At 58.7% G+C, this 57,671-nt stretch carries 52 protein-coding genes (2 of these 52 running past the window's edge); 25 read left to right on the top strand and 27 right to left on the bottom strand.

What is annotated here, in order from left to right; genetic code table 11:
• The 12 genes from GOB83_RS07715 to GOB83_RS07660 all read left to right on the top strand — a co-directional run.
• Positions 1-126, top strand: partial view of a PqiC family protein gene (locus tag GOB83_RS07715; protein WP_095350015.1) — the 3' end only. 471 nt of this gene lie to the left of the window's left edge; the window shows 126 of its 597 coding nt (coding positions 472-597); the start codon falls outside the window, past its left edge; the stop codon is at positions 124-126.
• Between the two features lie 159 nt (positions 127-285).
• Positions 286-1,455 (top strand): UDP-galactopyranose mutase, encoded by a 1,170-nt coding sequence (glf, locus tag GOB83_RS07710; RefSeq protein WP_095350014.1) that lies wholly within the window; start codon positions 286-288, stop codon positions 1,453-1,455.
• 114 nt (positions 1,456-1,569) lie between these two features.
• The gene (locus GOB83_RS07705) at positions 1,570-2,289 is read left to right on the top strand and encodes a glycosyltransferase family 25 protein (protein WP_095350013.1); all 720 of its coding nucleotides are present in this window, start codon (positions 1,570-1,572) and stop codon (positions 2,287-2,289) included.
• Positions 2,290-2,566: 277 nt separating this feature from the next.
• On the top strand, positions 2,567-4,120 hold the full coding sequence (locus GOB83_RS07700) for a glycosyltransferase (RefSeq protein WP_165925685.1): 1,554 nt from the start codon (positions 2,567-2,569) through the stop codon (positions 4,118-4,120).
• A gap of 166 nt (positions 4,121-4,286) precedes the next feature.
• Entirely contained in the window at positions 4,287-6,416 is a 2,130-nt protein-coding gene (locus tag GOB83_RS07695; protein ID WP_165925684.1) for a glycosyltransferase, read from the top strand.
• 71 nt (positions 6,417-6,487) lie between these two features.
• A complete protein-coding gene (locus tag GOB83_RS07690; protein WP_165925683.1) occupies positions 6,488-6,760 on the top strand; it encodes a hypothetical protein in 273 nt (90 codons plus the stop codon).
• A gap of 126 nt (positions 6,761-6,886) precedes the next feature.
• On the top strand, positions 6,887-7,906 hold the full coding sequence (gene galE / locus GOB83_RS07685) for a UDP-glucose 4-epimerase GalE (protein WP_165925682.1): 1,020 nt from the start codon (positions 6,887-6,889) through the stop codon (positions 7,904-7,906).
• A 65-nt stretch (positions 7,907-7,971) separates the two neighbouring features.
• Positions 7,972-9,639, top strand: coding sequence for a DUF4422 domain-containing protein (locus GOB83_RS07680; protein ID WP_165925681.1), 1,668 nt, complete (start codon positions 7,972-7,974; stop codon positions 9,637-9,639).
• Between the two features lie 156 nt (positions 9,640-9,795).
• Positions 9,796-10,308 (top strand): flagellar basal body-associated FliL family protein, encoded by a 513-nt coding sequence (locus GOB83_RS07675; protein ID WP_086647012.1) that lies wholly within the window; start codon positions 9,796-9,798, stop codon positions 10,306-10,308.
• A 63-nt stretch (positions 10,309-10,371) separates the two neighbouring features.
• Positions 10,372-11,763 (top strand): flagellar motor switch protein FliM, encoded by a 1,392-nt coding sequence (gene fliM / locus GOB83_RS07670; RefSeq protein WP_242005777.1) that lies wholly within the window; start codon positions 10,372-10,374, stop codon positions 11,761-11,763.
• Positions 11,760-12,425, top strand: a complete 666-nt coding sequence (locus tag GOB83_RS07665; protein ID WP_086647011.1) for a DUF6468 domain-containing protein — start codon at positions 11,760-11,762, stop codon at positions 12,423-12,425. The genes fliM and GOB83_RS07665 overlap by 4 nt, the downstream gene beginning before the upstream one ends.
• A 299-nt stretch (positions 12,426-12,724) precedes the next feature.
• Entirely contained in the window at positions 12,725-13,699 is a 975-nt protein-coding gene (locus GOB83_RS07660) for a flagellin (RefSeq protein WP_086647010.1), read from the top strand.
• 320 nt (positions 13,700-14,019) lie between these two features.
• On the opposite strand, the gene GOB83_RS07655 is transcribed toward GOB83_RS07660, so the two are convergent.
• The 3 genes from GOB83_RS07655 to GOB83_RS07645 form a co-directional block, all read right to left on the bottom strand.
• On the bottom strand, positions 14,020-15,213 hold the full coding sequence (locus tag GOB83_RS07655; protein ID WP_165925680.1) for an ATP-grasp domain-containing protein: 1,194 nt from the start codon (positions 15,211-15,213) through the stop codon (positions 14,020-14,022).
• Between the two features lie 108 nt (positions 15,214-15,321).
• A complete protein-coding gene (gene flgC, locus GOB83_RS07650) occupies positions 15,322-15,729 on the bottom strand; it encodes a flagellar basal body rod protein FlgC (RefSeq protein ID WP_086647008.1) in 408 nt (135 codons plus the stop codon).
• A 15-nt stretch (positions 15,730-15,744) separates the two neighbouring features.
• On the bottom strand, positions 15,745-16,161 hold the full coding sequence (locus GOB83_RS07645) for a flagellar basal body rod protein FlgB (protein WP_086647007.1): 417 nt from the start codon (positions 16,159-16,161) through the stop codon (positions 15,745-15,747).
• Positions 16,162-16,383: 222 nt separating this feature from the next.
• Between GOB83_RS07645 and GOB83_RS07640 the strand changes: the two genes are divergently transcribed.
• A complete protein-coding gene (locus GOB83_RS07640; protein WP_165925679.1) occupies positions 16,384-17,187 on the top strand; it encodes an A24 family peptidase in 804 nt (267 codons plus the stop codon).
• Between the two features lie 67 nt (positions 17,188-17,254).
• Here the strand turns inward: GOB83_RS07640 and GOB83_RS07635 are convergent, their stop codons facing one another.
• Entirely contained in the window at positions 17,255-19,891 is a 2,637-nt protein-coding gene (locus tag GOB83_RS07635; protein ID WP_179290154.1) for a tetratricopeptide repeat protein, read from the bottom strand.
• A 283-nt stretch (positions 19,892-20,174) separates the two neighbouring features.
• The gene (locus tag GOB83_RS07625; protein WP_086647003.1) at positions 20,175-20,423 is read right to left on the bottom strand and encodes a hypothetical protein; all 249 of its coding nucleotides are present in this window, start codon (positions 20,421-20,423) and stop codon (positions 20,175-20,177) included.
• 276 nt (positions 20,424-20,699) lie between these two features.
• Here GOB83_RS07625 and GOB83_RS07620 point away from each other — a divergent pair, with 276 nt between their 5' ends.
• The 6 genes from GOB83_RS07620 to GOB83_RS07595 all read left to right on the top strand — a co-directional run bounded on the left by GOB83_RS07620 (position 20,700) and on the right by GOB83_RS07595 (position 25,770).
• The gene (locus GOB83_RS07620; protein ID WP_086647002.1) at positions 20,700-21,497 is read left to right on the top strand and encodes a response regulator transcription factor; all 798 of its coding nucleotides are present in this window, start codon (positions 20,700-20,702) and stop codon (positions 21,495-21,497) included.
• 133 nt (positions 21,498-21,630) lie between these two features.
• Positions 21,631-21,969 carry a flagellar hook-basal body complex protein FliE gene (locus GOB83_RS07615; RefSeq protein ID WP_086647001.1) on the top strand — a complete coding sequence of 113 codons (339 nt, stop codon included), beginning with the start codon at positions 21,631-21,633 and terminating at the stop codon, positions 21,967-21,969.
• A 10-nt stretch (positions 21,970-21,979) separates the two neighbouring features.
• Positions 21,980-22,255, top strand: a complete 276-nt coding sequence (locus GOB83_RS07610; protein WP_086647000.1) for a flagellar biosynthetic protein FliQ — start codon at positions 21,980-21,982, stop codon at positions 22,253-22,255.
• On the top strand, positions 22,242-23,093 hold the full coding sequence (locus GOB83_RS07605) for a flagellar biosynthetic protein FliR (protein ID WP_233129180.1): 852 nt from the start codon (positions 22,242-22,244) through the stop codon (positions 23,091-23,093). The genes GOB83_RS07610 and GOB83_RS07605 overlap by 14 nt, the downstream gene beginning before the upstream one ends.
• Before the next feature lie 12 nt (positions 23,094-23,105).
• Positions 23,106-24,227: an EscU/YscU/HrcU family type III secretion system export apparatus switch protein gene (locus GOB83_RS07600; protein ID WP_086646998.1), complete on the top strand. Its 1,122-nt coding sequence runs from the start codon at positions 23,106-23,108 to the stop codon at positions 24,225-24,227.
• Between the two features lie 223 nt (positions 24,228-24,450).
• A complete protein-coding gene (locus tag GOB83_RS07595; protein ID WP_095350004.1) occupies positions 24,451-25,770 on the top strand; it encodes a flagellar hook protein FlgE in 1,320 nt (439 codons plus the stop codon).
• Positions 25,771-25,839: 69 nt separating this feature from the next.
• Here GOB83_RS07595 and GOB83_RS07590 read toward each other — a convergent pair whose 3' ends face one another.
• The 11 genes from GOB83_RS07590 to GOB83_RS07540 all read right to left on the bottom strand — a co-directional run bounded on the left by GOB83_RS07590 (position 25,840) and on the right by GOB83_RS07540 (position 40,158).
• On the bottom strand, positions 25,840-27,363 hold the full coding sequence (locus tag GOB83_RS07590; RefSeq protein ID WP_165925678.1) for a protoglobin domain-containing protein: 1,524 nt from the start codon (positions 27,361-27,363) through the stop codon (positions 25,840-25,842).
• A gap of 32 nt (positions 27,364-27,395) precedes the next feature.
• Positions 27,396-27,791 (bottom strand): flagellar biosynthesis regulator FlaF, encoded by a 396-nt coding sequence (locus tag GOB83_RS07585; RefSeq protein WP_095350002.1) that lies wholly within the window; start codon positions 27,789-27,791, stop codon positions 27,396-27,398.
• Positions 27,792-28,099: 308 nt separating this feature from the next.
• Positions 28,100-29,533, bottom strand: coding sequence for a methyl-accepting chemotaxis protein (locus tag GOB83_RS07580; RefSeq protein ID WP_165925677.1), 1,434 nt, complete (start codon positions 29,531-29,533; stop codon positions 28,100-28,102).
• A gap of 317 nt (positions 29,534-29,850) precedes the next feature.
• Entirely contained in the window at positions 29,851-30,651 is an 801-nt protein-coding gene (locus tag GOB83_RS07575) for a flagellar hook assembly protein FlgD (protein ID WP_086646993.1), read from the bottom strand.
• Positions 30,652-30,690: 39 nt separating this feature from the next.
• The gene (locus tag GOB83_RS07570) at positions 30,691-32,724 is read right to left on the bottom strand and encodes a hypothetical protein (protein ID WP_165925676.1); all 2,034 of its coding nucleotides are present in this window, start codon (positions 32,722-32,724) and stop codon (positions 30,691-30,693) included.
• A gap of 48 nt (positions 32,725-32,772) precedes the next feature.
• Positions 32,773-33,660 (bottom strand): flagellar motor stator protein MotA, encoded by an 888-nt coding sequence (gene motA, locus GOB83_RS07565; RefSeq protein ID WP_086646991.1) that lies wholly within the window; start codon positions 33,658-33,660, stop codon positions 32,773-32,775.
• Positions 33,661-33,741: 81 nt separating this feature from the next.
• Positions 33,742-35,103 carry a flagellar motor protein MotB gene (locus GOB83_RS07560; RefSeq protein ID WP_194301333.1) on the bottom strand — a complete coding sequence of 454 codons (1,362 nt, stop codon included), beginning with the start codon at positions 35,101-35,103 and terminating at the stop codon, positions 33,742-33,744.
• Positions 35,104-35,120: 17 nt separating this feature from the next.
• The gene (locus GOB83_RS07555; RefSeq protein WP_086646990.1) at positions 35,121-35,885 is read right to left on the bottom strand and encodes a hypothetical protein; all 765 of its coding nucleotides are present in this window, start codon (positions 35,883-35,885) and stop codon (positions 35,121-35,123) included.
• Between the two features lie 197 nt (positions 35,886-36,082).
• Positions 36,083-36,508 carry a flagellar FliJ family protein gene (locus GOB83_RS07550; RefSeq protein ID WP_086646989.1) on the bottom strand — a complete coding sequence of 142 codons (426 nt, stop codon included), beginning with the start codon at positions 36,506-36,508 and terminating at the stop codon, positions 36,083-36,085.
• Positions 36,509-36,518: 10 nt separating this feature from the next.
• Positions 36,519-37,880 (bottom strand): flagellar protein export ATPase FliI, encoded by a 1,362-nt coding sequence (gene fliI / locus GOB83_RS07545; RefSeq protein WP_086646988.1) that lies wholly within the window; start codon positions 37,878-37,880, stop codon positions 36,519-36,521.
• A gap of 130 nt (positions 37,881-38,010) precedes the next feature.
• Positions 38,011-40,158, bottom strand: a complete 2,148-nt coding sequence (locus GOB83_RS07540; protein WP_165925675.1) for a DUF1217 domain-containing protein — start codon at positions 40,156-40,158, stop codon at positions 38,011-38,013.
• Between the two features lie 292 nt (positions 40,159-40,450).
• Between GOB83_RS07540 and GOB83_RS07535 the strand changes: the two genes are divergently transcribed.
• Together GOB83_RS07535 and GOB83_RS07530 are read left to right on the top strand one after the other, a co-directional pair.
• On the top strand, positions 40,451-41,164 hold the full coding sequence (locus tag GOB83_RS07535; RefSeq protein WP_086646986.1) for a hypothetical protein: 714 nt from the start codon (positions 40,451-40,453) through the stop codon (positions 41,162-41,164).
• Positions 41,165-41,198: 34 nt separating this feature from the next.
• Positions 41,199-41,705 carry a hypothetical protein gene (locus tag GOB83_RS07530; protein WP_179290183.1) on the top strand — a complete coding sequence of 169 codons (507 nt, stop codon included), beginning with the start codon at positions 41,199-41,201 and terminating at the stop codon, positions 41,703-41,705.
• A gap of 24 nt (positions 41,706-41,729) precedes the next feature.
• Here the strand turns inward: GOB83_RS07530 and GOB83_RS07525 are convergent, their stop codons facing one another.
• From GOB83_RS07525 to GOB83_RS07515, 3 genes are read right to left on the bottom strand one after another with little or no spacing between them, the layout of a single operon-like run.
• The gene (locus GOB83_RS07525; RefSeq protein ID WP_086646985.1) at positions 41,730-42,158 is read right to left on the bottom strand and encodes a hypothetical protein; all 429 of its coding nucleotides are present in this window, start codon (positions 42,156-42,158) and stop codon (positions 41,730-41,732) included.
• Entirely contained in the window at positions 42,155-42,499 is a 345-nt protein-coding gene (locus GOB83_RS07520; protein ID WP_086646984.1) for a rod-binding protein, read from the bottom strand. Before GOB83_RS07520 ends, GOB83_RS07525 begins: the two co-directional genes overlap by 4 nt.
• 7 nt (positions 42,500-42,506) lie before the next feature.
• Positions 42,507-43,601, bottom strand: a complete 1,095-nt coding sequence (locus GOB83_RS07515; protein WP_233129182.1) for a flagellar basal body P-ring protein FlgI — start codon at positions 43,599-43,601, stop codon at positions 42,507-42,509.
• Between the two features lie 597 nt (positions 43,602-44,198).
• Here GOB83_RS07515 and GOB83_RS07510 point away from each other — a divergent pair.
• A complete protein-coding gene (locus GOB83_RS07510) occupies positions 44,199-45,089 on the top strand; it encodes a transglycosylase SLT domain-containing protein (RefSeq protein ID WP_086646983.1) in 891 nt (296 codons plus the stop codon).
• A 100-nt stretch (positions 45,090-45,189) separates the two neighbouring features.
• On the opposite strand, the gene GOB83_RS07505 is transcribed toward GOB83_RS07510, so the two are convergent.
• From GOB83_RS07505 to GOB83_RS07490, 4 genes are all read right to left on the bottom strand, one after another.
• Positions 45,190-46,308 (bottom strand): hypothetical protein, encoded by a 1,119-nt coding sequence (locus GOB83_RS07505; RefSeq protein ID WP_165925674.1) that lies wholly within the window; start codon positions 46,306-46,308, stop codon positions 45,190-45,192.
• A gap of 346 nt (positions 46,309-46,654) precedes the next feature.
• Positions 46,655-47,176, bottom strand: coding sequence for a hypothetical protein (locus tag GOB83_RS07500; RefSeq protein WP_165925673.1), 522 nt, complete (start codon positions 47,174-47,176; stop codon positions 46,655-46,657).
• A 262-nt stretch (positions 47,177-47,438) separates the two neighbouring features.
• Positions 47,439-49,037, bottom strand: a complete 1,599-nt coding sequence (locus GOB83_RS07495) for a tetratricopeptide repeat protein (RefSeq protein ID WP_165925672.1) — start codon at positions 49,035-49,037, stop codon at positions 47,439-47,441.
• 41 nt (positions 49,038-49,078) lie between these two features.
• Entirely contained in the window at positions 49,079-50,653 is a 1,575-nt protein-coding gene (locus GOB83_RS07490) for a tetratricopeptide repeat-containing glycosyltransferase family protein (RefSeq protein WP_242005776.1), read from the bottom strand.
• Positions 50,654-50,923: 270 nt separating this feature from the next.
• Between GOB83_RS07490 and flhA the strand changes: the two genes are divergently transcribed.
• From flhA to GOB83_RS15180, 3 genes are all read left to right on the top strand, one after another.
• Positions 50,924-53,119, top strand: a complete 2,196-nt coding sequence (gene flhA / locus GOB83_RS07485; protein WP_086646173.1) for a flagellar biosynthesis protein FlhA — start codon at positions 50,924-50,926, stop codon at positions 53,117-53,119.
• A gap of 35 nt (positions 53,120-53,154) precedes the next feature.
• Positions 53,155-54,015 (top strand): P-loop NTPase family protein, encoded by an 861-nt coding sequence (locus GOB83_RS07480; RefSeq protein ID WP_086646077.1) that lies wholly within the window; start codon positions 53,155-53,157, stop codon positions 54,013-54,015.
• A gap of 403 nt (positions 54,016-54,418) precedes the next feature.
• Complete coding sequence (locus GOB83_RS15180) at positions 54,419-55,648, top strand: O-antigen ligase family protein (protein ID WP_165925671.1); 1,230 nt, start codon at positions 54,419-54,421, stop codon at positions 55,646-55,648.
• A 59-nt stretch (positions 55,649-55,707) separates the two neighbouring features.
• Here GOB83_RS15180 and GOB83_RS07470 read toward each other — a convergent pair whose 3' ends face one another.
• The 4 genes from GOB83_RS07470 to GOB83_RS07455 all read right to left on the bottom strand — a co-directional run.
• Complete coding sequence (locus tag GOB83_RS07470; RefSeq protein ID WP_143221947.1) at positions 55,708-56,094, bottom strand: hypothetical protein; 387 nt, start codon at positions 56,092-56,094, stop codon at positions 55,708-55,710.
• A 26-nt stretch (positions 56,095-56,120) separates the two neighbouring features.
• Positions 56,121-56,681 carry a chemotaxis protein CheD gene (locus GOB83_RS07465; RefSeq protein WP_233129090.1) on the bottom strand — a complete coding sequence of 187 codons (561 nt, stop codon included), beginning with the start codon at positions 56,679-56,681 and terminating at the stop codon, positions 56,121-56,123.
• On the bottom strand, positions 56,678-57,067 hold the full coding sequence (locus GOB83_RS07460; protein WP_025828767.1) for a response regulator: 390 nt from the start codon (positions 57,065-57,067) through the stop codon (positions 56,678-56,680). The genes GOB83_RS07465 and GOB83_RS07460 overlap by 4 nt, the downstream gene beginning before the upstream one ends.
• An 88-nt stretch (positions 57,068-57,155) precedes the next feature.
• Positions 57,156-57,671: the 3' end of a protein-glutamate methylesterase/protein-glutamine glutaminase gene (locus GOB83_RS07455; RefSeq protein WP_165925670.1), read on the bottom strand. 525 nt of this gene lie beyond the right edge of the window; only the last 516 of its 1,041 coding nucleotides appear in the window; the start codon falls outside the window, past its right edge — the gene reads right to left on this strand; it ends in the stop codon at positions 57,156-57,158.

The raw sequence follows: 57,671 nt of genomic DNA, 5'->3' as shown, positions 1-57,671 counted from the left end.
CGCGAGCGCACCCACCTTGTTGCCACAGGGGATGTTGGCTCCGCGGCCGAGGTCGCCTCCCTTATGCGTGGGCTGGTTATCCGGCTGGCCGAGCGGGTTAACGCAACCATTCCCCCCGCGCACTAAGGCCCGCATGCCTTAAACCTTACCCCGCCCTGCCCCACACCAAATGGGGCAGGCAGGTTACTTTTTACCGTTTTTTGCACCGGCACCGTGGCACCGGGCCAAAAGGACGGTAAAGTGCCCCCGCATTGATCCAGACGGGCATGAGGGGAACAGACCAAGGTGGCTAGGACATTCTGCGTGGTTGGGGCCGGGTTTAGCGGCGCCGTGGTTGCCCGGCACCTTGCCAGTCTGGGCCACAGGGTGGTTGTGGTGGACGAACGCACGCATCTGGGTGGCAACTGCCACACCGAGCGTGACGGGCAGACCGGCATTATGGTCCACCGTTATGGTCCCCATATTTTCCATACAGCCAACGAGCGCGTGTGGGCCTATGTGCAGCGCTTTGGCCAGTTCCGCCCCTATATCAACCGGGTCCGGGCCATAGCACGGGGGCAGGTGTTCAGCCTGCCCATCAACCTTGCAACCATCAACCAGATGTTCCGAACCACATTTGGCCCCGCGCAGGCTCGCGCCTTTATTGCCAGCAAGGCAGACCGCTCCATAACCAACCCCCGCACCTTCCGTGAGCAGGCCTTAAGCATGGTCGGCCCGGAGCTGTATGAGACTTTTTTTGAAGGCTATACCCGCAAGCAGTGGGGCTGCGAGCCAGATACCCTGCCCGCCTCCATTCTCAAACGCCTGCCGCTGCGCTTCAATTACGACGACAACTACTTCAACCACCCTTATCAGGGCATGCCAGAAGCCGGGTACACGGCCATTGTGCGCAACATTCTGGCCGAGTTTGCACAGCGCATAGACATCCGTCTGGGTGCTGCGTTCGAGGATATGCCCGAAACCTTTGACCACGTGTTCTACACCGGCCCGCTGGACCGCTACTTTGGCTTCCGCCTTGGACGGCTGGAATACAGGACGCTGGATTTTGAGCGCTTTGTCAGCCCCGAACCTGATTATCAGGGCACGGCGGTCATGAACTATTGCGATGCGGACGTGCCCTACACCCGCATTGCCGAGCACAAGCATTTTGCCCCATGGGAACAGGCACAGTTTGAGCAGAGCGTCTGCTTCCGCGAATACAGCAGAGCCGCACAGGCAGCCGACACCCCCTACTACCCCATACGCCTGACCGGCGAGCAGCCCCTGCTGCAAAAGTATGAGGAGCTTGCCCGCGCCAGCACGGGTGTTTCCTTCCTCGGGCGGCTGGGCACCTACCGCTATCTGGATATGGACGTCACCATCCACGAGGCCCTTCTGGCCTGCGAGCAGATTGAAAGCATCCTTGCCAGTAATGGCGCGCAGGCCCTGCCCGCCTTTTTTGCCCCCCAGCCCTGAACAGGGGCAGGGCCACAGCCCAAACCGGGTTGCAATTACAGGCTATGCTGGCAGAATGCGGGCATTAACCGCGCCATGCCCGCTTTGTTTTATGGCCTTTGCTCAGGACCACAGATGCACAAGTATTTCATCAGCCTCGAAAGAACTCCACAGCGGACGGAGCGGTTTTTAAAAGCCAATGCCCACATCAAGGACCTGGAATGGATGCCCGGCATGGACGGCAAGACGCTGGACCGGGACACCATTATCAGCAAAGGGCTGATGGAGCCGAACTGTGGCTTTACGGCTGGAGCCATCGGGTCGGGGCTGACGCATGTCAAACTCTGGGCCAAGGTGGCGCAGAGTGGTCAGCCTGCGCATATTTTTGAAGATGACGCTTTTCTGTGCCGCAACTTTGAAAGCGAAAGCGACCGGATTATTGCGACCCTGCCCCATGACTGGGACATTATCCTGTGGGGCAACAACTACGACAGTATTCTGGAGTTTGAACTCCTGCCCGGCATTACGCAGTGCGTTGCCATTTTTAACCAGGACACCGTGCGGCAGGGTATTCCCGACTTCCTGAACATGGATGTCTCCTCCAGCCCGTTCAGGCTGACACAGACCTTTGGCATATGCGGCTATGCCATATCCCCCCGTGGGGCCACCCGCCTGCTTGAGCGCTGCCTGCCGTTCAAATCGGTCGAGGTGCCTTATGTCGGGCTTGGCCGCCTGCTGACCAGCACATCCGTTGATCACCTGATGAACATCCATTACCGGGACCTCAAGGCCTACACCACCCTGCCCCCGCTTTGCCTGACAGATAACGACGTAGCCCAGAGCCTGAACAAGTAAAACGCTCCCCAACAGCCGGGCCAGCCAGCCCAGAACAGGGCATGCAATACACGGCGCGCACATTGGCAACACTGCCTTTGTAGAACAATCTGTATTGCCCTGTTCTGGCGGGGGGTTGCGCGTTTTTGTGCCTACATAAATACAGACAAATACCCTGATATTTATTTTTAAACGTATATTTTGTAGTTTTATTTTTTATAGTTAACCATTGTAAAAAATTTTCAAGCCGTGATTTTGCGTATATAAGAATGAAAATAGTATAGACAGGATGATATACATGAAACAAAAATTTCATAGAATATGGTTCGGGGACAAGAAAATCCCCCATGCGTATGAAGCCTTCTGGCAGGCATGGCAGCGCCAGCATCCGTCATGCGAGTTTATTACATGGACCGACAAGGATCTGGAAAAACTCACCATTTCCCATGAAAAACTGAAAAGCTTTTCCAGCCCCGTATCCCGGGCGGACCTTGCGCGGTACGAGATCCTTTACCAGCACGGCGGCATCTATATCGACTGCGACATGATGCCCTATAACCATATGGATCTTGAAGACATAACAAAGCAGCTTACCATCTGTAATGAAGATGGTTCTGAAGAATACTGCTCCATCGGCTTTATTGCGGCCCCTCCCGGCCATGCCCTTTTCCATGACCTGATCCAGCATATTATTCACACGGATATAGACGAAACAAAACCCAACATTACAACAGGCCCGCACCTGTTCGGCCGTTATCTGAAAAAACACCCCCACAAGCGCCTGCCAACCGCTGCGTTTTACCCCTACCAGTACAATCAGCCGTTCTCCTCCATTTTTGCCAAAAACCTTGATTCCACCTACGGGATTCATGTGTGGGGCGGGGGATGGCTCTCCCCCGAGGTAAAAAAGGAAAGAATAATCGCCCTCATCAAATCAGGGGATATTGAAGAAGCCCGTAAACTGGCAGACATGCTGGACGGCATTGATGAGCTGAAGAACATCATTCATGGCATTCACAGGCACAGGGAACAGACCCTGACATCTGTCATGGCCATTGAACAGAATGTTAACTTCAATGACAGTGACGCAAAACTTTTTGAAATATCTAAAGTTCTACACTGGATTTTCAAAAACCACCCCGACAAGGTAATCTGGCAGATTGGTGCGGCAGATGGCGTTCTGGTGGACCCGATCCGCAATGTCATGATCAACGCCAACCCGCATGCGCTCCTCCTGGAGCCCAACCCCTATATGTTTGCGTTTCTGGCCGAAAATTACAAAAACAATACAAACACCAATATCATCCAGCGCGCCTATAGTCTGGACAAGCAAAAACTCACCCTGAACGCCATAAACCCGCAAAAGGTCAAGGAAGCAGGTCTGCCGGGCTGGGTTCTTGGCATCTCCTCCGTTTACAATGACAAGAATGCCATTGGTGGACTGGGCGGAACGGACGAACAGACGACCAGAAAAATCCATACATGCATTGAAAAAATTGAAGTTGATGTTGTCGGCTTTGATGAGCTTCTGGCTATCTCCAATGCGGTTCCCCCTGATGTGCTCATTATTGATGCCGAGGGAATGGATAAAATTATTATTGACGACATTTTTGCCCATAACTGCCGCCCCATGGTCATGCATTTTGAAATTCAATGCATGGAACCGGGCAACATACAGGAACTGGTTGCCACGCTTAACGACCAGTATTTTCTCCTGCAGTTCGGGAACGATGTTTCCGCCTACCGGAAGGATGTGCTGATGGAGTATGCCAAATCCATTTATGTGGAAAACGGCTTCCAGACCATTTTCCAGCCCGGAATCAATGTTCTGAACCTCCTGCAAAAAGCATAAACAGCGCCACAACACAAAACGGGATAAGCACGTTACAGTCTTATCCCGTAACGGCCCGCCACATGCGCGGCAATACACACATATTTCCTTGATATTTTTATATTCTGGACTTCCCGAATGTATTATAAAACCCCCATACTAAATGGGGTCATTGGGAATGGTGAGCATGATTCAGGAAAAAAATATTTCCAAACCGGATATTTCTATCGTTCTCAATATCCATAAAGAAGCCAATTTTCTCGCACGCACGCTTATTAACCTCGAAAGCTGCGTGCGTCACGCACAGCTCTCCGGCCTGAGCTGCGAGCTGATTGCCGTTTTTGATTCCAGCGACCAAGAAACCGAAACCGTTTTCCATAACAACAGCCTGCACGACCTGTGCCCCGTAACATGCCTGCATGTTACGCACCGCTCGCTCGGCCTGTCGCGCAATTCGGGCATTGAAGCCGCCAGCGGCACCTGCGTGCTACTGCATGATGCGGACGACCTGATTTCCTTCAACGCGCTGGCGGCCCTTTATGCCGATGTGATGCAGGGCGGAAAATTGGCTGTCAGGGTCTGCCAGTATCTGTTCTCGTTTGGCACTCAGAACCACATTATCGAATACCCGGACAGTGACGCCACCTCCCCCTTGCCATTTGTTGGCACACACCCTTACCTGTCCTGCATCATGTTCCAGCGCAGTCTGTATGATAACGTGCAGTTTGTGGACCATTCCCTCGCCTCCGGTCTGGCGTATGAGGACTGGCACTTCAATGCCACAGCGCTGGCGCTGGGCTGCACAATCCGCCCGACCCCGGACACCATCTTTTTTTACAGGCGGCGGGCCAGCAGCCTTTCCGTTCAGGCGGCAAGCAGTTCACCGGGGCAGATTGCACCGTGCATCCTGTTTGAGCCCCCCAATTTTCTACGTGTCAGCAAAGACAAATATCCGCTGTGGAAAACACAGGGCAAAGAGTTGCTGAAAACCTTTGGCTTCAAGCGGATTGGGGCTTTGAGCGACCCGGTCTTCTGGGGTCTGCTTTGTGCCGCCAATAAAATAGAGCCGTTGATTGACCCCTATGTGCTAACAGACAACGCCTTTATTTCCTCACTGGATGCCATGAACCCCGCCATAGGCGTTGCGTATTACGAGGCGTGTGAAATTATTCAGGACAGGACATTTACAGATGTCCTGCTTCTGCCCTTCCTGTCTGTTGGTGGTGCGGAAAAGTATATTTTTGAAATCATCAAAACGCTGGAGGCCCTGAACCCCCAGACCAGAACCCTGATTATTACAGGCGAAAAACCATCCACGCTGACAGACCTGGAACGCCTGCCCAAGCATATAACCATTGTGGACATGCCCGCACTGGCCCCGAACCTGAACGGGCATGAACGCAACCTGATTGTGCTCAAACTGATCCAGAACTGCGCAGACGGGGCGCGTATTCACATCAAGCCAAGCCCATTTGCTTATGGCTTTACGCAGATGTTCCTTAAGATTTTTAAAAACAACAAAAAAATATTCTACAGATTTTCTGATGAAAAATCAGGCTCCGACTATTTTCCCATCTACAGGAACTTCTTTACCACGGCAGTGCCCCTTCTGGATGATGTGGACTTCCTGCTCTCTGACAACAAAAACATCATTAACAACGATTTTTACTACGTTGGCACAAAGCACCAGAAGTGGAAGCTGCTTTACGCACGCCAGCCCAGCCATACATCCCCCCAGGCCATACAGGCCAGCAACAGCCAGCCCCAGACCCGCATCCTGTGGGCCAGCCGACTGGACGCGGAAAAAAAGCCGGAACTGCTGGTGCCCATTTCCAAACTCCTGCATGCACTCTACCCACAGGCCCAGATTGATGTGTACGGCATTAACGTTCTGGGGCATTTTGACACGCAGGTGTTCGAGGCACTCCCCAATATCAGTTACAAAGGCCCCTTCTCCGATTTTATCAAGGTCGCGTCTCAGGGGTATGCGTGCTTCCTTTACACCAGCGGTTTTGACGGCCTCCCCAACGTGCTGCTGGAGGCCATGTCTGTAGGGCTGCCCATTGTTGCGCCTGCCGTGGGCGGGATTGATGAAGTGATTGAAAACGACGTCACCGGCAAACTTATCCCCTCCACAACCCTGACAGATGAAGACCTGATAACCGCCTACGCCCATGCCCTGAATGAGCTGCTGTGCAACCCCGAGCAGCGCGTGCAAGTAGCCTTGAACGCCCTGAACAAGCTGGAACGCCAGCACGGGCCGGAACAATACACCAGAAATATCGAAGCCCTTTTCGGGGAAAGCCCACAGGGTTGATACCTGCAGCCCGCCACATCCGAACTACTTTTTAAAACCAGCAAACTTTACCAGACAGAGGCAACAGAGCCATGACAGCCAACACGCAGGACGACAAGCAGGAACACTCCGTAGAGTTCCTTTTGTACAATGAAAAAAGACTGAAAAACAATTTTGCAGAGCTACAGAAGCAGCATCTTCTGGCCTTGCAGAAACTGCGCGCAACCGAGCAGGCCCATGCCGTCCTGCAGGAGCAGGTTAACGCCATTCATGGCAAGATTGATGCCTTCCGCAAAGGCTATCTGGACCTGCAAAAAGAACGGGATGATCTGGCCCGCACGGTTGCCATGCTCAAAGCCCGGTAAGTCACAACCGGGCACGCGCCACAGCCTGCCTGCGCCACCACCGGCCCCCTTGCATCCAATGATTGGCTTGGGCAGCAATGCTGAGTATAATCCAGCCTTCTAGTCCTTTTATGGCGAAGTGAGCTCGTGGCACGTATTCTTCTGACTGGTGGCGCCGGATTTATTGGCTCCCATACTGCGGTGGCACTTCAGGGCCGTGGGCACGATGTTGTGCTGCTGGATAATTTTTCCAACGCCTCCCGCTCGGTCCCTGCCCGGCTCAAGGAAATTACAGGGGTGGACTACCCCGTGCATGACGTGGACATCCGCGACATGGACGCCATGCAGCGGGTTTTTGCCGCAGAACCCTATGATGCCGTCATTCATTTTGCCGCACTCAAGGCCGTGGGGGAAAGTGAAGAAAACCCCCTGCACTATTTTGATGTGAATGTTGCAGGAACATTAAAACTGCTCACCGCCATGCGGCATGCAGGCGTGGGGCGCATTGTTTTTTCGTCTTCCGCAACGGTTTATGGCGCGCCAGAACACTGCCCCATAGCAGAAAGTGCCCCCCTGCACGCCACCAACATTTACGGGCGTACAAAGCTGATCATGGAGGATATGATCAGCGACCTCGTGCGCACGGGTATGCTGTCCTCCGCGTTTTTGCTGCGGTACTTCAACCCGGTAGGCGCGCATCCTTCTGGCCTGATCGGGGAGGACCCACGGGGCGTTCCCGCTAACCTGATGCCTTATCTGTGCCAGGTTGCCGCCAGACAACGCGACCATCTGACCATTTTTGGCTATGATTACCCAACGCCAGATGGCACAGGTGTGCGCGACTACCTGCACGTCATGGATCTGGCCGAAGCCCATTGCGCCGCAGTGGAAAAAGCCCTTGGCACCGAGGGCACCCACGCCGTTAATCTTGGCACCGGCACAGGGTATTCTGTGCTTGAGCTGGTTCATGCGTTTGAAAACGCAACCGGGATCAACATTCCCTACCAGATTGGCCCACGCCGCCCCGGCGATGCCCCTACCTGCTACGCAAACCCGGCTCTGGCCAGAACCATGTTCGGCTGGTCTGCCAAACGCACCCTGCTCGATATGTGCCGGGATTCCTGGCACTGGCAATCCATGAGCGCCAAGATCAGGCAGCAGGCCTGACACACACATCCGCCGCCGCAGGGTGGTTTGCAAATGATCATAAAGAATTGGGCAGGATTTAAATAATGGATATCCGGATTTATGTTTATCATCATGCTGATGCGAATATAAATAAAAACCGTTATTTTGAGCCCATTCAGGGTGGCTGCTCCATTGCCGATACAAAATTTGCAGGCATGATCGGGGATGATACCGGCGACAATATTTCTGCCAGAAACAGGGACTGGGGCGAACTGACCGCCCTGTACTGGATATGGAAAAACACACGCCACGACTATGTGGGCCTGAATACTGAAAAATCCTACCTGAATTTTTCCGAGCATGGCCGCCAGCAGATTTCTCTGCTGAACAAGCAGATGGATTTTATTGATTTCTGTTCACAGAATATCGAAGAGCGCTGTTCCCAGCATAGGTTTTTGACCGCCCCCATTACCAAAATTCACCCCCCTTCCGCAGCATCCGATATTCAGACATTTTATGAAAACTACGGTTTTGAACATGACCAGCAGGACCTTGATCTGCTGCTCACACTGATCAAAAACGAGTTTGCCGCGTATTACGAAACAGCACTGATTACCGCACACATAGACACAAGATTTCATGATGAAAATATCCTCATGAAACGTGATGTATTTGATGAATACTGCACCTTTGTTTTTTCAGTTCTGTTTGCGTTTGAAAAAGTCATCGACACTTCCGGTCGCTCTCCGTACCAGAAAAAAGTGTTCAGGTTTCTCTATGCTTTCCTCAGCAATGTTTTTTTAATGAAGCATTTCATGCATGGGAACAAAGAAGCGTTTTTTCAGGCTGGGGAAATTATTGTTCCAAAATTTGCCAAACAGTACAGCATCAATGCGGCCATCTGTAACCCGGAGCCTGCAAAAACCCCCATTGCGTATGGCAGCACCATACATATTGCCATCTCGTTTGATGACAATTACGCAGAGCATGCTCTTGTCGCGCTGTACTCCCTGCTCAGCAACACCCAAAATGGCAGCCACATCCATTTTCATGTCCTGCACGACCAGAGGCTCAGCCCGGCCAACATCCACAGGACACAGCAGACATTCCCTGGTTCAAAGTTCAGTTTTTATGATGTCAGTGCAGACAGTTTTTCCAATTTTCTGCCCCATAACAGGCAGCATATCAGCCGCAACACCTATTACAGGCTGATCATGCATGAGGTGCTGCCAGCAGAGCTGAAGCGCCTGATCTATGTTGATCTGGATACGATTTTCTGTGACGACATAACGCTCTTGTGGAACATGGACCTCAAGGGGAAAATCCTTGGCGGGTGCATGGATGAAGGCGGCATAACCCATTCGCGCAAGCTATTTGGGCGCAATTACAACACCAACTACATCAATGCCGGTATTCTTGTTATTGACCTTGCCGCTGCCAGAGAAAAATACGGGAACCTCAAATTCCTTTATCTGGAATCCTTTGTAAAAAACATCAAAAGCATCACCCTGCAGGATCAGGACATCATCAATATTGCCTTCAGGGACGATATTCATATCCTGCCCCTGCGCTGGAACGCGGGGGGGCGCCTGTATAGCCATAATGAGCAGGATGTCGCCTATACCGATCAGGAGCAGGATGATGCCGCCACCAACCCGGCAATTGTCCACTTTACGGGCGAGGCCAAACCCTGGGTTGCGTCGTGTGAGCACCCGCTCAAGGAGTTGTATTTTATCTATCAGGCCAGACTGCGGGAGCAGGCCGGGGGCTAAGGCACCCCTACCTGCGGCCCGCCCGCTTGCCACCGCGGCCCCTGCACGCAATACACACAGCCATGCAATACGCCCCTCTCCACCATTGAGTAGGTGCGCGCCAGCAGTTAAACTGATAACAGTGTGACTGATTAACCATTCCGGAGCCCACCAGACATGAGCGAGACTGTAACCGGCGCAAGAGAAGCAGATGCTGCCGCAGCAGTTCCCAGAGCAGACGCCCCCAAGTCCAAGCGGAAACTGATGATGGCGGGCGCTGCCGGTCTTGTTCTCCTTATTGGCGGTGGGGTGTTCTGGGAAAAGGACAAAATCTTCACATCCAAGCTCAAACAGAACGTGGGCAGCAAGGCCGAGGCCGCCATGCATCCGCCGGTGCTGCTGGGTATTCCGCCCATGGTTTCCAACCTCGACACATCCGGTGGTCACCCGGTTTATGTCAAGCTGACCGCCAAGGTGGAAATCAGCGGTGTGCCTAACGAGGCCGCATTGCAGGACCGGATTGCGGAAATTCAGGACGTGTTCCAGACCTACCTGCACGAAACCCGGCCGCAGGATATTCGGGGGAACGGCATTTACAGGCTGCGCGAATCCATTCTGCGCCGCCTGCGCGCACAGCTTGCCCCCCTGCAGGTGACAAACCTGTATCTTGTTGAATTCCTTGTCCAGTAAAGCTCTCCGGCTTCTGACACCCGCTCAAACCGACACCCCTCAGGAACCGTAGCGACAGACCACATGCAGGATGTAGACGACACAGCATCAGGGCCCGGGAACCACGAACCCGAAGCAGACGCCGCACCGGACGCCCCGCATACGGAGGAGGCGCACGACCCCGCACAGGAGCAGGCCACCCAGGCCAGTGCGCCTGAAAGTGGTGCCGCACCCGAGGATCACACACCCGATGCCCCAGCCGACACAACGGCTGAGCACACGGACCCCGCGCCAGAACCCGGCACGGCAGACGCCCATGCGCAGGACGATGCCACCGCCCATGATGCGCAGGACGCCCACGCGGAACAGGGTGAACAGGGCGAGCATGAAGCCACCCCCGAGGAAGACCCGTTTGGCAGCCACCTGCTGGACCAGTCGGAAATCGACAATCTGCTCGGCCACACCTTTGGCGGGTTTGAAGAGCCGGAAGAAACCGGCATGGAGCGCGTTATCAAGGCCGGGTTCGTGGCCTATGAACGCCTGCCCATGCTGGAAATTGTCTTTGACCGGCTTGTGCGCATCCTCTCCGCCACCTTGCGTAACTTCACCAATGATAACGTTGAAATAACGATCGAGGGCATTCGCTCCCTGCGTTTTGGGGACTACATGGGGGCGGTTCCCTCCTCCTCCATGTTTGCAGTGTTCAAGGCCGTACAGTGGGACAACTACGGTCTGGTGGTTGTGGACTCGGCCATGTCCTACTCCATTATCGACATTCTTATGGGTGGGCCGCGCGGCGTTGGGCATGCAGGTGTGGAAACACGCCCCCACACCGCCATTGAACGCGCGCTGATTGAAAAGCTGATCACCCTCACGCTCAACGACCTGTCCATTGCGTTCAACCCGGTCTGCAATGTGGACCTTACGTTTGAGCGGCTGGAAGTCAGCTCCCGGTTTGCCGCCATTGCCCGCGCTTCCAACGCTGTGGTGCTGGCCAAACTCCATATTGATATGGAGGACCGCACCGGCAACATGGACCTGATCATTCCCTACGCCACGCTGGAACCGGTGCGCGACCAGCTTTCGCAGCAGTTCATGGGCGAGAAATTTGGCCGCGACTCCATCTGGGAAGACCACCTGTTTTCCGAGATTCTGGAAACAGATGCCCAGGTTTCTGCCGTGTTTGATGAAAAGATCGTCCCACTCTCCGAGGTACTGAACCTCAAGATCGGCTCGCTCATGACCTTCCCGCACAAGCAGGGCGCGCCCTTCCCCATCCGCCTGCAATGCGGGCAAACCCCACTGTTTGATGGCCGTCTGGGCAAGCTGGGCAACAAGAACGCGGTCAAGATCCAGCGCAGGCTGGTCCCGCCGGAAGAGCACCACCTACCACCGCCCCTTGGCGTGCCCCCGCAGCCACCCCACCCACCCGCAGCAAACCCCACACCGGATCAGACTGGAGGATCTCCTGAATGATGTTCACACAGATCCAGATGATCATTGAGATCACGCTCTCCGTCTTTCTGTTCCTTGGTATTATCTACAGTTTTTACCTCGGGCGGGTACTGGGCAACCTCAAGCGCGACCGGACCAGCCTGTTGGAACTGGTGGACAAGCTTGAAAACAGCGTTAACCAGGCCGAAGAAGGCGTGGACAAGCTGCGCGTGGCAGGGGAGGTCAGCGGCCGCCCCCTGAGCCGCATGATCGAACAGGCCAAGGTTACCGGCAGCGAGCTGGACGACATGGCCACCAAGGCCGATTCGGTAGCCGACCGGCTGGATTCGGTGCTGACACAGGTGCCCTCGCAGGAGCGGCGGATGGAAAGCCTGATCGAACAGGCCGAAACCGCACGGCTGGCCATAGAGGAAACTCTGGAAAAGCTGCAACAAGCCAGCCAGACAGCCCAGCAGACCGCGCAGGAACTTGTGCAGTCGGCGCTGGAGAGTGCAACGGCTGCGCAAAGTGCCATAGCCAAGGCGGTGGAGCAGCAGTCATCCACAACGCCGGACCAGCCAGCCCCCACCCAGTTTGCAGACACGCTGGACATGCCCATGCCCGCAACCCTGACCAAAGAGCGCCCTTACCTGCGCGCCCTTGGCAAGGGCCAGAGCACCCCGCCCGAGCGTGAAAGTGCTTAACGTTTAAGGGCCGATATTAACGTTCCGGCAGAAAGTTCCATCCGATTCCAGCCAAAGCCTCCTCCCTTTAATGGGCGGAGGCTTTTTTTATGCCTTGTGGAGAATAAGCAAAAAATGGCGGATAACTGCCACTCCTTCCGCCACCATCTGCTTTTTGTGACCATGTTCTGGCCCGGTGGTGGATTTTTTTTTACCCACCCCTCAAAAAAAAATGATCGCGTTAACCTTCTCTTAGCCGTTCGGGGGTTTATTCATCCTTGAACACGGGCACTAAGCCCACTCGAAATGGAGATCACAACGTGAGCCTTTCTATTAACACCAACACCTCTGCAATGGTTGCTCTGGAAACGCTGAACGCGACCCAGACCCAGCTGAGCGCCACCGAAAACGCAGTTTCCACCGGCAAAAAAGTTGCTAACGCTTCTGACAGCCCGGCTGCTTTCGGTATTGCTTCGCAGATGAACGGCAACATTGCCGGTCAGGGCGCAGTGAACGACGGCCTGTCCTTCGCTTCCACCGTTGTCAGCTCCACCAACAGCGCCGCCAACCAGATCCTTTCCGTTCTGGCTGAAGTTCAGGCTGCTGTGACCACGATCGGCAGCAACGAAGGTAGCTCCACCTCCCTCGCTCAGATCAACACCGAAATCACGGGTTACCTGAAGCAGATCGACACCATTGCAACCAACGCCACCACCAACGGCGTGAACCTGCTGGTCAGCTCCGCTAGCGCATCCACCACGGGTTCCTTCAACGGCATCACGGCTGCAAGCGTTGTTTACGTAACCGGTCTGCAGGGCAGCACGGCTACCATCAGCAACCTGTTCAACATCATCAACGGCGTGAGCGGCGTGACCGGCACGGGTTCCACCGCGTCCCTGTCCGAAGCTCTGGGTCTGTCCACCGGCGTTGACACCAACGGCCTGGCAACCGCCAACGGCTTCCTCACCACCGATGGCAGCCTTGCTGCTTCTTGGGGTGGCGCATCTGGCTCCTTCGACCTGACGAAAGCCATTGCAGCCGTTCAGAAAGCCATCACGGCTATGACGAACGTGACCTCTGAACTGGGTCAGAACACCAAGAACATCGCCAACATGACCACCTTCGGCCAGACGGTTTCTGACAACCTGACGACCGGCGTTGGCGCCCTGACCGATGCTGACATGTCCGCAGAAAGCGCAAAGCTGACCTCCCTGCAGACCAAGCAGTCCCTGGCAATCAAGTCCCTCTCGATCGCCAACGGCCAGTCCCAGAACATCCTGTCCCTGTTCCAGTAATCCTACTGATACAGTTGACGAAAAGTGCCCTCGGCGAAAGCCGGGGGTATTTTTTTGCCCGGACCACAACGCACTGGTCCTTGGGCTAACCCGTAAGTACGCAGGCCAGCCTGCCCCTCCCCTACGGCGCACGGAAACACCCGCCCCCTTGGTGGCCACGGGCCTTCCACTTCCCACCCAAAACACGCAATTCCCCCTGCCAGAGCAGACGGTGCGCTATCACGCGTGCATGGGGTGTATTTTCTGGATTATCTGCCCAAGGCAGCAAAGTGGGCCGGGCGGCAGGCCCGGTTATGGGCCACGCCTCCCCAGCCAGCGCATCAGGGGGCTGTCTGCACCGCCACCGTGTTGCGCAGCATGGCATAAAATGCCGAAAAGATTTTGTGCATCTGGGGAATTTTGTAGGGGAAAACGGCCTGATCATCACAGGCATGAATGATCAGCGCGTTGGACAGTTCAAACACCAGCAGTTTGCCATCTCTGGTTTCGGCACAGTCAAAGCCAAAATAGTCCAGCTTGACCGCATCATAAATACCGTTCAGGGCCACAGCATGCCGCTGGCCAAACTCCTGATCAAAGTGGAGCATGGCGTGGGCTTCCTCCCCACGGCGGGCGGCAAACTCTTTCATTTCCCTGTAGGGGTAATGCACCATCCAGTGGGTGGAAATACCCATATGTGCCAGATAGGCTTGACCCTCCACCATCACCACGCGGTATTTGCGGTAAAGCTGGTCGTCCGATGCGTAGTTGACAAAATTGGCGACAAAAAACAGCTCTGCCCCAATATCCGCCAGATAGGCGGCAAGGGCCTGCGGCTGGTCTATCCGGCTCAGGCCAATGCCGCCATGCAGCCCAAGGGGGCGCACAATAAACGGGTAGGCCAGATTAAGGCCCAGAGATTCCAGCGTAGTATGCCCGGCGCTTAACCGCTCCAGTGTGGCGCGCTCGACCCGGTATGTCTGTGCCATGTGCAAACCCGGCACAGTGTGCAGCAGGTCAAACGCCGCAGAGCGGGAGAGCTGGGGAATATACTGGGGCTTGTTCAGCACCGGCACCGGGCTGTGTGCCAGCACCTGTGCCAGTTGCTCCAATACGGGGGTATGGGTGTCCCCCTCCCCAACCGCAACAAACACGAGGTCATGCGGGGGGAGTGTCTGCGGCCATGCCAGACCGGGGCCAACATACACCACATCCATGTGAACGGGTGCATTTTCCAGAATACATTCTATGGGGGTGTTGGCGGTCAGGTCTCCGGGGGTTTTAACCACCAGCAGGCGCAAAGCATCCCGCCCTGCATGCGCGAGGTTAAAAACCTGCTGCACCTTGAGTGCTTCGGTCAAGAACGCCTCGGCCTGCTCTGGCTCAAAGGTCAACTGCATGACCAGCGCCAGATCGAGCAGTGTTTGCGCCGTTGGAGCCTGCGCGGCCTTTTGGAGCAGTTCAGTCCGGTAATGCGTAATATCCTGCCCATGCAGGGACTGCCGCAGGAGCGGGGACAAACCAAAAGCGTTCATGTTTATACTCGGCTACAGCCGGGGGCAGAACCAATACAAAGTGCCACAGACCATAGAAGTGCAAAGCACTGGAATAGACAAAACACTCAAATATTCTACTGACCGACTTTATTTCATCAGATTGATGGTGCGCGTCAGCATGGAGCGGGTGATCTGCATGGTGTTCAGATTCGCTTCGTACGAATGCTGGGCGTCATGCGTGTCCATAATCTCGACCATGGTGTTCACGTTCGGCACCTTCACGTACCCTTTGGCATCTGCCGCAGGGTGGGAGGGGTCGTAGCGTGTTTCAAACGGCGTGTGGTCCTGCCCGATGGACTTGACCTTAACGCTGGATGCGCCCGTGGCCTGGTCCAGCGTTGTCTGGAAGGTAATGGTTTTGCGGCGGTATGGGTCCGCACCGGGGGTGGAGCCGGTTGTATCCTTGTTGGCAAGGTTTTCGGCCGACACGCGCAGGCGTTCAGCCTGTGTGCGCATGCCATCGGCGGAAATGCCAATTGTATTGGTAAAGTCCATCTGCTGCTTCCGTCCTTACGAACTGGTGCCCAGCGCGGTGGAGAACATGCCCATGTAACGGGTGTAAACCGTGGTGGCAAAGCGCTGCTGGTCGTTGGTATCGGCTATTTTGCCCAGCTCATCTTCCAGCCGGACCTCGTTACCATCAATGGATGTGTTGCCGCCCGTGGTTTTGCGCGCAAGGGCGGTATTACCCGGCCCGGCCATATGCCCCGGCTCGGTCTGCACCATGGCCATGGTCATCTGGTTCTGCAACACGCCTGCAAACGGTGCCACATCCTTGGAGACGTAACCCGGTGTATTGGCGTTGGCTACGTTGCCTGCCAGAACGGACTGGCGCGACTCCAGCCACTGCAAGCGCCGCTCTGCCAATGAAAACAGGTCAGTCCCGCTATGGGTCAGCGCGGTCTGGGATGACAGTGCCTCCAGCATGAAAATGCCAGCTCCCTTGTGTTTGTGCGGTGCCGTAGGGGTAGGTTGGACCTCCTCTGCTCACGGCAGTTCAACCATAAATAGCGTTCCTTCCCCCCGATTGCCACAGATTTATTGGCCTCCTCCCTTCCAGCCCCACCCAATGCCCCATGACAGACGCCCGGCACGGCGTTATGGCATGGTCCGTACGGCACACCACGCCTTTGCCAGAGCGAGCAGAGCATGCGCACACCCAGAATGACCGATGCAACCATTCAGGCCGGGGCAACACTGGCCATGCTGGCGTGGAGCCTGCTGGCGCGCACCGCACCCGCAGCCCTTGCCGGTATGTGCATTGCCCTGCTGTTCCCTCTTTCCGTCCGGGTTTGCGCGCTTGCGCTGCGCTGGCTCCCTGTAGCAGCGGGCGTGCGCCCCCATGTGGAGGCACCACCCCCACAACAGCAGCATGAACTGGTAGCTGGGTGCCTGCTGGTGGCGGCCTGCTCGCTCACCCTGCTGATTTATACCCCTCCCTCCGTCACGCTGGCTTACGCAGTGGCCCTCCACCTTGCCAACCTGCTGGTACAGTTTGACCGGCGCGAAGGCTGGCTACCCAACGCCATACTCATGCCCATGCTGTTATGCGGCCTGCTGGCAGGGGCTGCTCTGGGTTATGCGGGCAGCGCCATTGGGGGGGCCTGTGCAGGCTGGGTGCTGGGGGGGGCTGGCCTGTTTGGCCTGTCCATTACCCGGCGGGGTAATTTTATGTCCGCGGCCGATGTGCTGTTGTTTGGCGCATGCGGGGCATGGGTAGGGCTGGGTGGGTTCTGGGCTTTTCTGCTGCTTGCTGGGGCTGGGCTCTGGGCCGTGCGCGGAGTGCGGCGCAGCACGCGTGCCCCCATGGTGCAGGCAGCAGTCTGCTCCGCCACGCGGCCTGTGTGGCGCTACCCCACAGCCTTGCCCTGCGCCGTGGGGCTACTGATGGTGTTTTTGCTCCGCAACAGCCCCGCCCTGCCCCACTGGGTGCAGTTTCTGCTGGGCGGTTAACACGGCGGGGCAGAACACCCGTAAGCAGCAAACCCCAACCATACAGGCCGGGGCAAACACTGGCAGATCAGGGTTTGGCAGCCGCCGTAGCGGGCTTGGCGGCCGTGGCGGCACCGGGTTTTGGCCCCCCGACCTGTGTCAGCAGGCGGAAGACACGCCCGCTCTCACCATCCATGCTCCGGTCCCCTACCAGCTGGGCGAGCCATGCCAGCGTCTGCGCATCCGACGCCTGAGACGCATCGGAGGCCAGACGCAGGGCGAGTGTCTGCTGGGCAGCACTCAGCGGGCCTTGGGGCGGAATCTCTGCCTCGGCCATTTTGCGCACATTGGCTACGGCGGCAGGCCATTCGCCCCGGCTTTCATGAATACGGGCGGCCATATCCAGCGAGTCGGAAAAACTATCCCCGTTCAGCAGGCCCAGTGCGGCGGTCTGGTCGCCTTTGGCCAGCGTAATGCGGGCCTGCAGGCGGCGGCGCGAGGCCTTCATGTCATCCGGCAGGTCGGGGCTGTCCGTGCGCTGGAGCACGTCGGTCGCGCTCGCAAGGTCCTTGAGTGCAATGTAGGATTCAGCCAGCCCCTGCCCGGCCAGTGCCTTGAGCTCGGGCGAATCCAGCATGGGCACGGCATCGGAGAACGCTTCCTGCGCCTCATCCGCCAGCCCAAGGCCCAGCAGCATCTTGCCGTAAGCCATCAGGATTTCGCCCTTTTTGGTGCCCGGTTGCAGGGCAGACAGGTGGGCGCGCAGCATGGCCGCACCATGCAGAATGGAATCGCGGTCCGTATCCTTGACCACTTCGGAGGCCACAGCGGCAAGGGTCTGGAACAGCATGGGCGACAGAACAGGCTCGGACACCTGCTCGGGCGTGTCCTTGACCATATCCAGCGTGGCCAGTGCTTCGGGCCATTTGCGCGCACGCATGTAGGCATCGGCCTGCAACAGCCGCACTGTGGCCTCGCGCCCGGCAAGGCGGGCATCGGGCATAAGGCCGTTAAACATTTCCGCGGCGGCAACCGGGGTCAGCTTGCCATCGGACATGTCGAGCGAGATTTTCTGCTCCAGAGCCTTTTCCGCCACCACGGGGTCCGGATCAACCGAGAGCGCATTAAACGCATCATACGCCTGCGTGCGCTTGCCCGTACGCAGGTCGCGGAAGGCAGAGGCCAGCTTGTAAACGGACCCTGCGGGCAGCTTGTCCAGCACGCTCAGGTCCTCTGCCGTGCCGTAACGGCCAACCTGCTCGGCGGCAAAAGGCAGCAGCACGCTGCGTACACTGGTGGGGTAATTATCCAGCCGGGTAAAGTCGCGCGCCAGCAGGTGGGCGGCCTCGGCCTCGTGCCCACCCTTGGAGGCAAGGTAAAGACCGCGCCAGAGCTGCGTGGCACGCTGTTCGTTATCGGGCCATGGGCCTTCAAGCAGGAACGCGCCATCCATGTTGCCGCTCAGCAGTTCGGATGCAGCGAGCAGAAAGCTGACCTCCGGCCGCACGGCCTCTTCGGGGTCATCTTCCAACGCGACGGTCAGGATTCCGCGGGCTTCCAGAAAAGCACCAACGCCAAAGGCCGCGCGAGCTTCCTCCAGCCGGGCGGCAAAGCGCTGGGCGGGGTCGGAATCGGCTGCGGCCAGCAGGGCTTTGTGCAGGCGGGCTTCCAGCTGCTCATTGGGCAGTTTTTGCAGGCCCAGCCAGTCCAGATCAACCGTGTTGGCGTACACGGCCACCTTGCTGTCGGGGAGCGGGCTTTCACCCGATGTCAACAACGCGCCTTCAGGCGTTGCGCGTAGCCCCACATCGGGCGAGTTGGCGGCCACAACCACGCCCTCGGTCGTGGGCCAGATGTCATACCCATCCCCATGACGGAAGGAGAGAATCCCCCCGTCATCCGTGGTGGAGGTACCAACAAACAGCTTCTGCCCGGATGCGGGGTCCGTAATGCTGAGCACCCGGCCGGGCTTGCGCATGGGGTAGAGAATCCCCCCATCTGCCACAATCGGGTTGATCACGCGCCGGTCGCCATAAACATTACCCGGCGGGGGCTTGTCCCCCAGTATCCAGCCTTCTGCCTGCTGGGACAAAAAGAACTCGCGCGTGTCGGGCAGTTTGATCTGCAACAGGGTTGCACCCGGCAGGGTTGTAACGGTCAGGGTAGAAAAAACACCGTCCCCGTGCAGGGCGCTGGTATCCATGGGTTCAGCATTATCCACCACAATCACAAAGCTGTCGCCACTGCGGAAGGCGGCCAGCCCCATGCGCGGGGATATGGGAATAAGCACGCGGCTGGTGGATGTGGCGGGCACGTTAATGGAGCCACCACCCCCGGCAACGCTGGAGCCGGAACCACCGGGCTGCCCTGCTTTTTGCCCCGGCTTACGCCCCTTGCCTGCTGTTTGCGGCGCGGGGGCTGGCGGGGGCAGTGGCACGTCCAGCACTGTGGCTTTCCACGGTGCTGGCAGGCCTTTAAGCAGGTCGGCATCTGCTGCGGTGCCAGGGTCGGCCGGGGTGGCGGGTGTTGCAGCAGCGGCACCAGCCGTGGCGGCCGCGCCTGCTGCTGCGGCAGCGGTTGCAGCCGTTGCCGCGTTAAGCCCTTTGCCCTTTGGGGGCACCGCCTGAGTGGTGCGGGGCGCGTGGGTGCGCCGCGCCGCATCGGCCACGGTTGTCATGGCGGAGCAGGACAGAAGCAGGGCAAGGGGAAGAAGGCAGCGTCTCATGCAAACGGATCTGCTAAAATACACGTCTGGTTAATCCTGAACGATCAATGGCCCTGCCGTGGGGCGGGACTCTTCTGCACATATGGTAGCGGGTGCAGAAGAACTGTGGCTGACCGGCCCGCCTGCCAGAGCAGTAAACACGAACCCCTCAGCCATGCAGGACCAGAACGGACACTGCCGCTGCTGCGCACTCATCAATACCCTGAAGCATCATGCGTTAAATAAGGACCCTGTCCCGGCCTGTTGCCCAATGGGGCCGGGGCAGACCCGGCCCGATGCGCAATCAGGCCAGAAGGTTGATGAAGCTTGCCGAACCGGAATGCTTGTTGTGCGTATTGCCTGAAGGCACAACCTGCCCCGTGGCATCAAACTGCATGGAGGAGGAAGAGCCGTCCTGGCCGGTGGACGCAACCTTGAGCGCGCTGGAGGCAATATGCTCGGGCTGGACCGAGCGGTGAGCCGCCTGAGCCATGTTGGCCGTAGCCGTACGCATGCTGGAGGCAAGCTGGGCGGCAACCGTGGTATCTGCCATGTGTATGGAACCTCTTCAGGGCTTACAGGAAACACAAAGCCGGTATGCCGCACCGCAGCGCCGCATGCAAACCGGAAGAAAAAATCTTGCGCTCAGATTATGGGATGGCCATGCCTTAGCCAAGGTGTTTTTTGGAGTCTGCCCTTGCGCAGCCCCCAATGCACCCCAAATACCCGACCAGCACCGTGCATCGGCCTGCCGGACAGGGCTGGTCCACCGCAGTTCCCTGCGGCATCAAGCACACGCATTCGACAGAACCGATAGACGGAAAAAAACATGCGCCTGTTGTGTATCGGAGACACCTCAACCCAGGGGGATATCCGCCCATACCGTGGCCTGGCGGAAGCCGCAGTGGAGGGGGCGCTGTCCCTGACCATGTCCGGTCCGGAAGGGGTGGTGGAAACCCTGCGCCGCTCGCAGTACGATATTGCGGTTATCCAGCAGGCCCGGCCCGATACGCGCCTGCTGCGGCATATCCGCAATTCCCGCATTCCCACCCCGATTATCATGATCGTGCGCACGTCCACCCCGCAGGAAGTGGCGGAAACCCTGTCCATTGGTGCGGATGACTGCGTCAGTGCCGCCATAGAGCCGGTGGAGCTGCTTGCCCGCCTGCGCGCCATTGTGCGCCGCACCGGCGGGCATGACAGCCTGAGCCTGCATGTCGGCCGTATGGTGGTCAACGTGGACCGCAGGCAGGTCCTGATAGATGACCGCCCGCTCCCCTTAACCCCGCGTGAGTACGACGTGGTGGAACTGCTGACCCTGCGCAAGACACAGGTGCTCAGCAAGGAAGCCCTGCTGGACAACCTGTATGCCGGGCAAGAAGAACCACACGCCAAGATCATTGATGTAATGGTGTGCAAAATCCGCAAGAAACTGCGCGATTTTGGTATTATCGACCCATTTATAACCCAGTGGGGCATTGGCTACAGGCTGAACGAGCAGGCGTTCATCCCCCTTGGTGCGCGCATGAGCACGCACAGCGCCACCCCCGCCTCGCGCGAGACAAGTCTGCCGGTTACGCGGGGCATTAACGTAATTTCCCCCGCCACCAAAATGGACGTGCTGTAATCCGCAAAGATTGGGCGGGCAGGCGTAAAAGCCACTGGCCTTGCAGGGGCCAAATGGATTACAGTAGCCCCACGTTCCAGACCACTCTCATGGCGGCAGGCGGCATGCCCCCTCCGCGCCAGACAGGGCCACAATGACCAGCGATATCACCACACGCAGCCTCGACGCGCTCAACGCCTACGGACAGACCCAGAAGAGCATGCAGTCCACAACGGATGGGCAGGGCACGGGTTCCACCGGAGGGGCCGATATTGTTTCCGGCTTTACGTCCGCGCTGGACAACGCCCTCAAAGGCGCCATCCAGACCGGCAAAACGGCAGAAACCCAGACGGCAACCGGCCTGTCCGGCAAGGGCAACATGAGCGATATCGCCACCTCGGTCGAAGAAGCCAAACTGACCCTGCAAACCGTAACCACCGTGCGCGACCGTATGGTGCAGGCCTACCAGGACGTCATGAAAATGTCGATCTAAGACCCATCGCATGCATAACACGGTCGATATCCACGACATTCTGCGCCAGACACTGTTTGTGGCGGTCAAGCTGGGGGCACCCTCCCTGCTGGCCTCGCTGGTGGCGGGTGTTCTGGTATCGCTCTTTCAGGCCATGACACAGGTGAGCGAAGCCACGCTCTCCTTCGTGCCCAAGTTTGTGGCTGCCATGGCCGCCCTGCTGCTGACCGGCTCCTACATGGCCGCGACCCTGAACACCTATGCCCGCACCATTTTTGACCAGGTCATTATGGTTGGCGGGTCATGACCGGCCCCCACACCACCCCGTGGGCATGACCGACTACCTGCTGTTCCCCGGCGGGTCCATTCAGGTGCTGGCCGCCACGTTCCTGCTGGTGCTGTGCCGGGTGAGCGCGCTGGTCATGGCCTCCCCCGGTCTGGGGGAGAGCACATCCCCCATGGTGGTCCGCGCAGGGATTGCCCTGTGCATTACCGTTGCCATTCTGCCGCTTGAGCAGAACGCACTCAAGGACGTGTCGGGGCAGGCGCTGCACATGCCAGCCCGCGCCATTGCCATTATTGCGGGCGAACTGCTTTACGGTATTTTTATTGGCTGGCTGGCGCGGCTGATCTCGCTTGCACTGGGTATTTCCATGCAGTTCGTGGCCATTTTTACCGGCCTTGCCAGCGTGCTCCAGCCCGACCCGGACCTGGGTGCCGGCAGTACTGCCATCAGCCATATGGCCTCTTTTCTGGTACCGGTTATTTTTCTGTCCACGGGGCTGTATGCGCTGCCGCTGGCTGCCATTACCGGCTCCTACAGCGTGTTCCCTCCCGGCCATGTTCCCATGGTGGGGGATATGGCGCGCAGCGTAACGCAGGTTACGTCCCAGACCTTTATGCTGGCCTTCCAGCTTTCGGCCCCTTTTGTGCTGATCGGCACCCTGTGGCCTGCCATGCTGGGGGTGCTCAACCGGCTTATGCCGTCCATTCAGGTCTATTCCATGGCCATGCCTGCCCAGTTGCTGGGCGGCGTGCTGCTGCTGGCCATTCTTATTCAGGTCATGAGTGGTGTATGGCAGGAGCGTGCGGGCGACATGCTGCTGGGCCTGCCCGGTATTGGCGCCACCCCCGCGCACCACTAGGAGCGAGCGCGCATGGCCGACGACAGTTCAGGCGAAAAGAGCCAAGCCCCAACCGGAAAACGGCTGGAAACCGCGCGTGAGGAAGGCAATATTGCCCAGTCGCGCGAGGTGCAGCTCCTGATTATCCTGAGCGGCTTCCTGATTGTTTTTACCACCAGCACCGGCCTGTCTGCTTACCGCTTTACCAAGCACATGTATGGGCTCATGGCCCATTTTGACAGTATTCCCTTCGACCGTGCCTCCCTCTACCGCGCCTCCGTTCAGGCATCGCTGGAGGGGGTCTGGCTGGCGGCCCCTCTGGTGGGTACGGGGGTGTTGGTTACACTGGCCTTTGGCGTGGTCCAGAGCGGGTTCCTGTTCCGCCCCAAGGCCATTATGCCCGACATTACGCGCCTGTCCCCCGCCAAGGGGATCTCGCGCCTGTTCAGCAAGAACAATCTGGTAGAAACCGCCAAAAGCCTTATCAAGCTGGTGGTGTTTGGCTGCGTCCTGTTTGGGGTCGCCAAGGAAACCCTGCGCGTGGCCCCCGTTTCCGAACGGTGGAGTGTGCTGCACCTTACGCACGAACTTGTCTCGTGGTTTGTGTACGCAACACTGGTGGTGCTGGTGGTGCAGGCCGTTATTGCCGTGCTCGATGACGTGTGGACACGCTGGAACCGGCTGCAGAAACTGCGCATGAGTTTTCAGGAAATCAAAGACGAAACCAAGGAAATGGACGGGGACCCCAAAGTAAAGGCCCGCCAGCGGCAGATACGCATGCGCCGCCGCCGCCGCATGGTGCAGGCGGTCAGGGACGAGGCCACCGTGGTCATTACCAACCCGACCCACTACGCCGTGGCCCTGCAATATGAAAACGGGATAAACAGCGCGCCCAAAATTGTTGCCAAAGGGACGGATGAACTGGCCGCGCGTATGCGTGAGGCAGCGGAAGAAGCGCGCGTACCCATTGTGCCCAACCCGCCCCTGGCGCGCGCGCTGTACACCCTGCCGCTGGATTCGGAAATTCCGGCCGAATACTTCCAGCCTGTAGCCGCCATTATTGCCTATGTCATGAAGCTCAAGACCCCCGGCGCGCGCGCGGCCCCTCCCCCCGTGCAGCAGCCCCCGCAACAAGCGCCACGGCTCCGGCGCTAAACGCCCGAAAACGGCGGTTTACAGTTCTTTCATGCAGGAAAAACTTGCGTTCCACGCCCTACATGCTACTCAGTTGGGTAACTTAGGCGCAGGCCATAATGGTGGGGCGGGTTTAAGCCCCTTGAGTCTGTTCGCCATTAACCCCGTGGCTGATGCGCGTGCCCCAGAACGGCACAGACAGCCAGCGTAAGAAAACTGCGCATCCACAAGGCAGGGACGACACATGTCTATTTTTAACTCCCTTACCACGGCTGTCAGCGGGATTAACGCTCAGTCCACCGCGTTTACCAACCTCAGCAACAACATCGCCAACAGCCAGACGGTTGGCTACAAGGCCGACACCACCGCGTTCCAGGACTTTGTGGCCGGCGCAGGCTCCACCTCCGGCTCGTTCGCACAGGGTGTGGCCAACTCCGTGGCCGCCGTAACCGTGCAGCACGTCAACTCCCAGGGCACCGCCTCCTCCAGCACGGACGGGCTGGCCATGTCCATCTCGGGCAACGGGCTGTTCAACGTCTCCAAAAAGACCGGTGCGGTCACTTCGGCTGGTGCCGACTTTGCTTCTGAACAGTATTACACCCGCAACGGTGAATTCTATGAAGACAAGGACGGGTACCTCGAAAACACCAGCGGCTACTACCTTGATGGCTATATGGTGGACGCCACGACCGGCGCGCTGGACACATCCAGTGTAACCCAGATCAACGTTGCCAACGTAACCTTCCGGCCCACACAGACCACAACAGTTACGGCAACGGGCACCCTGTCCTCCGTTACTGGTGCAAGTGCGGTTACAACAAACACCACTGTTTACGATGGCACCTATAATCAGGCCAAACCCAAGGACAACACCGGGGATGTCACCCTGACGTGGACGCAGTCCTCCGCCACCGAGTGGACTGTGCAGGCCTCGTCCAGCACCACGGGTATGTCTGTTACACCAACAACGGCCTACACGGTGGACTTCAACACCGATGGTTCGCTGAAATCCGTGACCGACAGCTCCGGCAACAACGTGACCTCCACCCTGAACGGGGCTGCCGCCAACCTGCCGATCTCCATCACCTACCCCGATGGCAACACGCAGAACGTGAACGTCAACATCGGCACCATTGGTGGCACGAGCGGCATGTCCCTCAGCACCTCTTCCACAACCCCCAAAGCCGTTAGCGACAGCGTGACCTCCGGTACGTACCAGAGCGCCAGCATTGAAAGCGATGGCTCTGTGATGGCGACGTTCGACAACGGGGACACGCAGCTGATCGGCAAGGTCGCACTCAGCAACTTTGCCAACGTCAACGGCCTGCTGGCGCAGGATGGTCAGGCTTACACAGCCACCGCCGCATCAGGCAGCGCCAAAACCGGGCTGGTGGGTGAAAACGCTACAGGCTCCCTGACAGTCGGCTATGTGGAATCTTCCACCACTGACCTGACAAGCGACCTGTCTGCCCTGATCGTTGCGCAGGAAGCTTACACCGCCAACACCAAAATCGTGACCACGGCAGACCAGCTGCTACAGGCCACCATTGCCATGAAGCAGTAAGCCACTTTTTTAACCCAAAGCGCTTTTGCACCGGCCTGCCCCAAAGCAGGCCGGTTTTTTTATGCCCGCCTATTCAGCGGCTATCGGGTAATCATCCGCGTAACCCTGCCCGTAATCGGAGAGCACAAAGTTGCTCACCAGATCCACCATTCTGGCCGAGCGCTGGCTCAGGTCCTGGCAGTCGGCAGAGGCATTTTCGCTCATGGCCGATGTTTTTTCCGTCAGGTCACGCAAGGCGGCGGCCTCGCGGTGTGTGCCCTTAACGCTTTGCTGCTGACCGCCCATTTCCTTGTTAATCTTGGAAATGGCATTGTTCACCACTGCAATGCCTGCCCCTATATCGGACAGGTCCTCCACCATCTGGTTAACCGCCTCCGCTCCGCTACGGATCACGGCTTCGTTCTTTTGCGCGCTGGCCGCAATCTGGCGGGCTGCATGGGATGTTTTAACCGACAGGTCCCGGATGGCCATGGCCACTACCGAAAAACCACGCCCCATGGCCCCGGCCCGCGTGGCCTCCACATTGGCATTAAGGGCCAGAAAGTTGGTCTGGGCCGCAATGTTCTGAATGGAACCAACCAGATCGGATATGGTTTTCCATGCGGTTTGAATATCCGCCATGGTGGCGCGTACATCATTCATGTTGGTGTTGCCACGCGCTGCGGCATCCACACATTTGCGTGCCGCCTGTTCGGCGGCCACCGTCTGCCCCGATACATCATCCAGCGAGGCTTCCAGCGTAGCGGTGGCGTTGGTCAGCCGGTGGATGGAGCCAACCTGCGCCTCGTTCTGGCTAAGGATACGGGCATTGCTCTGGCTGATGGAGGAGGCTGCATCCTCCACCTGCGTAGAAACCTCACGAATATCGGAGACAACATCATTCAGGCCGGTTTTGAGCTTGGCAAAGGCGGCTGCCAGCACAGGGGAGCGCTCTGCTACATCCCGCGCCAGTGTAGCACTCAAATCCCCTTCGGCCACGCGTTCCAGCGCCTGGGCAATCTGTTCCAGTGCCGAGCGTTCGGATGCGGCTTTCTGCCGTTCCTCCTCCAGCCGTGCAAGGTAGGTGGAAATCACCAGATCCATGTCCAGGAACGCGGCCTTGAGAATAGCCCCGATCTGCTGGCCCAGCTTTTCGCCCATTTCGGCTTCAACCGCCGCACGGCCAAGGGAGAAACGCCGCCCGCCACGCACCCCCTGCTTAATCAGGCGGCGGCAGATGGCATCCAGCAGCACGGCATAGCCATCAATATACCACCGTGGTTCCAGCCCTATGCGGGCATGGGCGTGGCCGATCCGGGTGACGTCACTTACATAATCCGGCCCGAACTTGCCCGATAGAATGGTCTCCCAGTGCATCTGTTGCAGGGAGCGGGCTTTGGACGTCGTGGCCTCGGTCGGGAAGAACCGGGCCAGTTCTGGTACATCATGCACACGTTGATAAAATTCGGACAGACTCTCGTCCAAAATCTCGGCCATATCGGGGCGCATACTGGCCAGCGTATCCCGCTCGCGCCGCTCTATGCCCATAAAAGACAGTCTGTCCGCTATTGAGGCAGGCTGCCAATGGCCAGCCCGCGCGTCCGAATTTTCCATAGTCGAGCCACCTTTTTTGGCCCCTCGACCGTTCAGAGCATGGCGTCGGTATCGAACTCCTGTCCGGAACCTGCGGATGTTTCCAAGCCTTCCAGAACGGTTTCTGCAATCCCGACCAAGGGAGCGAGGGACAGATTGGTATCAAGAATGGCACGGATGCCATAACGCTGCGCCTGAGAGGCAAGCCTTACAAACAGTTCCCTGTCTTCATAATTGGTGGCCCCTGCATCCAGCGAATTCGCCTTCATGATCATGGACCACAAACGCTGGTTTTTGGTCAGGGCCTTCAGCCGAACAGAGGGGTCAGAACTGGCGGATGCCGTTTCCAACTCTTCTATCAGCAGTCTGAAGCAGGTCGCATCGGCCTGTCGGTCCGTCAGGGAATACCCTGCCACATTCTGGTAGGCGCGCATTGCGGGATGGATCATGATTGCACCATATTTTTATCGGCTGTTTCCGGCCCGCAGGGGCAAAAACCAGCAACGTGTGTGTGTCATTCATTCTACACCCGGCGTTAGAGCGTGACCAGAGCAACCTAACGGAACCCACACGCCTAGTGTTGGCAGGTATTTATAAAAATTTCCTATATTTTTTATCGATTCCCCGCCTATTCAAGCACCAGTTTCCAACACACTCGCGTGAGCATGCCTGAAGCACACAGCAAAAAGGCCGGGCGCACATGCACCCGGCCTCTGCTTTACGCGCATCCCCGCCCATAAAGGGCGGGTCAGGGAACCTAGAAGTCTGACCAGCCACCGGCCATGCTGCTTTCCAGCTGGCGCGGGGCAGCAGGCTTGCCTGCGCCAAGGGCTGCCGGGCGGCGGGGCGTGCTGGCCGGGTTGGCCAGTGCCGGACGAGCCGAACCCCCATCCGGCCCGGCCAGTGCGGGGCCAGAACCGGGCAGGGTAAAGTGGCCCACCACATTGACCAGATTAGCAGCCTCGGTCTTGAGATTATGGGCAGCCGCTGCGGTCTGTTCCACCATGGCGGCGTTCTGCTGGGTTGTGGCGTCAATATGGGTTGCGGCGGTGTTGACCTCGCCCAGGCTACCCACCTGCTCGCGGGCCACACTGGCAATGTTGCCCACATGGCTGGTAATGGCTTCCACCTGCCCGGCCACCAGCCTGAGTTCCTTGTCGGTCTGTTCCACAAGGCGCACACCCTCGGTCACCTGCCGGGTGGAAATCTCGATCAGGCTGCGAATATCGCGCGAGGAAGTGGAAGAACGCTGTGCCAGCGCCCGGATTTCGGTCGCAACCACGGCAAACCCACGCCCTGCATCACCCGCGCGGGCAGCTTCCACCCCTGCGTTAAGGGCCAGCAGATTGGTCTGGAAGGCAATGTCGTCAATAATCCCGATAATGGCGGACATTTTGGCCGACGAGGTTGCAATTTCCTGAATGGCGGACATGGCCGACAGCATGACCTTGGTGGAACGCTGCACGGCGGCATGGGCACTCTGTGCCGCATCGCGCGCTTCCTGCGCGGCTTCGGCCTGATCATCCACACCGTTTTTAACGTTGGTCACAGAGGCCGCCATCTGGCCCATGGCCGCTGCCTGCCGCTCGGTCCGCTGGGCAAAATCCTGCGAGGCTTCTGCAATTTCCATCGACCCGCCCTGAATAAGGGCAGAGGCCGCAGCCACTTCGCCCATGGCTTCGGACAGGGAGGACACAGCCTCGTTAAAGTCGCGCCGCAGAGCGTCAAACTCCGAGGCAAAGGGGGATGTAAACTGGAAGGCCAGATTACGGTCGGCCAGTGTGCGCAGCCCCTTGCCCAGTTCCACAATCATGCCGTTCTGGTCTACGGCACGCTGTTGAGCCAGCTCGCTCAGGCGCTGCTGTTCGGCGGCACTTTCCTGTGCGATTTTCTGCAAGTCAAGCTGCTTGATCAACGCGCTGCGGAAGGTGGTTAGCGCCTTGGCAAGCCGCCCGGCACAGTCCGACCAGTCAACATACGGGATTTTTTCATCCAGCTTGCCTGCGGCAATGCGCTCGGTCAGGGCTGTAATGGTCTCAAACGGCACAGCGACGCGGCTGATAAGCACCCAGCGGGCCAGAAACACCATAAGGGAACTGACAGCAAAACCACCCAACCCCAGATAACGCTGCACAGCCAGCGGCAGATCCAGTTCGGAACTGACAAGCTGCATCAGGATCTGTAAAATCATGTAGGCTTGCAAACAGGCCATGACGATGGAAATTTTCCGCCTCAAGGGCGCTTTTTCGGTAAACCAGGCCAACATAATTTTTCCGCCTTAATGCCAGTTATCAGCGCAAGGCATAGCCGGTTTTACCCCCGGTTCGTCAATTTAATGTTAAGACATATGTCAGATTTATTCTAACATGTGTAGAAAACCGCCCACCTTAACGCTTGGGCTGGCCAATTTTGGGGCTTTAAAAAAAACATATACTCCCCGGCATCATCCGCTCTGGCGCAGTGGGGGAGAAAAAAAAGGGGTGTGGCACTGTCACACCCCTGCATGCCTTACGACCCGGTTGAGGACGTATCCGTGTCCGTATCGGACGAGGAAGAGGACGATGAGGAAGAAGAAGACTTGGACGTGCTGGACACGTTGACAAGCTGGCTCATGGGGATTGTCGCCCCACCCATCTGCACTTCCATGTCGTTGGTACCGGTCTGGATACCGGTAATGGTACCCGTAACAGTAAAGGACACATCGGACGTATTGCCCGAGGAATCCATGGTCTTGACCGCAACGCTGTAAGCGCCGTCGGACAGCTTGTTGCCGTTGTTGTCCGTGCCGTCCCATGTCCAGGTATTGGTGCCGCTGCTGGCGGTAACCAGATCGTCCTTGACAATGGTCCCCGCCGAATTGGACACGGCAATGGCCACGGTCTGCCCCGAGCTGCCTTTGTAGTTGAGGGTGGCCGAGCTGTTCTGCAACGGCAGGGTGGTGCTGTTGGCCGTTGCCTGCGAACCCACAAGGGCGCTATCCGCACTCAGCTGCCCGCTCTCGTTCAGGGAAATGAGCGAGGAAAGCTTGGAGTTGGTCTGCACCTGCTGTTCCACCCCGGCAAACTGCACCAGCTCGCTGGTAAACGAGTCCGAGCTCATGGGGCTGCTGGGGTCCTGATGCTGGAGCTGCGTGGTCAGCAGGGTCAGGAACGTGGTGTAGTTATTGGCAAGCGAAGACAGCGCAGCCGTGCTCGACGTGGAAGACGAGGATGAAGACGACGAGCCAGACGTGGCCGCCGAGCTTTTTGCCGTCGATTCCGCGGCCGAAAGCAGGTTGTACTCGTTGGTTGTCAGTGATGTCGTGGACATGTGCCCGCTTCCTTCCTGTCTGCCTGTAAAGCGCCCGGGTCAGGCGGTAATGTTAACCCCACGTCCATCATACGTGCGCGTGGTGGTGGCATCTGCCCCCCCCACCTGCGCCTGCTCCGCCGCCAGACCCTGGGTGGCTGGCAGGGCGCTGCTGGTCCAGGCATTCCCGCCCGAAGACTGGTTGCCACCCTGCCCCGCGCTGGTATCCGCCCCACCAAAAGCGCCGCCTGCGGCACTGCCATTATCCTGCTGGCTGGCATTGTTGCTGGTGTCGCTCGCACTCACAACATCAATCTTGATCTGCCCTACGTTTACACCCGCCGCATCCAATGCTGCAACAAGCTCGTGCCGGGTGTTGGCCAGATGGTGCGCGGTTGCGGCATCCTCGCTTTGCAGCACAACGCCGGTGGTCACGCCATCACTCCCCTGCACACGCACATGAACGGGGGTGGAATCGGCGGTCATGACCGTCATGGACACACCCGTATCCGCACTGGCGAGGGAGAACAGGCCCGTGGCCGTACCATCTTCCGCCGTCGTGGTGGTGGGGGTGGCTGTCGCCTGCGCGGGGGTGGCCTGTGCGGTACGCCCGCTATCCAGCGCCGAACCCAGCGTAGAGGCAAAGCTGGAAGCCCCCTGTGCGGCCTCCTGCGCCAGCGTACTGGTGGTAGCGGCACCATCGGCCAGCAGGGCCTGCCCTTCCGCCTCAGCTCCTGTGCCGGACTGGTCGGAAAAACCGGATTGGTTCTGGCCCGTGGCCTCCTGCACAGTGCTGCCCAGTGCCACCATGGCTGTCGTGGCCCCAGAGGCCAGACCACCGGTTGCATCAGCCGTAAGGGAAAGCCCGGTAACACTATCCTGCGCCTGTGTGCTCTGCCCTGCGGTCTGGGTTACGCTCACGTTGCTCACCGCTGCGGCAACCTGCTGGAGCGTTAACGCCACCTGCTGGGCGGTATCCGTAGCTGCTCCGGTGGCTGTGGCCTGCACACTGGCAGCCTGACTGGCGGCACCCGTAGCCGCAGTAAGGGACGCCGCATTGGCATGCACACCATTACTGCCTGCGCCCATAACCCCGCTTGCAGCGGCACTGGCGGTAACGCTCTGGGCCAACGTGGCCTGCGTCACTGGTACGGCCTGCGCGCTGCCCAGGGCGGACAGGCTGGCAAACCCGGCACCGGCAACACTGGTGCTCGGCTGCGCCACGGCAGAGGCAAGCCCCATGGGCAGGCCACTCAGCCCCGCAGTCAGGGAGACAGAACCGCTCTGCCCGGCAACGGTGGACAGGCCCAGCCCCCCAAATGCATCTGCCGCGGCCTGAACCGCCCCCTGCAACACGCTTGCCGGGGCGAGTGCGCCGGTATCCTGCCCGGTGCTGGCCTGTATGGATGCGGCCAGTGTGGTGGCAACCTGTGCGGCATCCCCCTGCGTGGCGTCGGTCCCTGTTGTGGTGTCGGCCCCGGCCTGTGCTCCGGCAACGCTCTGGGCTGTATCCTGCGCGGTGGCAGCACCCTGCATGGCCATTTGCAGCAGCATTTCCGCCATGCTCCAGACCGTTGTGCTCTGCCCGCTTTGCCCGGCATCCGCTGTGGTGGCACTGGCGGTATCGGCCGTGCTGTCTGCCGCAGCCGTTGTATCGGCATCATTGCTGCCGGACTGGCTTTTCTGGGCTTTGGTGCTCTGGGTCTGGGTGGTTGCTGCGGCCTTGCTGGCGCTGGCCTTACCAGCCTTTGCACTGGCTGTGGTGTGTTTTGCATCCGCCGCCGTATGCGCGCCGGACTGGGCGGGCGTGGCGCTGCTCTGGCTGGCGGTGTTGTCTGCTGTGGTGTCGGTCTGGTCCGGGTCCGCCTGCTGCGCGCTGCTGTTGTCGGGCTGTGTGGTGGTCGCACGCGCCTGCGTGGTCGTGGCTGGGGCGGACATGCTTTTGAGCACCGCCGCAAAACCACTGTTCTGCCCGGAGGGGCTGGAGGCAACAGCCGTGGTGCTGCGCGACGCAATGGCAGCCAGCAGGGAGGAGAGTGGTGCTTCCTGTGCGTTTTCGCTCAGGTTGGACCCACTTGTAGATTTAATACCCATTACTTGCTCCCTCCCGCCAGCGGATGCGCCGCCAACATTCCCTTACGCTCAGGCCGCCGCTGCGGCGGCGCCGGGGTTGCTGGCCTCGGACAAGGCAGAATCCAGCTCGGCAAAGGTTGGCATAAACGCATGGGGTATGTCCTTACGCCCGATTTCCGCGCAGATCTGCGGCGGGTTGCCTTGCAGATGCGCCACAAATACCGTGCGGATCAGGTCCTGGTACCGTGCGTCCTGCGTGACCACATCGCGCATTCTAGACGAAAGTGGGGCCACAACGCCATAAGACAAAAGCACCCCGAGAAAGGTCCCGACAAGAGCACCTGCAATCATCTCACCCAGAATGACCGGCGGCTTGCTGATCGAGGCCATGGTTTTGATAACCCCGAGCACGGCGGCCACAATGCCAAGGGCTGGCAGGGCGTCTGCAATGCTTTGCAGGCTTTCGGAAGTATGCAGCTCTTCGCTCAGGTTCTTTTTGAGCTCACGCGCCATGACTTCATCAAGCTGGTAGGCGTCATCCATGTTCAGGCTGACCAGACGCAGGTAATCGCAGATCAGCGCACGGGTTGGCACATCGTCCCGCACATTGGGGGAGAGGGCAAAAATGCTGCTGTCGTTCGGGTTTTCAATATGTTCTTCAAGCGCCATGTTGCCCTTGGCCTGCGCCAGCCGCATAAAGCGGAATAGCGTGACCAGCAGCTCCGTATAGGCCGCCTTGTTGTAACGTGGCCCTTTGATGGTCCGGCGCAGGTAATGCGGGAACTCCTTGAGCACGTCCTTGGAGTTGGACATGACAAAAATACCCACCGCGGCCCCAAGAATGGTCAGCAGTTCGAACGGCATGGACATGATAAGGGGTGCAAGTGCCCCCCCGGATGCCACAAACGAACCAAATACGCAGAGCAGCGCAAAAATGAGCCCCCCGATGAACAGCATTTAACGGTCTCCACTTCCATCTACTTGCACCAGGCGGGCACACATTGCCTGCGGCACGGTCATCATCGTGTTACGGGCGGGTTACTGCGGCGCGGGTGTCCACGTATCCTGCGAGGGTTGAAAAGGCTGGTCCACTGGCGGCTGGGCCGGCTGGCCCTGCGGCGCTCTGGGCCGTGTTACGCTACGCACCCGCACACCCCGGTTACGCCGCACGGCGGGCGTGGCGGGGGCTGGTGCGGCTGGTGCTGCCGCCGGCGCCGGAGTTGCCGGAGCCTGTGCTGCGGGGGCCGTAGCGGGAGCCTGCCCTCCAGCCGGGGCGGAGGGCGCATTCCCTGCCGGGGCCGCTGGCGGGGTTGCAGGCTGGTCAGCCTGCCCGGCGGGGGGCTGCGCTGCGGGCGCGGCACCACCAGCGGGTAGCGGTACAATCGCCCCGCCATCGGCCCCCGGATTAACAAAGCGGCGGTGCAGAATAAGCACCACGCGCCGGTTGGCGGCGGAGCCGGGGTCTGCCGGCAAAGCCAGGTCCCGGTCTGCACGACCGGATACGCTTAGAATATTACGGTCCGGGTACCCTGCCTTGACCAGCACCTCCCGCGCGCCATCGGCCCGCTGGGCGGACAGGGTCCAGTTGGACATACCCGTACCATGCTTGGTGGTGCGGTACTGATCCGCATCCGTGTACCCCACAATGGAGAGCTGCTCCGGCATGGGGGCCAGCCACGCGCCAATCTGCTCCAGCATCTTGCGCCCGGCAGCATTGGGGGTGGCGGAAGCCGTGTCGAACATGGGGGTGTTGTTGGCGTCGCGCAGTTCAATGCGAATATCATCCCGCCCGAAGGAGACGGTCATGTTCTTGGCCGCGTCCTGCGTATCGGGGTTCTGCGCCACGGACTGTTCAAGCCCCTGCACCATGTTGTCGATCTTGGACTGCTCGGCCGCAGCAGCCACGGGGTTATCCACGCCAACGGTGCCTATGCTTTTACCGCCCCCACTTTCCGGCCCGCCAACGGGAATAATGGCGGGGGATGCGGGGGTCAGGTGCGCTTTGAGCCCACGGGTAATATTATCGGGGGAGCCGCCTTCTTCCGAACGACGGGGGGCATCCCTCGCACCGGGCTGCTCGCCACCGTCATCCTCCGGGGCATCCCCATCCTTGACCTTGCGCAGGGTGGTCCCTGCAGTCAGGGGAGAAGGCGATGTTTCGAGCATACCGTTGGAGGAGCCAAGGCGGGTGTCTTTTTCCGCCATGGGGTTAAAGAACTGCGCAATACCCTTACGCTGCTCCTCTGTTGTCGCATTCAGCAGCCACATGACCAGAAAGAAGGCCATCATGGCCGTCATGAAGTCGGCGTACGCAATCTTCCATGCGCCACCGTGGTGGCCATGTTCGCCGGAATCGGACACACGTTTGATAATAACGGGCCGTTTTTTGTTATCTGGCATGTGGTGCTATTGCGACCTTAGGCGCCCTTGTGGTGAACCATGCCAACACGGCAGCCCGGCTTGCCGTGGAACGCGGCGCGGCCTGCATGTGTCAGATTGATGGATGTATCCAGCCAGACTTCGCCCCCAATTTCGCGCCAGCGGCGGCAGAAGGTGAAGTCCTCGCTCTGGTAGGTTCCGGTTTCGGGGTCGATGCTGCCATCAAACAGGGCGTAGGCGGTGCTGCCTGTTTCGCCGTTGGCGGCGTCTATGCGGGTGTAGGCTGTCTCGGGGTAAGCCTTGACCATCCGCTCAAGCGCACCACGGCTGATCAGCATGAAACCCGTACCCGCGTAATGCGTTTTAACCATCGGGCCTTTTTCAATCTGCTGGTGCATGGCCTCGGTCTCGCCCACATAGCGCAGGGATGCGGTATCCTGCGGTTCGCCATGGAGCATGTTTTCCTGCGTGGTCTTGTCCCAGAAATACTGACGAATCGGGTAGGCCCCGGCCACGACATCCTTGCCAGCCGCCAGCAGGCGGGCTGGTGCTTCGGCCGGGAAACCAATATCGGCATCAATGAACAGAAGGTGTGTTGCGTCAGACAGAGTGAGGAACTTGTGCATCAGGGTATTGCGTGCACGGCTGATCATGGCATCGTCCCCCAGCAGGGACAGGGTCATGGGAACCTGAAGCACACCGGCGCAAGCAATGATGGATTCCATATACTCCTGCGTAACCATCCCGCCAAAGCACGGGGTCGCAATAAAAATCTTTGCGGGTTGCAGCTCTGTCTGTTGCATACGTTTTCCTAATCACTCACGAGTGTGGGGAGAAACGGGTCGCATGGTACACGATCACTGTCAGCCCCTTATGATCTGTAAGCGATAGCGGGCGCACTCCGCTTTCTCAAGGATCAAACATAAGAAAAGAGCCAATTGCCATCGTTTTTTCATGGCTTTGGCGTTTATGGCCGCCAAACAATGGACCTTGCCTGAACTTACAGAAAAAACGGGCGGGCACGCCGGGCCAGATCGTCCAGCTCCGCCTGTTCGCGCCGGGCCAGCAGAACGCGCTCTTCCTCCTCCCGCTTCTCCAGCAGGGTCTGCGCGGCCTTGAATGCAGCGTTGGCCTGAATCAGCTCCTCACGCACCCGCATGGAATCGTTACGTGTCCTGAGCACAACCTGCTCGGCCCGTGCCACGTTTTCCTGCGCTATGGGCAGCCACAGGCGGAAGGACTCACGCCCGGCATCGCCCTCGGCCTCATCCCGCTCCACTTCAATCTGGGTCAACTGCCGCTCCAGGTCGGCCAGAGCCGCACTTTCGGCCGCCAGCGCACGGGCCATGCCTGCGCGGGCCTCGTCCACCTCCTTCTTGCGCACGCGGATAAGCGCGTGCAGGGAGCGGATTCGCGCGCTGCTCATGCGGGATCAGCTACGATAATGCGCCCCGCAGGGCATCAAAGCTTTCGGGCAGGGTCGCGCGCTCGCCCTTGCGCTGCTTCAGCATTTCCTCCACCGCCGGGGCTACGCGAATGGCTTCGTCCACACGCTGGTCGTTGCCGGGGCGGTACGCACCCAGGCGCACCATATCCTGCATTTCATCCCAGGTGGACAGGCAGGAGCGGGCTTGCAGCACAAGCTGGTTCTCCTCCTCCGTCAGGCATCCCGGCACGGTGCGCGAGAGCGAGCGCAGCACGTTAACCGCAGGGTAACGGCCAGATTCCGCAATACGGCGCTCCAGCACCACGTGCCCGTCCAGAATACCGCGCACGGCATCGGCCACGGGTTCGTTCTGGTCGTCCCCTTCCACCAGCACGGAGAACATGGCGGTCATCTGCCCTGCATGGCCGTGCTCGTCCATAAGCCCCGGGCCTGCGCGTTCCAGCAGGCGGGGCAGTTCGGCAAAAACACTGGGCGGATAACCGCGCGTGGCCGGTGGCTCGCCCGAGGACAGGCCAATCTCACGCAGGGCCTGACAAAAGCGGGTTACGCTATCCATCAGCATCAGCACCGATTTACCCTGATCGCGGAAGTGCTCGGCCACGGCCATGGCGGCATAGGCTGCTTCACGCCGCATAAGGGGGGATGTGTCGGACGTGGCAACTACCACAACGGACTTGGCCAGCCCCTCCGGCCCCAGATCATCCTCCACAAACTCGCGCACTTCGCGCCCACGTTCCCCTACCAGCGCAATAACGGCCACATCGCACGCCGTATCCCGCGCGAGCATGCCCATAAGGGTGGATTTACCCACGCCCGAGCCTGCAAACAGGCCAAGGCGCTGGCCCTCGCGGCAGGTGGTAAACAGGTTGAGCGCACGCACCCCAAGGTCTATGCGCGGGCCAAGGCGCGCACGCATGGCGGCCTCGGGCGGGGCGGCATGGAGGCGCTGGGCCGTGCCCTCGGATGGCAGCGGGCCTTTGCCATCCATCGGGCGGCCCATGGGGTCCACCACCCGGCCCTGCCAGCCAGCATTGACCATGAGCGTACCCCCCGCCCTGCGGCGGCGCTGCTCCTGATCATACAGTAAAAAGGTTGCCCGGCAGCCCGAACCAATGCCCTCCAGCGAGCCAAAGGGCATGGCAATGGCAATATCCTGCGCAAAGGCCACAATTTCGGCCTGCGTCTGCCGCCCATCTAGCCCGTAAATGGTCACGCGGTCGCCTACGCCGGTAAAATCCCGCAACCCGCTCAGAGAGACAGACAGCCCCGAAAGCCCGGTGACCCGCCCTTCCAGCAGCCCGACCGGCACATCATGCCGGGGGCTGGCAATGGCACCGCGTACCGCCTCCATCACACCGGAAAGAGCGGATACAGATGCCTCGACAGGCGAGGAGGGTTGCGGGTCCAGACTCACGTTACCAACCAAACAGATGCAGTGTTATACGGCCCTGCCCCAAAGGATAACGGGCAGACCAGCGCGCCTAGAACAGGCTGGAATAAAGGTCGCCCGAGGAATCATCCCCACCGAACAGGGAGAGGATGTCATCATCACTGCTCCCGCCAAACAGGTCGAGCATGGACGCGGGGGTATCTGGCGTTTGCGGGTTGATCTGCAACATGGCCAGATACTGCTCCGCATACTGCTGGATCTGCTTGGGGGTGGACAGCTTGCTGAAGTCCACCTTCTTGGACAGCAGGCGCACCTGCTGGTCATAGTCGAGTGCGCCAAACTGGTCCGGGTCGTAGCCCGATACGGTTTCTGCCACCTTGAGCAGGGTCGGGTCCGACATCAGCTGCGACAGGGAGGTAATGCTGCTCATGGTGCGGGTAAAGTACAGGGCATTCCCCACGCCGTTATCACTCAGATCCTTGCTGCTTTCGTACTGCCGCATCTGGTAACTTTCCACGATGCTCTGGATCTTTTCGGACGTGAACGGTGTTGCACTGACACTACCCCCGTTAGCGCCCCATACCTTGAAGTCCGTTGCAAAGCTCTGCCACGAGGCATTGCCCGACGCACTGGCCAGCGATGTGGAGGAAGTGGGGTCCTGCGTGAGCAGGGAGTTCATCAGCGTGGCTTCATTGCTTGAAGCATCAATCCCGAACGCGCCGGAAACCACGCTCAGCACGGCGGTGTTGCTCAGCAGGGCCGATGCGGTGGTAATGGAGCCAGCCGCGTTTTCAAAGTTCGTAATGCCCGATTGCACCAGCGTATTGGTGTTGCTCTGGAAGCTCGCACTCAGGGACGCCACAAAAGACGTGGACATAATGGCGCCCTGACCGTTGTTCTGCCCCCATGCCTTGAACGCCTGCGCAAAGGTCTGCCACGCCGTATTGCCCGATGTCTGGGCCAGGGATGTGGAGGAATCCGGGTCCTGCGTCAGCAGGGTTTTGACCACGGCCGGGTCGGAGGCAAGGGAGCCCAGACCATACGCCCCCAGCACAACCTGCAACGCACTGCTGTTGCTCAGCAGGCTGCTGACCGAGGTAATGCCCGCCGCATCGCTTTTGAAGGATGCAATCGCGCTTGTGGTGCCGCTGTTGATGGCATCCGTATATTTGCTGGCAATGGAGCTGATGGTCGCAGCTGTAAACGGTGTGGACGTAGCCGTGCCGTTGTTCTGCCCCATGCTTTTGAAGGCCGTGGCAAAATCCTGCCATGCCGTGCTGCCCGAAGCCTGCGCCAGCGATGTGGAGGAGGTGGGGTCCTGCGTGAGCAGCGCAGTGAGGATACTGCTGTTATCTGTGCTGGAATCCAGCCCGTAGGTGGACATGACCATGGAGAGCACGGTCTGGTTGTTCAGCAGGTCGGAGGCGGAGGTCATGGTCGCTGCCTCGGCCTTGAACGCGTTGATGTTGTCATCCACCGCCGAATCAACCGCAATGGTGTAGCCCTGCGTAATGGTGGTCATGGTGGTGCTGGTAAACGGCGAGGATGTGGCCGTACCGCCGTTTTTGCCCATGTCCTGGAATGCATTGGCAAACAGCTTCCAAGCCGTATTGCCCGATGTCTGCGCCAGCGATGTGGAGGAGGACGGGTCCTGCGTGAGCAGTGCGGTCAGGACCGAAGTATCCCCTTCCAGCGAATCCATGCCATAGGCGCTCAGCACAACATTGAGCACGCTTGTATTGGCCAGCAGGGCAGACGCGGTGGTAATGCTGGGGGCTGCACTTGTAAAAGCCTTCAGATCGCTCTGAAGAGATTTATCGGTATCGGACTGGTATTCGTTAACAATGGACGTAATGGTGGAGGATGTGAGCGGGGAGGTCTGCACGCTCCCTCCGCCCTGCCCCCAGGTCTTGAACGCATCGGCAAAGGCCAGCCACGTGGCATTGCTGGACGATTTGGCCAGCGATGTGGAGGAGGACGGGTCCTGCGTGAGCAGCTTTTTGACCAGCGCCGTGGCCGAGGAATACGAGCCCATGCCATACGCGCCCAGCACCACGTTCAGGGCCGAGTAATTCTTCATCAGCCCGGCAACGGTGGTAATGGAGGCAGCGGCCTGCTCAAACCCGGCGGAAGCCTGCTTGGTGGTCACATCCGTTTTGGCATAGGTGGAGGCGGCGGCATCTTCATTTTTCAGGGCCGTCAGATACTGGCTTACCGGTGAGATACCGCTAACGCTCATTAATCCAATCCTTTACGTGCTGCACACCAATGCCGGACCCTGCCGTGCAAGACCCAAAAAACATATATTGGCGCTTATCATACGGTTTTGCCCCCGACAAAGCCACAGGAATATGCTCGGCCGGGTTTGAAGCACCTCTCAAGGCTTTCCATGCGCCTTACTCTGCCGTATCCTTGTAGGCACCAGATTATGGTCTCGTCGTGGCGGTTGTGTTGGACATGGTGGAGCCAGCTACCCATTGCGCCCCGTTAGTGATCGCATTTTTTGCTCTCGCCACCAGCAGGAATCCTCGATGTTCAAGTTTTTCATCAGCAGCGACGCAACCCCGGACCAGAGCGAACGCTTTGTGCGGCTGAACGCCCATGTTCCCGACCTTGTGCGCTCCGTGGGCGTGGACGAGCACACGCTGGACGCACAGGCCATGCGGCAGATGAACCTGATCTCTGCCGAATGTCTGTTCTCGCACGCAGCGTTTGCGCAGGCCCTCTCCCACGTTGCCCTGTGGGGGAATGTGGCCCAGCACCAGACCGCCGCCCACGTGTTTGAAAGCAACGCCGTGCTATGCGCCAATTTTGAGGCCGAAAGCACGCGTATTCTGGCCAGCCTGCCGCAGGACTGGGACTTTGTTCTCTGGGGCAACACCCCCGGCTCCACGCTCCAGTTTGATGTTCTGCCCGAGCTGGCCCTGTTCAACGGAGCAATACAGCCCCCTTACTCCGCCCGTGGCGCAGGCGCGCTGAGCGAAATGGAAGTCACTTCCCTCGCCTTCCCGCTGCTGGCGACCCAGAGCGTGTGCGGCTATGCCATTTCCCCCACCGGGGCCGAAAAAATGATCAAGGCATGCCTGCCCCTGACCAGCACCACCGTACCCGCCGCCAACCCGGCAGACGGCAGCATGGCCGCGCAGACCCTCCAGCAGCTGATGAGCCTGCACTACTCCACCATGAAGGCCTTTGTCTGCGTGCCCCCCCTGTGCATGACAGACGCGGCTGCGCCCTCCCTTTAAACCTTTAAAAAAAACACAGCACGGAACCCGCCAGATGCACACAGGCAGCTCCCTACCGGCCAAGGCCACACCCCGCCCTGCAAAATGGCTGGCGCAGGCGGCAACCGGGCTGTTCTGCACGGCACTTGCGGGGTGCACCCCCCCCGCTGCCCCGTATCTGGAAAAAGGAAGAACCCTGTCCGAGGCAGGGTTTATTGCCCATCAGGCTGACACAACCGCGCGTTACGCCATGATGAACCTGCTGCCACCGGGGCAGTTGACCTACCGCCCCTCCCCCGATGGTCCGATTTACCTTTACGCGGACCCCATAGGGTGTGGCTGTGTGTATATGGGCTCGGAAACCGCATTCCGGACCCTGCACAACATGACCGCCGCAGAACTGCGGAACCAAAAGAAGCAGGCCCCCTCCGTTGTGGATGAGCTGGCCGCCATGACGGCGGAAAACCGCCGGGATACCTTTTTGTGGGATTGGAGCGCCTGGTACGCAGGCGCCGACCCTGCCGGGGACCAGCCCCGCAAGGTTATGGGCGGCTACTGGTAAGCCAGTAGCCCCGCCACAGGTTTTTTACACGTCACTCCGCAGGGCCAGTGCCCCGGCATGGCTATCCACCGTATAGCCGCCAGATGCCCCGTAGCCCGTGCGCTGTTCCTGTGCTGCATCATCCAGCACAAGCTTGATCAGGGTACCCTGGGCGGCAATGGCACTTTGCAGCAGTTCCTCATTGGCGCGGACCAGAGCATTGAACTGCTTGGCAGCGGCCTCCATCTCCGGGCTTACGCTCGCGCTGCGCTGTTCGGCTGTCAGGGGTTTGGTCTGGCCCGGCGGCAGCAATTTGCGTAGCGTTTCCATTAATGTGCGCTTGCGCGGCAGCAGTGTTTCCACATCCTGCCACTGACCGGTTTTAAGCAGGGTATTTTCCTGCTCCAGCAGAGCGCTTACCGCCCCGAATGCCTGTAACAGACGGCTTTGCAGATCCTGCGGCGTATCGGTCATGATTTACCTGCTTCCTGCTGGGCTTTTTCCTGCATGGCCAGCATCTGGCGGTAAACACTGTCGGCCAGACCGATGCCGCCATTATTGGCAATCTGCTTACCCATTTCCAGCACCTGCAACGACCGGAACTGGGACTCCGCCGCCCCACCGCCAAACAGGCCGTTGGCGGTGTCCACCGTATCAAACATCGGCTGGAGCATTTCGCCTATGGTCATGCCCTCGAACTCGATGGCGGCCTTGCGGGTTTTTTCCAGTGCTTCCGCCTTCAACCCGGACTGGGTGGAGGCGGTGTTCTGTGCGCTGGCAATCTGGGCCGCGCTCACATTGGCTAGCGTGCTCATGCTCTGCCTACCTTACTTCCAGATCGGCCTGTAGGGCGCCATCGGCCTTGATGGCCTGCAAAATACCAATCATGTCGCGCGGGCCCATGCCCAGTGCGTTCATGCCTGCCACAAGGCTGGCCAGTGTTGGCCCTTCGCGCAGGATGCCCAGCCTGTGCGAGCTATCCGTGCTTACATTGGCCTGTGTCCGCGGCACAACGGCTGTTACACCGTTAGAAAAGGGTGCTGGCTGGACCACCTCGGGTGTTTCGGTCACCTGAATGGTCAGGTTGCCCTGCGCAATAGCCACGGTACTGATCCGCACGCTATCCCCCATAACAATGGTGCCGCTGGCCTCGTCCACCACAACCTTGGCCATGGTATCCGGCTCGATCTGGAGGTCACCAATACGGAACAGGGTCAGCGATGCGTTGCGCCCGGTCAGGTCCACGGCAATGGTGCGCGGGTCATCCACCTGCGCCATATGTGCGCCAATGCTGCGGTTGATAACCTCGGCCACGCGGGTTGCAGTGGTAAAGTTGGGGTTATGGAGCGAGAGGTGGATAACCCCTGTCTCACCCAACTTGACTGGCACTTCACGCTCGACCACCCCGCCATTGGCAATATGCCCGCTGGTGGGAATGTTGCGCGTGACCGTGGCGGCCTGCCCACCCGCCGTAAAGGCGTTGGTAACAAGGGAGCCCTGCGCCACGGCATAGACCTCGCCATCGGCAGCCTGTAGGGGGGTTACCAGCAGGGTGCCCCCGGTCAGGTCCTGCGCGTCACCCACGGCGGAAACGGTCACGTCTATCCGCCCGCCCCCGTGCGAGAACGGCGGCAGGGTAGCCGTGACCATAACGGCGGCCACGTCATGCGTCTGCAACTGGATTTCGCGGTCACGGATGTTCACGCCAAGGCGGTTGAGCATGCTGATCAACGTCTCACGCGTGAAGATGATGTTGGTCAGACGGTCGCCCGTACCATGCAGGCCCACCACCAGACCGTAGCCGACCAGCTGGTTGTCCCGCACGCCTTCGTAATCCACAATATCCTTCACCCGCACCGTAACGGCATGGGCGGGAGAGAGCGGGACAAACAGGGAAAGCATGAAAAACGCGGCCATAACGGCCCTGACCCACCGTGGCGCGCCAGAACGGCAGGCCATACGGTTCAAGGAATAGGCCGCCCTGACACCATGCTGGCCGACCATACCGGCCTGCCCGTTGCTCGCCTTGAGGCGGTTCCTCATATACCTGTTTACCCCTGGTTGGTCAGCCGGCACACTGTGCAGGCTCATCACGTCAGCTTGTGCCATAAGAATAGGCGCGCGGGCCAGCACATTCAATGCCCATGTAACCCGCCACGGCGCATGCCCAAAAGCCTTTTTTGCCCACACCCCCACTCCGGGCCTGCCCAAGCGCCATGCCCCAAGCTCAGGATCATGCAAAATCATGGCGTGACTCCGGCACCCAACAAACAGGGGAGGCAGAACTATTGGGGGAACAGAGCCGGCAGAGGCAAGGGTGTTCCGGGCCATGAATCCTTGCATAATCCGTACCGCAGGACTACAGCCGGGTGAAAAATCGGTCAGGCAAGGCCAGTATTACTTGTGCATCGCCCAGTAGAGTCCTTACATGACTGCCAAGGAACCACCACCAGCCAAGGAGCCAAGGGCCCCGTTGTGCGGGTAACCCCCGCCCCGAGCCCCGCCAGACTGCGCATGACGCCACCCTTCCCCCGCACCCGGCCTGCCCGCTGGCTCCTTGGTGTTGTAACCTTGGCGGGCACTGCCCACATGGCCGCACACACCCCGCAGGCCCACGCCCGCTCTGCCGAGGCCGGGTTATGCACGGAGGCCACGGCACAGGCCGAACACAACCTGCATATTCCCGACGGGTTTTTATCCGCCATGGGGCGGGTGGAGAGTGGCAAGGTCGAATCCGACGGTACGGTTTCCGCCTGGCCGTGGACCATTAACGCAGCAGGCATAGGCCACCACTACAACAGTCAGGCCGAGGCCGTAGCGGCTGTACAGAGCTTCCGCCAGCAGGGCATCATGTCCATTGACGTGGGGTGCATGCAGGTCAACCTGCAACAGCACCCCGATGCCTTTGCCTCGCTCGATCAGGCATTTGATCCGCTACGCAACGCCATGTTCGCGGGCGGCTTTCTGCTCCAGATGTATGACAAGACGGGTAGCTGGCCACGTGCAGCAGCGGCCTACCACTCCCAGACCCCCGGCATAGGCACCCCCTACCAGTGGAAGGTGCTGGAGGCATGGGCCGTGCCGCAAGACGGGCGGGAAGGCCCGCAGCTTGCACAAAAATCGCCCCTTATGCCGCAGGTGTTCCCGCACCCTGTAACCCCCACAACCCGCCACGGCCCAATGATGGTGGCAGAGGCCAGCACCGGCACAGGCCCGGATGGCATGCCCCAGATCTCCCACCCCAAGGTGTTCCACCCCTTCCAGGGCATGCGGAACTTTGTGGAGCCCGGGCCAGTGGGGAACAGCCGGGGCGGTGGTATGCGCGGGCGCTCCCTTGCCTCTTACAGGGCGGCCCCCGTCGCGCGGGCCAGCGCCCAGCGTATAGTGGCGCAAGGCAGCGAATAAGCCAAAACGCCACACAGGCAACCCTGTGTGGCGTTCCAACAGGCCAGATAACCGTTGGGCGGTTGGTCATCAACCGCCACACCCCACATGCTCCGGCTGCTTAATTTTTCTTGTAGATATAAAAACTGTAACCGGGATACTCAGTTTGGGAAATCTGGCTGTATCCGCTCATATCTATCGCATATATATTTGCCAAATAGAGCATACTGGATGGCACTATCCGTATGATATAAGTGTCATCCCCTGAATTGAACTTTTCTCTTTCCAGCTTTTCCCATGCCTGTGGGTTATCAGACTGATATGCCGGAATAAGTTTGTTTTTTCTGCCATTCCTGTACGTGATGAACCTATTAAAATCGCACGACACAAAAACCTTGCCATGCAGGTTTTCGGCAACGGTTTGCACATTCCCATAAATTTCAAAGCTTTTCTGGCGCAGTGCATTGTATGTCTCATCGTCCTGCTCAATCCAGTAGGCCTGCTGTGGAATGTAATATAAAAATGTAACAGCCACCTGCGCCGCCGCAGCCCCGACCAAAAGGCAGGTCAGAATTTTCTTCCGCATCGCGTTAAGGAGTTCGGACTTCTGGCACGCAGAAATCAGACCCAATATAACACACAGGGAATAGCAGAACCCGTGCCATGGGTAGCCGGGAGAAAACCTGAAAATATAATTATAGAACAGTACAAAATTAACAATATTCAGAAATAAGCACAAATATCTTTTTGTAACTACAGGAACCAATATCGCAACAATAAACAGGGATATAACATTAATATTTGAGTAGTTATACCCCAAGGAGTTCACGTGATCCCAGATCTTGCCATCCCGATCGAACAGGAAGGTCATGAAGTCTGATTGCGCCGGGTAGGCAGAAATACCCAGAACCGTTTTTTCCACAGAATAGAGGAATGAGTAATTCCCCAGCACATACCCCAACGCAAACAGAATAGTCGCTTTAAGCAGTTTCAGCGGGCTGAGCAGAATGTTCAGCAAAAGCGTTCTTAGTTTTGCATCGCAGAGAATGAATGAAAAAAGCCCTGAAAGGATAAAGATGTTATACGGCTTCCAGGACAGCATAAACCCGCAGGCCATGCCAAAAAGATAAAAAAGAACGGGCTTATGGGTCTCTGAAAAATATGCTTTGAGCAGAATGTAAATGGTAATGGCGAGAGAAAACACAGTAAACGGAAAATCGTAATATACCTTGCCGCTCAAGTAGTACCATATTCCGCAGGATGATATGAATATACAGACAATTATGGAATTAACGTTTTTACCAATATATTTGAATGCCAGAGAGTTAACTGCAAAAAACCCGGATGCCATAAAGAGCATGCTGGCTATAATAAATGAGCTGGCTGGGTAATGCGCAATAAGCGATGAGATTTTGACAAATAAGGTCGAAAACCCGTCTTTGCTAAAATGCCCAAAATTATGCTGGAACCCGGAATACAACTCAAAGTCCGGAACATAATAATGGAATCTATAAAATACGCACAATAATAAAAAATACAGAAATGTTAAAACAGTTACATTTCTTTGCATATAATTCTGCACAATATTATACCTTTGTTTTATCGTAATTATCCATTGATCCAGACAGCTTTCCAATAAGCTTCATGATACCAGAAAAAATGAATGCTTTTTTTGTCGGGACATACGTGCCTTCTGGCGTTTTTTCGAGAAATTTGGCCATCTGTGCATCATGGATCCGCTTTTGGAAAACAGAATCTGCAAACTGTTTCTGAAAAACATCTTCCTGAATTGCGCCATTCTCTACGGCGTAAAACACCAGATGGTAGGAAATGGACCTGTCGATAAAGACCGGCCCAAAAACCGAAAACGTAAACAGGACAAAAAAGCCGATCACGGCCACAAGAAAATTTTCAAATGATGATTTAATAAAAGAATATTTTTTGACAAAATAAACCATCCCGATCGGAATCAGGGCAGACAAAACAGTGGACACAAAAAAGATGCTCAAACCAAACAAATAACTTTCACATCTCATTAATATTAAATAAGAAAAGACTAACTCAGCACAATAGGCCGTGAAAAAATAAAGCGTTTTTCTAAATGGCATTTTAATTCCAATCAATATTTTGTATTGATAATAGCCTCGGCCAGTAGCAGCAACATGCTATGTTGTCTAGCTCTTACGGTTTGACGTGTAAGAGAGGCAACCCGCAAAGTACCTTACAGCACGCGGGCCCTTAACGGGCAGTCTGCACGTATCCAGCACATGCCTGCACCAGCCCGCGCGCTGTGGATAAGGGCCGATCCGTTGCGCGCCAGAGTGCCACACTCAAACGGCCTCATACAAAACCAAACCTGAGATGACCGACCTAGTCCTGCGCGCCCTTGCCCGGCTGCCATGTTGCAGCCCATGTGCGCAGGGCCGCCCCCATCTGCTCCAGCACCGGGCCAAGCGTGCGTTCCTGCGCGCGAAAAATACGCATGGTGGGGTACCAGGGGGAGGTTTCCCCCGTATCTCCCCACCGCCAGCATCCATCCCACCGGCTGAGCAGCCACACCGGTTTGCCCAGTGCGCCCGCCAGATGCACGACCGATGTATCGACCGAAATCACAAGGTCCATATTTTCAATAAGGGCAGCGGTGTCGGCCATGTCGTGCGCATGGTCCATAACGTCGCACACCGGCTGGCCGTGCCAAGTAGCAAGGTCCTCCCGGCGGGGGCCAAGCTGGAGGTTGACTAGTGTGGCGTCCACCGGGATAATGGCGGCCAGCATCTGCCCCGCTGTTGTGGAGCGGCGCTGGTCGGTTAGCACATCCATGGCTTTTGTCCGCCGCCCTCCGGACCACACAAGACCAATACGAGGCCGCCGCGCAGGCAACAGTTCCGCCAGACGCGCACAATCGGCTGGCACAGTGCCCAGATAAGGCACCTGCGCGGGAATATCGGCCAGTGTTTCCAGCCCCATGACAAAGGGCAGGTCGGGAATGGGCAGAATGGCATCATACCCACCCTGCGGAGCAAAAGCCTGCTCCGTCACCACCCGGACCTGCGGGAAGGCAAGGCTGAGCAGGCGGGTAAGTGTTGTGGGCACCACCAGCGTAACCCGCGCCCCCTGCGCAACAACCATAGGCAGGTAACGGATGAACTGGAGCGTATCGCCCAGCCCCTGCTCCTGATAGAAAATCAGGTTTCTGCCCTGCAGGGGCTCCCCTTTTTGCAGGCGTGGCAGGGACAGGTACCAACTGACCGTATCCTGCACCAGTCCGGCGCGGGCAAAGTAATAGGGTGCGCCTTCTTTAAAATGCCCGGTTTTGAACAGGGCCACCGCATACCCCATGCCCGTGCTGGCATTATGGGGGTCGGCTTCCAGCGCTTTTCTGTACCAGCCCAGCGCTTCTTCCGACCGGTTCAGGCGTTGCAGCACACAGCCCATATTGTTGAGCAGCGCGGTCGTGACCGGTTTTTTATCCCTGAACCACGCGTCCAGCACCATAAACCCTTCCTGCGCGTAGCCCGCATCCAGCAGGGCCACCACCAGATGCTCGCATGCATCCTGATGCAGTTCTGGGTGCTGCTGCATGATCTCGGCAAAAATGCGCAGGCCAGCGGCAACATCCCCTTTGGTGACCAGCGCCGTGGCTAAAAAGACCTTAAGCTGGGCCATATGGGGCAGGGCAATCAGCACCTTGCCCAGAATGGCCACAATAATATCGTAGCGCATGGTGTAGGTGGCCAGCACATCGGCTGCGGCCAGCAGCAGGGGCAGGTTGTCCTGATGCGCGGCAATAACGTCCAGCACAAGGCGTTCGCCCGCAACATACTGCTGCACATCAAAGATCAGCGTTGCCAGACTTTTCAGCCCTTCGGGGGTGGGGTTCTGCAACAGGGCCTGTCTGGCCTCCCACAGCCCTTCCACGGTCATGCCTTTGGGCAACCTTATGGCGGGGGCTTGTGCTGGCTGTTCCATTGGCTGGTCCTTTGTTTTCTCCACGGGTGTCGCCAGTGCGTCTAGGGCGTGGGGTGGGTGGCGTGCCATGTGGCCACCCATGTTTGCAGGGCCTCACCCATCTGGCGCAGTACGGGAGCAAAGGAGCGCTCCTGCGGGCGGAAAATACGCATGGTGGGGTACCATGCCGTGGTTTCCCCACTATCCAGCCACCGCCAGCAGGCATCCCACCGGCTGAGCAGCCACACCGGCTTGCCCAGTGCGCCCGCCAGATGCAGGACAGACGTATCAACCGAAATTACAAGGTCCAGACTGGCTATGATCGCGGCGGTATCGGCCATGTCCGTTACGCTGTCCATCAGGTCACAGACTGGCTGGCCATGCCATTCCGCCATATCCTCCCGCGGGCTGCCAAGCTGGAGGCTGACCAGCGTTGCATTCACCGGGGTCAGGGCGCCTGCCATAACGGGCAGCGTGCTGGAGCGGAGCTGGTTGGCCATGACATCCTGCGCGGATGTCCGCCTGTCCCCCGACCAGACCAGACCAATACGCGGCCCGGCTGCTGGCAGCAGGGCGGCAAAGCGCGCCACGTCCTGCGGGTCCGCGCGCAGGTAGGGCATTGTATCGGGAATATCCGCCGTGCCCTGCATCCGGGTGACATAGGGCAGGTTAGGGATGGGCAAGGCGTAATCATACCGCTCATCCAGCCCGAACTGCACCGCGTCACGCACGATCAGGTCCGGGTAGGACTGGCTGATCAGCCGCACAAGGGCGCTCCCCACAGCCACAGTCACCCGTGCGCCGCGCGCGACCAGAGCCGGGGCAAAGCGGATGAACTGGAGCGTATCACCCAGCCCCTGTTCCTGAAACAGCACAACCGTTTTGCCCGCCACATCGTTATCGGGTTGCAGGCGGGGGAACTGGGCAAACCATTTTGTAACCGATGTCAGCTTATGAGCGCGCTGGGCAAACAGCTCCCACCCTTTGGCGTAATGGCCTGCCTTGAGCGTGGCAATGGCCGCACCAAGCTGGATGCCTTCATCATGCGGGGCCAGACGCAGGGCCTGCTCGTACCATGGCAGGGCTTCCCCCGCGCGGTTGAGGCAGCCCAGCGCACACCCCACGGCATTATACAGTGCGGGTTGCCCCGGCTCCTGCTGCACGGCAAACAAAAGGATGTTCAACGCTTCCATCGGGTAGCCCATGCGCAGGAAAACCTGCGCAATCTGCACCGTGGCTGCCACGCGCTGGCTGGGATAGAGCTTGATGATGTCCGAAAACAGCGCCGTGCCACCCGCGAGGTCCCCGTTCACGATCAGCGCCTGCGCGAGCATGATCTTGATGGCGGGGTTATCAGGCTCAAGCAGCATGGCCTTGCGCAGCAGCGCCACGGCAATATCGTAACGGAAAACATGGGTGCTCAGCACAAAGGCGGCAACCAGCAGGTAAGCCACGTTATCGGGCTCACGCCGCACCATTTCCAGCGACAGTTTAACCGCCTCCCCCGCCAGTTCGGCCCGGCACAGCTCCTCGCAGAGCTGGCCGACACTCATGGGCGTGGGATTTTGCAAAACGGCGTCTTTGCGGGCCACCAGCTTTTGCATATTGGCTTTTTCAGGTTCCCAAGTCGCTTTCATGTCGCCTTATCTGCATCCTGTGGTCATGGTTGGTGATCTTACCATACCGCCCTGACTTAACCATACCCAACCCGCCGCAATACCCGTGGTGGAAGGGGCCGTACGGGCAGAACCATTTTCTGGCCTTGAATTACACTTGATGATAACTGTAATGGCAGGGCACAGGCATGGCTTTGCAGGGCGCTGTCCGGTTCAGGTGCGCAGCAGGATGGACCGTTACACACTCCGCCGCAGGCCGTGCTGCCCGAAACACAAAAGGAAACGTGGTTCTTGGATACTGCCGATGGCAACTCGGTCAAAAAAGCCGCCGCAGGTAAACTGGCGGACAAGACCGCAGCCGCGCGCCTGAGGTTTGCATCGGGCTCGCGCCTGCTGACCCATGCGGCAGGCACCCTGCGCAATGGTGGGTGGAAAGCCCTGCCCTGGCGTGCCGCCGTCCCGGGGACCGATATCGGGCTGGCACTGGGCGTGGTGCTTTTGCTGTCCATCCTTATCCTGCCGCTGCCCACCTTTATTCTGGATATGGGGTTGTCCATCTCCATCACCTCCTCGGTGCTGGTGCTGATGGTGGCGCTGTTCCTTGAACGCCCGCTGGATTTTACCTCCTTCCCCACCCTTTTGCTGCTCACCACCCTTTTGCGCCTCTCGCTGGAAATTGCGACCACGCGCCTGATCCTCAGCCATGGCAGCGAAGGCCCCTATGCCGCAGGCCATGTTGTGGCGGCCTTTGGCGGGTTCCTTATGGGCGGGGATGTGGTGATCGGGGGGATCATCTTCTGTATCCTGCTGGTCGTGAACTTCATGGTCATTACCAAAGGGTCCGGGCGTATTGCGGAAGTGGCGGCCCGCTTCTTCCTCGACTCCATTCCCGGCAAGCAGATGGCCATTGACGCGGATCTGGCCTCCGGCGCGATCAACGAGCGCTCCGCCCGTGCCAAGCGCAAGGAGCTGGAGGAAGAAAGCGCGTTTTACGGCTCCATGGATGGTGCCGCCAAGTTTGTGCGCGGGGATGCCATTGCCAGCATCATCATCACCGCCATCAACATTGTGGGGGGGCTGACCATTGGTGTGCTCCGCCACGGCATGCCGCTGAGCGAAGCCGCAAGCACCTTTACCATGCTGACCGTGGGTGATGGCCTTGTCTCCCAGATTCCGGCGCTGCTGGTCTCCACCGCCGCCGGTATTGTGGTGACCAAAGGCGGCACGGATGGCACGGCGGACGTTATTCTGGCCCGCCAGCTCAGTGGCAACGCCAAGCCGCTTGGTGTGGCGGCCGCGCTGTCTGCCCTGTTTGCCCTTATGCCCGGCCTGCCCGCCTTCCCCTTTCTGGCCATTGCAGTGGCGGCTGGCACGGGTGCCTGGCTGCGCAGCCGCGCCCCCGCCGCCGACAGCGATGGGGACGTAACCGAAATTGCCCCACAGGCTGCCGCCACCCCCATTTCCGACATTCTCAAGCTCGACCTGCTCCGCCTTGAGCTGGGCTTTGGCCTGCTGCCCCTGACAGGGGGCGACACCCCCCAGCTTGCCGAGCAGATCAAGGCGCTGCGCCGCTCGGTTGCGACCGAAATGGGCTTTGTCACCCCGCCTGTGCGCATTCAGGACAACATCCACCTGCCATCGGAAAAATACGTCATCAAGCTCAAGGAGATCGAGATCGCCTCGGGCGAGGTCCGGCCCCACAAGCTGCTGGCCATGACCCCATCTGGTGGCGCCCCCCCCGTGGCGGGCGAAAAAACAACCGAACCCGCCTTTGGCCTGCCCGCAGTGTGGATAGACCCTGCGCAAAAGACCAAAGCCATGGCCATGAACTGCACCGTGGTGGACCCGGCCAGCGTGATTGTCACCCATCTGAGCGAGATGGTGCGCAGCAACCTGCCGGACCTGCTGACCTATGTGGCCACCCAGGCCCTGCTGGACGACATGCCGCGTGAACAGCAGAAGCTGGTCAACGACCTTATTCCCTCGCAGGTGCCGCTCAGCACCGTGCAGCGCGTGTTGCAGGCCCTGCTGGCCGAGCGTGTTTCCATCCGTGACCTGCCCACCATTCTGGAAAGCATTCAGGAAGCCTGCGGCATGGGCCTGCGCGGTATTGGTCCGCTGGCCAACCATGTGCGCATGCGCCTGTCCCGCCAGATCTGCAACGCGCTGGTCGGGCCGGGGGGGTATATTCCCATTGTAACCCTTTCCCCCAAATGGGAATCGGATTTTATGGCGCATATTACCGGCCCGGCAGAAGACCGTAAGCTGGCCATGCCGCCTTCCATGCTCAATGTTTTTGTGGGAAAACTGCGCGATACATTTAACGCCCTTTCCACAAACGGCGAAATTCCGGTTATTGTTGTCGCCTCCCCTGTAAGAGATTCCATGCACGCCATTGTCGAACGGGTACGTCCTTCTATTTCCGTTCTGTCACAAGCTGAGATATACCCACGTGCCCGGATCAAGACGGTTGCGACCATATCGTGACAGTCCGCCAGAAGACCGCACCATGGGAGTAGAATATGCAGGATAGTCCCTCCGACACCGCAAGCCAGAAGGTTGCGGAGCGCCGTCAGGGAAACACGCGGGAGGAATCAGCCGTGCCGGAACAGGCCACGGATGACAGCACAACCGCGACCAATGGCGTGGCCCTGCCGGTCAGCCACCTGACGGTAGAGGACATTCTGCGCTGGCATTCCGTGCCGCAGCCACTCATTCAGGCTCTTGCCGGCAAAACACTGGCCGACGGGCTGAGCAATGTGCTCTCCTTTGGTACCCTGCCCGATGCCACACAGACCCCCCTTGCCTTTGGCGGGGCATCGGGGTCGGGCAAAACGCTGGTGCTGGCCAAGCTGGCCGCACGCTACATTCTGGCCGAAGAGCACAAGGACCGCCCGCCGCCGCTGATTATTGCGTGCGACCATACAGCAGGCAGCTTTGCCAAGCTCTCGGCCCTGCTCCAGCCGTATAATATTCCCATCATTCAGGGTAACTCGCCCGAAATACTGGCCGATGCCGTGCTCCACAAGGAGCCGGGACAGCCTATTCTGGTCGATCTTCCGGGCATTTGCGTCTATTCCCCCGTCAGCATGGGCAGAATGATGCAGATGGTCGAGCGCGTTGGCGCAACGCTCAGTCTGGTATTGCCTGCCGGGCTGGATGCCGAGGAATCGGCCGATATTGGCTACGCCTTTGCCCAGCAGGGTGCCACCACCATGGTTGCCAGCAAAATGGATCAGGCTGGCCGGGTGGGGGGCATTATTGCCGCCGCCGCCTGTGGCTTAACCCTGACCTACGGCAGCTGCTCCTCCAGCATTGTGGGGGGGCTGGTGCCCCTTAACGCCCCCATTCTGGCAAACCGCCTGCTCACCCTGCCCTCCTGAACACCGGAGGGCAGGCCACGGAGCACAGGCCGCTGCATACTGTGTGGCCTCCCCACTCCGCCTCCCCTGCCTGTGCAACTCCGAACCACTTTGCAGGCAAAACCGTAGCCAGCCACAACAGGTTTTTCCGCACACCCGCAGCCCATCCCCCTTACGCAGGCACAATAACTGCATGGGCGGTGGCACCTTCCTAGAAAAATCCTGATCGTTCCAGCCTCTTTTACAATCCTTCATCATCAGGCCACCACACCTGCTCCCCCATACACCGGCGCTCCATGCAGGTGGTTTAAGAATGGCTTTTGCGCACAGAGTCTTTTAATATCCGGTGCAATTGGAGAGCCCCGGCATGACCTTAAAAAAAATCCTTACGTCCTGTGATATTTATTTAAAAAAAATCTCTCTGGTGCTCTGCGTTTTACTTCCCTTTTTTCAATTACGCGGCCGCGCCATAGCGGATCTGAGCATCCTGTTTATTGCAATAAGCTTTTTGCTATACTGCATTTTTGAAAAACATTACCGCTGTCTCCTACGTGGGTGGTTCCCTTACGCTCTGGGCCTGTGGGGAGTTATTGTTGCCTCCTCCGCAATCCACGGGTCCACACATGCCGTTCTGGAGGCCATAGCGCTCCTGCGTTATTTTGTTTTTGCCAAAGCGCTGGAAGAATGGCTGCTGGACAGCACGCAAAAACAGCAATTACTGGGCCTGTGCGTAACACTGGCCGGGGTATGGATTATCTGCCTGTGCTGGGAGCAGTATCTGGTCGGGGTGAACCCCTGGGGCTACCCGCGCTGGCAGGATGGTGCTCTTACAGGGCCGTTTTTTAAGCCACGGGCCGGGCCACCGCTCGCCATCATCATGTTTCCCGGCTTGATGATCTACCCCATGCGTATGGTGCAGAAAAAGGAACTGGCCCAGAAGCTGGCAGGGCTGGCCCTTATGTCCTTTTTGCTGCTGACCATGGTCATGATCGGGCAAAGAATGCCTGCACTGCTGGTGTTTTTTGGATTTTTCCTGTGCGCCATGCTCATTAAAACCACACGGGTCATGGTGCTGCTGGCAACACTATCCGGTTTTGTGGCGCTGGCCCTTCTGCCGTTTATCTCCCCTCCGTCCTACGACAAGCTGATTCTGCGCTTTTTTGAGCAGCTCGGGCATTTTTCGCAGTCCCCCTACGGCCAGCTTTATATTCGTGCGCTCAATATGGTTCATGCGCACCCGTTGCTGGGGCTGGGGTATAACGGTTTTCGGGCTCATTGCGGCGAGACAACCTATGTATACGGTATCCCGCAATTTGCTCACATGGTTGCCGGGCAGGACATAGGCGCGGGGTGCACCATTCATCCACACAACACCTATCTGGAAATCGCCACCACAGCGGGGCTTTCCGGGCTGTTCCTGTTTGTATGTGTGGTGCTGCTGTGGTTGAAAAAACTGCTGCTGGCAGCCCTTGCAAGCCGGGACCTTATGCAGGCCATGCTTTTTATTACGGTATGCATGCTGTTCTGGCCGCTTGCTTCGACCAGTTCCCTGTTTACGGAACGCACAGCAGGGTGGGTCTTTTTAATGGTTGGATGGGGGCTGGCCCGTGCGCGGCTCCTTGGCCCCGCACACGCCCCACAAGCCGGGGCATGAACCGCACAACCCGCTACGTGGCGTAAGCAGGGCTTACGCCAGAACGGGCAGTATGGGCGTTAAAACAGGTCCACTTCGCCCGAGTGGCTGTCCGTTTCCGCCTGCACACCGTGGCGGAGCACCTGAATAACATGGCAGAGCTTAACGCCCTGGCTCAGAACACCAACATCCAGCGGCTGTGTTTCGGTCTGCCCGTAAGAGGCCACCAGATTTTTGAGCACGGTGGAGACGGCTTCTACCGTTTGTGTGGCGGAATCCAGCCGTTGCAGGGCCTGCACATCCGCATCACTCAGCGGGGCGGCGGCCATGTTTTCGCCTACCACGCGCTGCACACCCGTAAAATCCTGATAAGTCTCATCCAGCAATTCTACCAGATGGTCCATCACATCGCGCATACTGCGTTCGGTCCCGGCTGCACCATGGGGCAAAGGGGGCACCACATCCATGTTCTTCATCCTCTCCGGCCCGGCTTTTAAAACAGCTCGACCTCGGAACTGGCTTCTCTAGCCCATTTCCGCTCTGCTTCAGCCTCACGCCGGCTGTAGGCGACTTCCTGCTTGCCAATACCCTGCACGTCCTGCACCAGATTCTGCTGTGCACGGCCCGTTGTTGGCCAGAACCGAATACGCCGGGCCAATGTGCCGCCCAAGCTCTGGGACACGCAGCGGATACCTTCATCCACCAGATAATGGGTTACAAAACGAATATTTTCCTGCCCGATGCGGCCCAGACTAGGCACTACGGCCGCACCGCCAAAAACCTTGCACACCAGCCGGCTACGCTGCCCCCCGGCCTTGAGCAGACCGTTGACCAGCATTTCCATGGAGTTCACGCCAAACCGCATGGCGGTGCCGGATTCACTCGCTCCCCCCTCTGGCAGCAAAAAATGATTAATGCCACCAACACGTGCAAGCGGGTCAAACATGCAGACCGAAACACAGGAGCCAAGCAGTGTTGCAAAAACCACTGACGGATCGCCAGAAATTTCCACTTCTCCCTGAATAACCGTTTTAACTACGGAGTGGTCGTTCACTTGATAGGCCCGAACACCTTTTCCAGAACCTCACGCAGCTTGGCTACGGTGTAAGGTTTGGCAAGGAAGTTGTTAACACCAGCCTTGACCGCTTCCTGCACCAGATCCTTGCTGGCCTCGCCGGTCAGGATGATGAACGCCACTTTCTGGATTTTCGGGTTGCTCCGCACGGCGCGCAGCAGGGCCAGGCCATCCATAACCGGCATGTTAAAGTCGGAAATCACCAGATGCGTGGGGTTCTGGTCCAGATATTCCAAAGCTTCCTTACCATCCTTGCGCTGGGCAATGTTGGTAAAGCCGATTTCGGCCATGCTGTTAGCCAGAACCTGACGGATAGAGGCCTGGTCATCTACGATCAGGGCCTTGATTTGTGAAGCGGCAGGCATTTGTCTCCCCCTTATTCCTAGTCTCAATTCCAGCCATCAAAGACCGGCAGCGGATAAACAGGGCGGTTAAGAGCCGCCCTTTTTGAAGTTAGCGCGTGTGAATGGCCATGGCGGCAGAGCTGATCTGGCGCAATGGCACAACCTGACAGGCCGCGCCAATTTCCGCCGCAACCCGTGGCATTCCATAAACAACTGCGGACGTTTTGTCCTGCGCGATTGTATAGGCCCCGGCCTGCCGCATGTTCAGCAGCCCTTCGGCCCCATCCCGCCCCATACCGGTCAGGATGATCCCCAGCGCATTGCGCCCGGCATGTTTGGCAACAGACTTGAACAGCACATCCACCGACGGGCAGTGCCCGCTAACGGGTGCACCGCTGATCAGCCGCGTTATGTATTTGCCGCCGCTGTTATCGATCACAAGGTGCCGGTCCCCGCCGGGGGCAATCCGGACCATGCCGGGTTGCAGCACCTCTCCGTCCTGCGCCTCGGCAATGGAGAGCGCGGGCATGGACTGGTTAAGCCGGTTTGCAAAGCTGGCCGTAAACAGCGGGGGCATATGCTGGCAGATAACAACCGGCGGGCTCTTCTGCGGGAACCCCGAAAG

The sequence above is a fragment of the Acetobacter fabarum genome, assembly GCF_011516925.1.
GTDB classification, from domain to species: Bacteria; Pseudomonadota; Alphaproteobacteria; order Acetobacterales; family Acetobacteraceae; genus Acetobacter; species Acetobacter fabarum.
Note: the sequence above shows the minus strand (reverse complement) of the source record. Positions and strands in the feature narration are given on the sequence as shown.

Coding starts and splice junctions, on each gene's coding strand:
- GOB83_RS07705 (WP_095350013.1), top strand. CDS start 1,570: ATGCACAAGTATTTCATCAGCCTCGAAAGAACTCCACAGCGGACGGAG.
- GOB83_RS07700 (WP_165925685.1), top strand. CDS start 2,567: ATGAAACAAAAATTTCATAGAATATGGTTCGGGGACAAGAAAATCCCC.
- GOB83_RS07695 (WP_165925684.1), top strand. CDS start 4,287: ATGATTCAGGAAAAAAATATTTCCAAACCGGATATTTCTATCGTTCTC.
- GOB83_RS07690 (WP_165925683.1), top strand. CDS start 6,488: ATGACAGCCAACACGCAGGACGACAAGCAGGAACACTCCGTAGAGTTC.
- GOB83_RS07680 (WP_165925681.1), top strand. CDS start 7,972: ATGGATATCCGGATTTATGTTTATCATCATGCTGATGCGAATATAAAT.
- GOB83_RS07675 (WP_086647012.1), top strand. CDS start 9,796: ATGAGCGAGACTGTAACCGGCGCAAGAGAAGCAGATGCTGCCGCAGCA.
- fliM (WP_242005777.1), top strand. CDS start 10,372: ATGCAGGATGTAGACGACACAGCATCAGGGCCCGGGAACCACGAACCC.
- GOB83_RS07665 (WP_086647011.1), top strand. CDS start 11,760: ATGATGTTCACACAGATCCAGATGATCATTGAGATCACGCTCTCCGTC.
- GOB83_RS07655 (WP_165925680.1), bottom strand. CDS start 15,213: ATGAACGCTTTTGGTTTGTCCCCGCTCCTGCGGCAGTCCCTGCATGGG.
- flgC (WP_086647008.1), bottom strand. CDS start 15,729: ATGGACTTTACCAATACAATTGGCATTTCCGCCGATGGCATGCGCACA.
- GOB83_RS07645 (WP_086647007.1), bottom strand. CDS start 16,161: ATGCTGGAGGCACTGTCATCCCAGACCGCGCTGACCCATAGCGGGACT.
- GOB83_RS07640 (WP_165925679.1), top strand. CDS start 16,384: ATGCGCACACCCAGAATGACCGATGCAACCATTCAGGCCGGGGCAACA.
- GOB83_RS07635 (WP_179290154.1), bottom strand. CDS start 19,891: ATGAGACGCTGCCTTCTTCCCCTTGCCCTGCTTCTGTCCTGCTCCGCC.
- GOB83_RS07625 (WP_086647003.1), bottom strand. CDS start 20,423: ATGGCAGATACCACGGTTGCCGCCCAGCTTGCCTCCAGCATGCGTACG.
- GOB83_RS07620 (WP_086647002.1), top strand. CDS start 20,700: ATGCGCCTGTTGTGTATCGGAGACACCTCAACCCAGGGGGATATCCGC.
- GOB83_RS07615 (WP_086647001.1), top strand. CDS start 21,631: ATGACCAGCGATATCACCACACGCAGCCTCGACGCGCTCAACGCCTAC.
- GOB83_RS07610 (WP_086647000.1), top strand. CDS start 21,980: ATGCATAACACGGTCGATATCCACGACATTCTGCGCCAGACACTGTTT.
- GOB83_RS07600 (WP_086646998.1), top strand. CDS start 23,106: ATGGCCGACGACAGTTCAGGCGAAAAGAGCCAAGCCCCAACCGGAAAA.
- GOB83_RS07595 (WP_095350004.1), top strand. CDS start 24,451: ATGTCTATTTTTAACTCCCTTACCACGGCTGTCAGCGGGATTAACGCT.
- GOB83_RS07590 (WP_165925678.1), bottom strand. CDS start 27,363: ATGGAAAATTCGGACGCGCGGGCTGGCCATTGGCAGCCTGCCTCAATA.
- GOB83_RS07585 (WP_095350002.1), bottom strand. CDS start 27,791: ATGATCCATCCCGCAATGCGCGCCTACCAGAATGTGGCAGGGTATTCC.
- GOB83_RS07580 (WP_165925677.1), bottom strand. CDS start 29,533: ATGATTTTACAGATCCTGATGCAGCTTGTCAGTTCCGAACTGGATCTG.
- GOB83_RS07575 (WP_086646993.1), bottom strand. CDS start 30,651: ATGTCCACGACATCACTGACAACCAACGAGTACAACCTGCTTTCGGCC.
- GOB83_RS07570 (WP_165925676.1), bottom strand. CDS start 32,724: ATGGGTATTAAATCTACAAGTGGGTCCAACCTGAGCGAAAACGCACAG.
- motA (WP_086646991.1), bottom strand. CDS start 33,660: ATGCTGTTCATCGGGGGGCTCATTTTTGCGCTGCTCTGCGTATTTGGT.
- GOB83_RS07560 (WP_194301333.1), bottom strand. CDS start 35,103: ATGCCAGATAACAAAAAACGGCCCGTTATTATCAAACGTGTGTCCGAT.
- GOB83_RS07555 (WP_086646990.1), bottom strand. CDS start 35,885: ATGCAACAGACAGAGCTGCAACCCGCAAAGATTTTTATTGCGACCCCG.
- GOB83_RS07550 (WP_086646989.1), bottom strand. CDS start 36,508: ATGAGCAGCGCGCGAATCCGCTCCCTGCACGCGCTTATCCGCGTGCGC.
- fliI (WP_086646988.1), bottom strand. CDS start 37,880: ATGGAGGCGGTACGCGGTGCCATTGCCAGCCCCCGGCATGATGTGCCG.
- GOB83_RS07540 (WP_165925675.1), bottom strand. CDS start 40,158: ATGAGCGTTAGCGGTATCTCACCGGTAAGCCAGTATCTGACGGCCCTG.
- GOB83_RS07535 (WP_086646986.1), top strand. CDS start 40,451: ATGTTCAAGTTTTTCATCAGCAGCGACGCAACCCCGGACCAGAGCGAA.
- GOB83_RS07530 (WP_179290183.1), top strand. CDS start 41,199: ATGCACACAGGCAGCTCCCTACCGGCCAAGGCCACACCCCGCCCTGCA.
- GOB83_RS07525 (WP_086646985.1), bottom strand. CDS start 42,158: ATGACCGATACGCCGCAGGATCTGCAAAGCCGTCTGTTACAGGCATTC.
- GOB83_RS07520 (WP_086646984.1), bottom strand. CDS start 42,499: ATGAGCACGCTAGCCAATGTGAGCGCGGCCCAGATTGCCAGCGCACAG.
- GOB83_RS07515 (WP_233129182.1), bottom strand. CDS start 43,601: ATGGCCGCGTTTTTCATGCTTTCCCTGTTTGTCCCGCTCTCTCCCGCC.
- GOB83_RS07510 (WP_086646983.1), top strand. CDS start 44,199: ATGACGCCACCCTTCCCCCGCACCCGGCCTGCCCGCTGGCTCCTTGGT.
- GOB83_RS07500 (WP_165925673.1), bottom strand. CDS start 47,176: ATGCCATTTAGAAAAACGCTTTATTTTTTCACGGCCTATTGTGCTGAG.
- GOB83_RS07495 (WP_165925672.1), bottom strand. CDS start 49,037: ATGGAACAGCCAGCACAAGCCCCCGCCATAAGGTTGCCCAAAGGCATG.
- GOB83_RS07490 (WP_242005776.1), bottom strand. CDS start 50,653: ATGAAAGCGACTTGGGAACCTGAAAAAGCCAATATGCAAAAGCTGGTG.
- GOB83_RS07480 (WP_086646077.1), top strand. CDS start 53,155: ATGCAGGATAGTCCCTCCGACACCGCAAGCCAGAAGGTTGCGGAGCGC.
- GOB83_RS07470 (WP_143221947.1), bottom strand. CDS start 56,094: ATGGATGTGGTGCCCCCTTTGCCCCATGGTGCAGCCGGGACCGAACGC.
- GOB83_RS07460 (WP_025828767.1), bottom strand. CDS start 57,067: ATGCCTGCCGCTTCACAAATCAAGGCCCTGATCGTAGATGACCAGGCC.